The sequence below is a fragment of the Ruegeria sp. CDSC068 genome (assembly GCF_059610545.1).
On sequence record NZ_JBXWNV010000001.1, the window covers coordinates 1 to 57,671 of the forward strand.

46 protein-coding genes and 3 pseudogenes (1 of these 49 running past the window's edge) are annotated in these 57,671 nt (G+C 53.3%); 33 read left to right on the plus strand and 16 right to left on the minus strand.

Annotation, left to right across the window (positions count from 1 at the left end; all coding sequences use genetic code 11):
* Window positions 1–285 (plus strand): DDE-type integrase/transposase/recombinase (locus AC2FID_RS00005; RefSeq protein WP_496834816.1); only part of this gene is annotated, 285 nt, incomplete at its 5' end.
* Window positions 286–824: 539 nt separating this feature from the next.
* Here the strand turns inward: AC2FID_RS00005 and AC2FID_RS00010 are convergent.
* The 3 genes from AC2FID_RS00010 to AC2FID_RS00020 all read right to left on the minus strand — a co-directional run bounded on the left by AC2FID_RS00010 (window position 825) and on the right by AC2FID_RS00020 (window position 7,134).
* Entirely contained in the window at window positions 825–2,747 is a 1,923-nt protein-coding gene (locus AC2FID_RS00010; RefSeq protein WP_496834817.1) for a DUF3604 domain-containing protein, read from the minus strand.
* A gap of 240 nt (window positions 2,748–2,987) precedes the next feature.
* The gene (locus AC2FID_RS00015; RefSeq protein ID WP_496834819.1) at window positions 2,988–4,808 is read right to left on the minus strand and encodes a DUF3604 domain-containing protein; all 1,821 of its coding nucleotides are present in this window, start codon (window positions 4,806–4,808) and stop codon (window positions 2,988–2,990) included.
* Between the two features lie 379 nt (window positions 4,809–5,187).
* Window positions 5,188–7,134, minus strand: a complete 1,947-nt coding sequence (locus AC2FID_RS00020) for a DUF3604 domain-containing protein (RefSeq protein WP_496754859.1) — start codon at window positions 7,132–7,134, stop codon at window positions 5,188–5,190.
* Window positions 7,135–7,386: 252 nt separating this feature from the next.
* Here AC2FID_RS00020 and AC2FID_RS00025 point away from each other — a divergent pair, with 252 nt between their 5' ends.
* Window positions 7,387–8,823 (plus strand): arylsulfatase, encoded by a 1,437-nt coding sequence (locus AC2FID_RS00025; protein WP_496834821.1) that lies wholly within the window; start codon window positions 7,387–7,389, stop codon window positions 8,821–8,823.
* A gap of 358 nt (window positions 8,824–9,181) precedes the next feature.
* Here the strand turns inward: AC2FID_RS00025 and AC2FID_RS00030 are convergent, their stop codons facing one another.
* Window positions 9,182–9,589: a universal stress protein gene (locus AC2FID_RS00030; RefSeq protein WP_282121552.1), complete on the minus strand. Its 408-nt coding sequence runs from the start codon at window positions 9,587–9,589 to the stop codon at window positions 9,182–9,184.
* Window positions 9,590–9,646: 57 nt separating this feature from the next.
* Entirely contained in the window at window positions 9,647–10,096 is a 450-nt protein-coding gene (locus AC2FID_RS00035; RefSeq protein ID WP_496834823.1) for a phasin family protein, read from the minus strand.
* A 200-nt stretch (window positions 10,097–10,296) separates the two neighbouring features.
* Here AC2FID_RS00035 and AC2FID_RS00040 point away from each other — a divergent pair, with 200 nt between their 5' ends.
* Complete coding sequence (locus tag AC2FID_RS00040; RefSeq protein ID WP_496700020.1) at window positions 10,297–11,469, plus strand: cation:proton antiporter; 1,173 nt, start codon at window positions 10,297–10,299, stop codon at window positions 11,467–11,469.
* Here the strand turns inward: AC2FID_RS00040 and AC2FID_RS00045 are convergent, their stop codons facing one another.
* Window positions 11,470–11,877, minus strand: coding sequence for a c-type cytochrome (locus AC2FID_RS00045; RefSeq protein ID WP_496834825.1), 408 nt, complete (start codon window positions 11,875–11,877; stop codon window positions 11,470–11,472).
* Window positions 11,878–12,623: 746 nt separating this feature from the next.
* Between AC2FID_RS00045 and AC2FID_RS00050 the strand changes: the two genes are divergently transcribed.
* Both AC2FID_RS00050 and AC2FID_RS00055 read left to right on the plus strand, forming a co-directional pair.
* Window positions 12,624–13,844, plus strand: a complete 1,221-nt coding sequence (locus tag AC2FID_RS00050) for an APC family permease (RefSeq protein WP_282121562.1) — start codon at window positions 12,624–12,626, stop codon at window positions 13,842–13,844.
* A 103-nt stretch (window positions 13,845–13,947) separates the two neighbouring features.
* Entirely contained in the window at window positions 13,948–15,504 is a 1,557-nt protein-coding gene (locus AC2FID_RS00055) for an MFS transporter (protein ID WP_373444404.1), read from the plus strand.
* On the opposite strand, the gene AC2FID_RS00060 is transcribed toward AC2FID_RS00055, so the two are convergent.
* A complete protein-coding gene (locus AC2FID_RS00060) occupies window positions 15,505–17,097 on the minus strand; it encodes a trypsin-like peptidase domain-containing protein (protein WP_496834827.1) in 1,593 nt (530 codons plus the stop codon).
* 220 nt (window positions 17,098–17,317) lie between these two features.
* A complete protein-coding gene (locus tag AC2FID_RS00065; protein ID WP_282121560.1) occupies window positions 17,318–17,737 on the minus strand; it encodes an Hsp20/alpha crystallin family protein in 420 nt (139 codons plus the stop codon).
* Between the two features lie 330 nt (window positions 17,738–18,067).
* Between AC2FID_RS00065 and AC2FID_RS00070 the strand changes: the two genes are divergently transcribed.
* Window positions 18,068–19,405, plus strand: a complete 1,338-nt coding sequence (locus AC2FID_RS00070; protein WP_496834829.1) for a ferredoxin reductase family protein — start codon at window positions 18,068–18,070, stop codon at window positions 19,403–19,405.
* Window positions 19,406–19,741: 336 nt separating this feature from the next.
* Entirely contained in the window at window positions 19,742–20,305 is a 564-nt protein-coding gene (locus AC2FID_RS00075) for a flavodoxin domain-containing protein (RefSeq protein ID WP_282168724.1), read from the plus strand.
* 76 nt (window positions 20,306–20,381) lie between these two features.
* Here the strand turns inward: AC2FID_RS00075 and AC2FID_RS00080 are convergent, their stop codons facing one another.
* From AC2FID_RS00080 to AC2FID_RS00090, 3 genes and pseudogenes are all read right to left on the minus strand, one after another.
* Window positions 20,382–21,227 (minus strand): universal stress protein, encoded by an 846-nt coding sequence (locus tag AC2FID_RS00080; RefSeq protein WP_282168723.1) that lies wholly within the window; start codon window positions 21,225–21,227, stop codon window positions 20,382–20,384.
* A gap of 88 nt (window positions 21,228–21,315) precedes the next feature.
* Window positions 21,316–21,693, minus strand: a complete 378-nt coding sequence (locus AC2FID_RS00085; protein ID WP_282121556.1) for a nuclear transport factor 2 family protein — start codon at window positions 21,691–21,693, stop codon at window positions 21,316–21,318.
* A gap of 112 nt (window positions 21,694–21,805) precedes the next feature.
* Window positions 21,806–22,004: pseudogene (locus AC2FID_RS00090) on the minus strand (hypothetical protein); the annotation flags it as partial.
* Window positions 22,005–22,188: 184 nt separating this feature from the next.
* Between AC2FID_RS00090 and AC2FID_RS00095 the strand changes: the two are divergent.
* Window positions 22,189–22,332 (plus strand): annotated as a pseudogene (locus AC2FID_RS00095) (IS6 family transposase); the annotation flags it as partial.
* Window positions 22,333–22,718: 386 nt separating this feature from the next.
* On the opposite strand, the gene AC2FID_RS00100 reads toward AC2FID_RS00095, so the two are convergent.
* Window positions 22,719–24,452, minus strand: coding sequence for an arylsulfatase (locus AC2FID_RS00100; RefSeq protein ID WP_496834832.1), 1,734 nt, complete (start codon window positions 24,450–24,452; stop codon window positions 22,719–22,721).
* A 902-nt stretch (window positions 24,453–25,354) separates the two neighbouring features.
* On the opposite strand from AC2FID_RS00100, the gene AC2FID_RS00105 reads away from it, so the two are divergent.
* Window positions 25,355–27,043: an adenylate/guanylate cyclase domain-containing protein gene (locus AC2FID_RS00105; RefSeq protein WP_496834833.1), complete on the plus strand. Its 1,689-nt coding sequence runs from the start codon at window positions 25,355–25,357 to the stop codon at window positions 27,041–27,043.
* 190 nt (window positions 27,044–27,233) lie between these two features.
* On the plus strand, window positions 27,234–27,941 hold the full coding sequence (locus tag AC2FID_RS00110; RefSeq protein ID WP_496834835.1) for an IS6 family transposase: 708 nt from the start codon (window positions 27,234–27,236) through the stop codon (window positions 27,939–27,941).
* 78 nt (window positions 27,942–28,019) lie between these two features.
* Here the strand turns inward: AC2FID_RS00110 and AC2FID_RS00115 are convergent, their stop codons facing one another.
* A complete protein-coding gene (locus AC2FID_RS00115) occupies window positions 28,020–28,799 on the minus strand; it encodes an MOSC domain-containing protein (RefSeq protein ID WP_496834770.1) in 780 nt (259 codons plus the stop codon).
* 400 nt (window positions 28,800–29,199) lie between these two features.
* Here AC2FID_RS00115 and AC2FID_RS00120 point away from each other — a divergent pair, with 400 nt between their 5' ends.
* The 13 genes from AC2FID_RS00120 to AC2FID_RS00180 all read left to right on the plus strand — a co-directional run bounded on the left by AC2FID_RS00120 (window position 29,200) and on the right by AC2FID_RS00180 (window position 43,468).
* Complete coding sequence (locus tag AC2FID_RS00120; protein ID WP_282168719.1) at window positions 29,200–30,519, plus strand: ABC transporter substrate-binding protein; 1,320 nt, start codon at window positions 29,200–29,202, stop codon at window positions 30,517–30,519.
* Window positions 30,520–30,598: 79 nt separating this feature from the next.
* Window positions 30,599–31,546 carry a carbohydrate ABC transporter permease gene (locus AC2FID_RS00125; protein ID WP_058274730.1) on the plus strand — a complete coding sequence of 316 codons (948 nt, stop codon included), beginning with the start codon at window positions 30,599–30,601 and terminating at the stop codon, window positions 31,544–31,546.
* Window positions 31,543–32,481 (plus strand): carbohydrate ABC transporter permease, encoded by a 939-nt coding sequence (locus AC2FID_RS00130; RefSeq protein WP_010442361.1) that lies wholly within the window; start codon window positions 31,543–31,545, stop codon window positions 32,479–32,481. Before AC2FID_RS00125 ends, AC2FID_RS00130 begins: the two co-directional genes overlap by 4 nt.
* Window positions 32,478–32,666, plus strand: coding sequence for a hypothetical protein (locus tag AC2FID_RS00135; RefSeq protein WP_058274732.1), 189 nt, complete (start codon window positions 32,478–32,480; stop codon window positions 32,664–32,666). Before AC2FID_RS00130 ends, AC2FID_RS00135 begins: the two co-directional genes overlap by 4 nt.
* Window positions 32,667–32,668: 2 nt before the next feature.
* Entirely contained in the window at window positions 32,669–33,766 is a 1,098-nt protein-coding gene (locus tag AC2FID_RS00140) for an ABC transporter ATP-binding protein (protein WP_058276129.1), read from the plus strand.
* The gene (locus tag AC2FID_RS00145) at window positions 33,759–34,751 is read left to right on the plus strand and encodes an ABC transporter ATP-binding protein (RefSeq protein ID WP_496700081.1); all 993 of its coding nucleotides are present in this window, start codon (window positions 33,759–33,761) and stop codon (window positions 34,749–34,751) included. Before AC2FID_RS00140 ends, AC2FID_RS00145 begins: the two co-directional genes overlap by 8 nt.
* Before the next feature lie 11 nt (window positions 34,752–34,762).
* The gene (locus AC2FID_RS00150) at window positions 34,763–36,385 is read left to right on the plus strand and encodes a dihydroxyacetone kinase subunit DhaK (protein WP_282168716.1); all 1,623 of its coding nucleotides are present in this window, start codon (window positions 34,763–34,765) and stop codon (window positions 36,383–36,385) included.
* A gap of 52 nt (window positions 36,386–36,437) precedes the next feature.
* On the plus strand, window positions 36,438–37,451 hold the full coding sequence (locus tag AC2FID_RS00155) for a LacI family DNA-binding transcriptional regulator (protein ID WP_496834838.1): 1,014 nt from the start codon (window positions 36,438–36,440) through the stop codon (window positions 37,449–37,451).
* 28 nt (window positions 37,452–37,479) lie between these two features.
* Window positions 37,480–38,535 carry a sugar phosphate isomerase/epimerase family protein gene (locus AC2FID_RS00160; protein ID WP_282168714.1) on the plus strand — a complete coding sequence of 352 codons (1,056 nt, stop codon included), beginning with the start codon at window positions 37,480–37,482 and terminating at the stop codon, window positions 38,533–38,535.
* Entirely contained in the window at window positions 38,535–39,689 is a 1,155-nt protein-coding gene (locus AC2FID_RS00165; protein ID WP_282168713.1) for a Gfo/Idh/MocA family protein, read from the plus strand. Before AC2FID_RS00160 ends, AC2FID_RS00165 begins: the two co-directional genes overlap by 1 nt.
* A gap of 77 nt (window positions 39,690–39,766) precedes the next feature.
* Complete coding sequence (xylB, locus tag AC2FID_RS00170) at window positions 39,767–41,224, plus strand: xylulokinase (RefSeq protein ID WP_496700088.1); 1,458 nt, start codon at window positions 39,767–39,769, stop codon at window positions 41,222–41,224.
* Window positions 41,224–42,180, plus strand: coding sequence for an aldose epimerase family protein (locus tag AC2FID_RS00175; RefSeq protein ID WP_496834840.1), 957 nt, complete (start codon window positions 41,224–41,226; stop codon window positions 42,178–42,180). The genes xylB and AC2FID_RS00175 overlap by 1 nt, the downstream gene beginning before the upstream one ends.
* Entirely contained in the window at window positions 42,170–43,468 is a 1,299-nt protein-coding gene (locus AC2FID_RS00180; protein WP_496834842.1) for a cytochrome-c peroxidase, read from the plus strand. Before AC2FID_RS00175 ends, AC2FID_RS00180 begins: the two co-directional genes overlap by 11 nt.
* Here AC2FID_RS00180 and AC2FID_RS00185 read toward each other — a convergent pair whose 3' ends face one another.
* Window positions 43,469–44,977 (minus strand): CRTAC1 family protein, encoded by a 1,509-nt coding sequence (locus AC2FID_RS00185; RefSeq protein ID WP_496834844.1) that lies wholly within the window; start codon window positions 44,975–44,977, stop codon window positions 43,469–43,471.
* Window positions 44,967–46,184 (minus strand): ROK family protein, encoded by a 1,218-nt coding sequence (locus AC2FID_RS00190; protein ID WP_496834846.1) that lies wholly within the window; start codon window positions 46,182–46,184, stop codon window positions 44,967–44,969. The genes AC2FID_RS00185 and AC2FID_RS00190 overlap by 11 nt, the downstream gene beginning before the upstream one ends.
* A gap of 151 nt (window positions 46,185–46,335) precedes the next feature.
* Here AC2FID_RS00190 and xylF point away from each other — a divergent pair, with 151 nt between their 5' ends.
* The 5 genes and pseudogenes from xylF (at window position 46,336) to AC2FID_RS00215 (ending at window position 51,566) form a co-directional block, all read left to right on the plus strand.
* Window positions 46,336–47,355, plus strand: coding sequence for a D-xylose ABC transporter substrate-binding protein (xylF, locus tag AC2FID_RS00195; protein ID WP_282168707.1), 1,020 nt, complete (start codon window positions 46,336–46,338; stop codon window positions 47,353–47,355).
* A 60-nt stretch (window positions 47,356–47,415) separates the two neighbouring features.
* Window positions 47,416–48,714, plus strand: coding sequence for a sugar ABC transporter permease (locus AC2FID_RS00200; RefSeq protein ID WP_496834849.1), 1,299 nt, complete (start codon window positions 47,416–47,418; stop codon window positions 48,712–48,714).
* A complete protein-coding gene (locus AC2FID_RS00205) occupies window positions 48,714–49,517 on the plus strand; it encodes an ATP-binding cassette domain-containing protein (RefSeq protein ID WP_186437488.1) in 804 nt (267 codons plus the stop codon). Before AC2FID_RS00200 ends, AC2FID_RS00205 begins: the two co-directional genes overlap by 1 nt.
* Before the next feature lie 8 nt (window positions 49,518–49,525).
* A complete protein-coding gene (xylA, locus tag AC2FID_RS00210) occupies window positions 49,526–50,833 on the plus strand; it encodes a xylose isomerase (RefSeq protein ID WP_282168705.1) in 1,308 nt (435 codons plus the stop codon).
* 62 nt (window positions 50,834–50,895) lie between these two features.
* Window positions 50,896–51,566 (plus strand): annotated as a pseudogene (locus AC2FID_RS00215) (IS6 family transposase).
* Between the two features lie 7 nt (window positions 51,567–51,573).
* Here AC2FID_RS00215 and AC2FID_RS00220 read toward each other — a convergent pair.
* On the minus strand, window positions 51,574–52,353 hold the full coding sequence (locus AC2FID_RS00220; protein WP_496834851.1) for a HalD/BesD family halogenase: 780 nt from the start codon (window positions 52,351–52,353) through the stop codon (window positions 51,574–51,576).
* Window positions 52,354–52,460: 107 nt separating this feature from the next.
* Between AC2FID_RS00220 and AC2FID_RS00225 the strand changes: the two genes are divergently transcribed.
* The 5 genes from AC2FID_RS00225 to AC2FID_RS00245 all read left to right on the plus strand — a co-directional run.
* A complete protein-coding gene (locus tag AC2FID_RS00225; protein ID WP_496834853.1) occupies window positions 52,461–53,375 on the plus strand; it encodes a LysR family transcriptional regulator in 915 nt (304 codons plus the stop codon).
* Window positions 53,376–53,621: 246 nt separating this feature from the next.
* Window positions 53,622–53,981, plus strand: coding sequence for a group I truncated hemoglobin (locus AC2FID_RS00230; protein ID WP_282121406.1), 360 nt, complete (start codon window positions 53,622–53,624; stop codon window positions 53,979–53,981).
* A gap of 965 nt (window positions 53,982–54,946) precedes the next feature.
* The gene (locus AC2FID_RS00235; RefSeq protein WP_496700114.1) at window positions 54,947–56,365 is read left to right on the plus strand and encodes a circularly permuted type 2 ATP-grasp protein; all 1,419 of its coding nucleotides are present in this window, start codon (window positions 54,947–54,949) and stop codon (window positions 56,363–56,365) included.
* Window positions 56,366–56,367: 2 nt separating this feature from the next.
* On the plus strand, window positions 56,368–57,309 hold the full coding sequence (locus tag AC2FID_RS00240; protein ID WP_496834784.1) for an alpha-E domain-containing protein: 942 nt from the start codon (window positions 56,368–56,370) through the stop codon (window positions 57,307–57,309).
* A gap of 3 nt (window positions 57,310–57,312) precedes the next feature.
* A protein-coding gene (locus AC2FID_RS00245) for a transglutaminase family protein (RefSeq protein WP_282121409.1) crosses the window boundary here: on the plus strand, window positions 57,313–57,671 show its 5' end (the start). It continues 439 nt past the right edge of the window; the window shows 359 of its 798 coding nt (coding positions 1–359); it begins with the start codon at window positions 57,313–57,315; its stop codon lies beyond the right edge, outside the window.

Consider the following 57,671-nt stretch of genomic DNA (forward strand, 5'->3'; position numbering starts at 1 on the left):
CGTTTTGCATCCTACAAAGCAGCGCTCAGAGATTTGGGTGCTCTCGAAAAACAACAGACGGGCAGGTGGCTCAACAAACGCGTTGAGAATTCGCACCTGCCTTTCCGACGAAGAGAGCGCGCTATGCAACGTTTCAGGCGCATGCGAAGTTTGCAGAAATTCGCCTCCGTCCATTCCTCTGTCTACAACCACTTCAACCAGGAAAGATCGCTAGCCAGTCGAGACACCTTCAAGCTGACCCGCGCCGCCGCTCTTAGCGAGTGGCGTCAACTTGGTGCGGGATAAAGGACAGCGTCACTGGCCTAGCTGAGACTGGTTCGAATTAGTCTGACAGCACCGCCACTCATACCTGTCTCACTTCAGTTGTGTTTTCTGACCCGGAATTGTACCGCAATTCCCGCGAGTTGGCGCATGCGCTTTCAATCAGAGACAGAGCAGACCGTACACTCAGGGCGCAATTCCGGCCCTAGTCTCAGTGGCGCATTTTGGCGGGGTCGCTTTAGGCGGGATTTCCCTGATAACCGGAAATTTACAGGGAATTTCTGCAAAACAAGTTTGGAACTCGAGATTCCTTTCGAAAGGGTGGTTCAATCTGGACGTAATATGGGCGCTGAGCCTGATCCTTGTGGGGTCGATTTCGCTGCTGTTTGTTCATTCTGCTGGCTAACAGCAATGCCAGGCCGAAAAGGCCGCGGAGCCGTAGTTTGGCTTAAACAGCAGCGAACGGTTGCTTTGTCCCGCGATGCGGTCCTTCACGAAATTTCGACGAACGTCTGCTTAGAGCCCAAAGCGGTCTCTTGCCTCCGAATGTGCAATATCCGTTCTCAGTTGCGAGGTGTGTACCAAATGGGCGAGGTGTATGCCCGTTCCTGTGTGATCATCGGCACATCCGAGCCCATTTCAACACCAAATTTGATGGCATCATAAGCGGTCCATCGGGGCGTAGGTATTTCGATAACGCGGGCATAATAGAAAGCGAGTTCCGAGGGATCGAAGTCCGGGTCTGTCCAGACCGTGCCAAGTTCTGACGCTCCTATTGTGTTCGTCCAAGAAGGTATCGATAAATCAACCGTACTTCCGACTGCAGTCAGATTACCATTTTCGTCTGGGGTACGGTCTCCGCCCCATGCAACGTCATAGACTTTCTCTTGTTTTTCACCTGTCTCTGCATCGATCCAACCCTTTATGATCTGGATGCGGTCCAGATTTGCGCCGACTGGGTCTCGCAAGGCATAGACCAAAAAATCGGGCGCTTCGCCTTCTTCGACAGCGATGTCGCCGCCCATAGGTACCCCGCCGCTGTAGCCGATCCTTGCAAGATCACGTCGCGCGATTACTTCTTCCGAATAGTCGCCACCAAAGAACCGGACTGACATACGTGGACCCGTGGTGCCATATGCTTCCCGACGTTCCATGGCATCGAATATGGAGGTGCGGGTGTTTTCTCGCGCCCACACGGCAGTCAAACCAGCTGCGCTGTAACCCCAACCGTAGTACGCGACATCGCCGTCAGAAAACGTTTTCCCAATATGGCTGGCACGTTCACCGCTGGGTTCGTAGGCAGTATGCTTTCCGAAGAAATTGTCTTCCGCCACGGCCGATAGGCCGGTGTGTGTGTCGGTAGCAGCACTTGCCCCGAACTTGTACGGGTTAACGCCAAGTTCTGCTTGAAGGGCGAGACCGCGCAAAAGACCCGACCGCGCGTATTCACCTTCAAGCATTTCGGATTCTTTCGGTATACTGGCATCAAGGTTTCCGAAATCCCAAGTCTCGTAGTCTGCAAATTCATCTTCGGTCGACAAGAACGGATGTGCTTCGCCATCGCCCTTAATCTGTGACCATTCGTAAAGTGGCTCCCATTTCGACCTTGCTTCGGCATATGCGCGGTCTAATGGCGGTTTTCCTTCGGCGAAGTCATCGACCAAGGAAAAAACCCAACCATTGGACAGATTGCCATTGTGCGCAATGGCTAGCGCGTCGCCGCCTGTTTTGTCTTCGAAATTCTCCAGCCAAGCATACAGGTCGCGTGGGTTGGGTGAACCGATTGGAGGAGTGGTCGTATAGGGCAGAATCTTGCGCGCAATTTCAGGGCCGTCGCGCAAGATCACATTGCGATGCAGATTGTTGCCTTCGACGAGCGACGTCCATTCAAAGGCAATGAATGTCGTGAAGACGCCAGGGGCGTTAAACTCTTCCGCCGCATCAATAAGATCGCCCCAGACTGTCGCGAACGCAGGATTGCCGGGCTGGTAATTGAGCGCCGGTGAAACTGTGCCTTGTGCAAAACTTGCGATGAGTTGCTGCATGGCGCGGAGTGCCTCTTCACCTCCGGCATTGAAGGCATTGTGAAACTCGCGCCCCTGCTCGTCAGCCAGAATGTTGGGCGCCCCTGAGATAATATCTGTGATTGCCCCCATCGCGTCGGAATGGTCGGTAATCATGTAAAAATCAAAAGGACGGAACAGCTTGACCGGCTGTCCTGTGTTAGACGTGACCTGTTCTCCACGCGCGAATCTATAGGCATCGCGCGGCATCAAGCGTGTTCCACCGCCACCGGCATCGGCCGACAAACCCGTGTGTACGTGCGTGTCGCCGAAAAAAACCCTCTCCGGGTAGGCGCGATCGGCATTAGGAGAATAAGGCCGACCTTTCAAAAATGTATCGCTGGCTTCAGGCGGAGTGACTTGCGCGAACGATGCGGTCCCCCAAACAAACGTCATGCAAGAAATAAGATACAAAACCCGCATTTACACAAATACCTCTTGGTAAAATTAGCTTTCCGTACAAGTCGAGTGTATCCAGCCAAATAGCCAAAAGCCATGAGTTTATGAACGGCGGCTTTGTCCGAATTGCGGTCGCTCGCGACATTCGGGCGAACGTCCGAACTGAGCCCCAAGCAGGCATTCTCCTGGCAAGTCAATTTGCATTCGCAGCAATAGAGAGTTCTGGCGCGCCGCGTTAACGGCAACCGACTAAAATACAAGGTACTAGTTTGAACTGTACCATATTGGTGAAGTGTAAGCGCGATCCTGTATTTCTGCTGGAACGCTATCCGGTAAAGGAACGTCGTAATACGCAGCATCAATTGTGGTCCAACGCGGTTTTGGAATCTCAATAACGCGCACGTAGTAGAAGGCATTCTGAGAGGCGTCAAAGTCTGGGTCCTGCCAATATCCGTCCAGTGCTGCGGCCCCAATTGAGTTATTGTAAGTTGCCTTCTCAACGTTGACAGTCGAGCCGACAGGTTCGCGGGCGCGACCGTCTGTGCCGATCTCGCGACCTCCTGACACCGCAGCATCATAGATGCGCTCAAAGGTCTCGCCGCTCTCGTCGATCCAGCCCTTGATGATCTGCACGCGGTCTAGGTTAGCACCATCAGGGTCGCGCAGGGCGCGGATCAGGAATCCGGGTGCGGCCCCATCCGGCGCATTGGCCAGATCGCCGCCCATCGGCACTCCATTACGATAACCGTGCGCCGCAAAGTCGGGGGCGCTAAGGTCCTCTGCATCAAAGTCCCATCCGCCAAAGACGCGCACACGGATTCTGCTGCCAGTAGTGGCATAGGCCTCCTTGCGGGAGATCGCTCCATGTACTTCCTCGCGGGTGTTTTCGCGCGCCCAGACGGCGGTCAGCCCTGCCGCGGATTCCTGCGCGGTGACAATCCGCAGCGCCGGGTCGTCCGATGGGATCACATCAAGGTTGTGCCGTATTGGCGACGGCTCTGTGTGCTGGTACTTGCCAAAGTAATTGTCTTCACGCGTTGTCGGGAGCGCCGTGTGGGAATCCGTTGTGCCTGTGAAACCTGATTTGAACGGGTTCACACCTATCTCACGCTTGATCTCAAGCCCTACTTTGAGCGCCGAGCGCGCGTATTCATAACGCAGCATCTCAGGTTCTTTGGCGGCTGTCCCTGCGAGATTTGCGACGTCCCATGTTTCGAAGTTGGCAAATTCATCATCTGGCGACAACATCGGATGTGTTTCTTCATCGCCTTTTATTTGCGTTAGCTCGTGCATTGGTTCCCAACGGGCGCGTTTGGCTGCATAGTCCGCATCCATGGGTGATCCGTCGAACTTGGTTGGCGCAAACATGATACCATTCGACACGTTCCCATTGTGTGGTACCGAAATCGCGCTGCCACCGGTTTCCTCTTCGTAGGCAGCCAAGTGATCCCACATCGGCTCAGGATCTTCGCTGTCGAAGTACGTGAAAGGGCGGGTGCGGCTTGTCTTATCCGCCCCGTCACCGAAGAGAACGACGCGGTGCAGGTTGTTCCCAAGCGGGGTCGATGTCCATTCGTAACCCGCAATCGCTGTGAAAACGCCGGGATTGTTGTAGTGGTCAATGGTTTCAATGATCTGTTGCCACAAGTCGCCATCGAGATCCAAACCCGCCGTAGGGTCGCGGCCCTGCACTGTCGATATTTCGATTATGTCGGCGAAGGCTGCCATCCGCCCTTCCTGTCCCGAATTGAACCGCTCGTATGTCAGGCGACCCCATTCGTCAGCCAGCAGGCGGGGGTCTGCCGCGCGGATGGCGGTGGACAGTCCGAGCATCTCCGCATGTTCTGTGATGGCCAGAAAATCTAGTGGCCGGACAAGTTGCACCGATTGTCCGGTGTTAGAGAGGATCCGCTCGCCGCGCGCCACACGAAAGGCGTCGTGAATGTTGAGTGAAGTACCTACCAACCCGGCGTCAAAGGAAATTTCTGTATGAAAGTGCAAATCGCCAAAAAGCACCTGATCCGGATACGACCGATCAACAAATGGCGAATAGTCGGTCCCGGCATCGACAGTGGCTTCTGACACGACACCTTCAAACGCCAAAGCGCTCGTTGAAGTCAAGAATGCTGAGCTAGCAAGTCCCATCGCAAATTTTTTAAAAATTTTGGCGTGTTTCATGACTATCCCCCCATCCTTCAAACTGACTTTTAGGCGATCCTAACACAGTATTGACTTCCAACCTAATCGCAGAGGGTGCACCTTGCGGCATATCAATCAGCAGTAATCCGTTTAATATGCTGCGCTGCAGCGAACGGCGGTTTTGTCCGCGTAGCAGTCGTTCATGCCGAGTGCGGCGAATGACTGCTCCGAGCCCTAAGCGGACATTCGCATGAACGCATTAACCCAGTGTTGCTGCGACAGGAACTGCCGGGCTTTTCCGCTACGACATTGGATTAGGTATATTTCAGTTCTCGGGCGTATACCAAATTGGCGAAGTGTACGCGCGTTCCTGCGTTGAAGTCGGAACCTCCGCGGGAAGTTCGTCTCCGAACCGAACGGAGTCGTAGATAGTCCACCTCGGCGTGGGAATTTCCAAGACACGGGCATAGTAGAAAGCCCGCGCTGAAGGATCGAACTCAGGGTCTGTCCAAACGGTGATCAGCTCTGGAGACCCTATGGAGTTGGTAAATGTGCCTGTAGCGACATCCACGGTATTCCCCACCGATGGTAGAATTCCATCCGCATCAGGTTCTCGGTCTCCTGACCAAGCCACGTCATAAACCCGCTCTTCAGTTTCACCGCTGGCATTTAACCAACCTTTCACAATCTGGATACGATCGAGATTGCCGGAAAATGGGTCTTTCAGGGCAGCGATGAGGAAAGTTGGGGCGTCTGCGCTCTCAGGTGCTTGTGAGAGGTCTCCACCCATCGGAACGCCTTTTTCATATCCTATTTCGGCGGGCAAACGGGATCTTGCATCTTCTTCCGTAAAGTCCCAGGCGCCAAAGAAACGGAGCGCAATGCGACTTCCGGTTGTCCCGTAAACTTCTTTCCGTTCCATGGCGTCGAATATGGCTTCGCGTGTGTTGTCTTCAGCCCAAACTGCTGCGTAGCCAGAGGCTGCCATTTCCCACCCGAGAATCCTCAAGGCATCGAACTCGCCAACGACATGTTGCCAACGGCCGGGTTCTGGTTCGACGCCAGAGTGTTTGCCAAAGAAATTGTCTTCTTCCGCTGTTGCCAAAGCCGTATGGCTGTCGGTAGAGCCCACCACGCCAAATTTATACGGATTAGTACCCAGCTGATCCTCTAGTTTAAGACCGTTCTTCAAGGCCTCACGGGCATACTCGTATTGGAGCATCCAGTCTTCCTTGGGCGTTGGGCCGAGGTTGGATTTATCCCAAGTTTCATAGTCTGCGAATTCATCGTTTGGGCTTAAAAACGGGTGCGTTTCTCCGTCACCTTTGATTTGGGTGATCTCATACATCGGCTCCCACTTGGCACGCCGCTCTGCGTAATCCGCCGTCAACGGTTCACCCGTTTCAGGGTTTGTCTCAACCGGAAACATCAGGCCGTTGGAAACGTTGCCGTTGTGGGCAAGGGCCAGTACACGACCGCCAGTCTCTTGCTCATATGTTTCCATCCAGTCCCATAGCCGTTCTGGATTGAAGGTTTCCGCGGTTGTGAAGGGCAGCATTTGCCGAGCGCGAATGGCATCATCCCGGTAGATCACGTTACGATGGAGGTTGTTTCCAGCTTCGGTGGACGTCCACTCGTATCCGATGAACGCAGTGAATGTGCCGGGCGCGTTGTGATGATCCGCAGTTTGCGTGAACTCGTCCCACACGGATTGTACAAACCTGCGATCTGAAACAGCCTCGGGAAGAGCATCCCCGGTGATGCCAGCAAAGGTTTCGATGACTTCCATTGTTGCGCCAAGCGCAACGTCTCCACCGGCGTTGAGACGTTCGTTCCAGTCTCGAAGCGTTGGGTCTCGCATCAGCGTGGAGTTCCCTGCCACGATTTCATTCATGGCCCCCATGGCATCTGAATGATCGGATACGACAAGCCAGTCGAGCGGACGCGACAACTGCACGCGTAGGCCGTGTGATGTGGTGACTTCCTCACCACGTGCAAACCTATAGGCATCGTCGGGGCTCAGAATGACGCCAAATCCGCGAGCATCGAGTGAATTTGACGTGTGCAGGTGAGTGTCACCCCAAAGTGGGCGTGTAGGAAAGTCTCGACCTGCATAAGGTGAGAAATCTGCAGGCGCGGGTTCACGCATATCATCGACCGATATGGTCATCTCTCCAACTTGCCCACCTTGTGCTGCCTCTTGAGCATTTGATGGGCTTGCTATGAATGCTGCGGAAACTATTGCCGTCGACGTCGTCAAAAAAAACTTCATTTGAACCTCCCAGCCGAACTGAATGCCAGTCCATGGCAACATCTGATCCGGCTGTTCGTCAAGAAAAACAACGATTTTTCTGAGTTGAGTACAAGAAGTCCTGGAGGAGGTGCTACCAATCCCCGACCGCAGTTTCGCACGCTCCTTTGACTTCAGCCACTGAGAAAAAGTACCCCAACGAGTGAACGTTCTTGACGAATGGTGACGTGTTTCTTCAGTCTTGAGCTCGTGATCTTGATTAGAGGCGATGTCATGAAGTGGTTATTGCGAACATTCCTACTGTCCTTATCTGTTCTATTTGCCACGGGCGCTTCAGCTCAAGACAAACCCAACATCGTATTCATATTTCTAGATAATTTTGGTTGGGGCGAACCTGGGTTCAATGGAGGCGGCATAATCCGAGGTACAGCGACCCCCGAGATGGACGCCCTCGCTGCGGAGGGGCTACGACTCACAAACTTCAACGTGGAAAGCCAGTGCACGCCGTCCCGAGCAGCGACCATGACAGGACGATACGGTATCCGAAGCGGCAACCACACGGTCCCACTGGGAGGTGGCGTTTACGGTCTGACCCAATGGGAAATCACGATGGCCGAGATGCTGAAGGAGGTAGGATACAACACGGCCATGTACGGTAAGTGGCACCTTGGATGGACCGAAGGGCGCTATCCAACGAATCAAGGCTTCGATGAGTTTTACGGCGTTGAGACCACTGACGTTACAGTCTGGCGCACGCTTCCGGGTTTTGCCGATGCCAACATGGAAGAGCCGGTTGTGATGCAGGGTGTTGCAGGCGAGCCAGCAACCATCGCTCAAGACTACGATCTGGACTATCGCGGCAAAATAGATGGCGACCTGACAAAGAAGGCCATCGAGTTTATCGAAGCGAAGAGTGCCGAAGACGCGCCGTTTTTCATCTATCTTGCTTATACTCAGACTCACTATCCAAACATCGCGTCCGAGGAGTTCGAAGGCGCCACTGGAAACGGCGTCTGGGCCGACATTCTGCTTCAAACAGATAGCTATATCGGACGTATTGTTGATGCGATTGAGGCGGCAGGCGTTTCCGACGACACCGTGGTGATATTTACTGCTGACAACGGCCCCGAAGCTCTTCCGGTTGGGAACGCCAACGTCTCGCCAGTTCCTGCGGTACATGGTACGGCCGGGCCTTGGCGCGGTACTCTGTTCACCAGCCTCGAAGGAAGTATGCGTGTACCCTTTGCAATCAAGTGGCCGGGAAAGATCCCTACCGGTTCTGAAAGCAACGATGTTGTCCACTCAATGGATCTCTATCCGACACTTGCGGCTTTCGCAGGGGGCAAGGTGCCTGATGACAGGGCCTTTGATGGTGTCGACCAGTCAAAGTTCTTTCTTGGTGACCAACCAAACTCAAACCGAGAAGGCGTGATCGTCTACATGGGCGAGCAGATATTCGGCGTAAAATGGAAGGATTGGAAAGTTCTTTTCAAAGAGAATACGACGGCTTTTGGTGCAACGGAGTCTTTCGACACACCAAGGGTCTACAACCTTCTTAATGATCCACACGAGCGTGAAAGCGTACTCTTTCCACACACTTGGGCGGTCGAAAAGGCGTTGCCTCAATTGCAGGAACACACTGCAACGTTCGAGGAATACCCTCCAATCCCACCGGGAACGCCTGATCCCTACGAACCACCTAAAAACTGAACGGTGGTTTTGTCCGTAAATTCGTCGTTCGTTCAAACGAAACGTGCCGCGCAGCAGCGAACGGCGGCTTAGCCCGCAACTCGGACGTTGGCTGCAACTTGCTGAAACGTCTACGTTGCGGACGAAGTGTGGATTCGCGGTACTTGCACCAATTGCAGTTTGATGTGCTTTGCTGACGTCAGAATGAGCGTGAAACGGATGTACAACATCACCGCAAGGCGGATGATTTCGAGACTGGTTTTAAAGTACTTGAAAGAGGCAGGTCTGCTAATGGCAAAAGACACGCAACCGCCCTGCAGCGCTCTACCCAAGTTCTTCTGACAAGACCCCATAGAGATCTCGCATCGCTAGCTTTGGATCACCGAATTACGTGAACCGAACACTTGGCATGATGCACGACTCTGTTCGCAGTGGAACCTAGAAATATGTCCTCGAATCCGGGCTTATGCGAAGCTAAGACGATGCAATCGGCGTCGCTCTGGTTTGCGAAGTCGACAATTGCCCTACCCGCATGCCCGGAGATGAGCTGTACCTTCGCGTCTGAAATTTCAGAGGCAGTCTTTTGTAGGTTCTCCAATATCTCATGCCGCGTATGTGCAAGCACTTCACTTGGAATCTGAGAACCCACATATGCCGGAATAGGTTCTTGGACGTGCACAACGGTGAAAACAGCGTCGGCATCAGCCAATTGGCGCGCAGCCTTAAACGACGCTTGAGTGTCATGTTCTTTGTCCAGAGCAACCGGGATCAGGATATTCTTGTACATTTGACCTCCTATCTACTGCGCAGATGATTTCAGTTTGGTATTTCGGCAGCAGGAAACCTACACAGGCTCAGACTTTGAAGATTTCCCCGCGCTCTTTGTAGCGGCTGCAACATCACCAACTGTTTTCTCAACAGCTTCAGCTTCTGTTTCTGCGACATAAGATGCACAACGGGACACAGTTTCGAACCATTCCTGCGCGTCAGCAACCAACCGCTCAGCTGAATGGCGCTGCCATTCCGCCATGCTCTGAAAGGCTTTCGATGGATCGGACGGGTTCGCGGACGACACATTGCGTGCAGCTTGTAGAGCCGCCCGGACCGCCTCATGACGCCGTTCGAACCAATGCTGTGCAAAGGCCTCTGTTTCTTCGAGAAATTTTTCCTGCGCGTCCCAAAATTGTTCGATCTGGGCTCCGAAGGCCGGATTGCCAGACATGGGTGGCTGCATTTGCTTAAAAACATCCAACAGTGAGGTCGGGCTGTTTGTGCTAGTTTTCTTTCTCGACATCGAAAGTTCCTCCTCATTTCCTGTATGTGTTACTGTGCCACCTGCGGCGCGCTTTCGCCTTAATACAGATCAATATCCCATATTTTGCGGATTTTCGGCCTAAGCTGCGACGGGACAATCGCATTCTCTCCGACAACGGTTCCTAAGTGGCAGAGTTGGAATTAGAGTAGTTTAGACAAGAACCTAACGCTTGGATTTCTATGCACATTGCCGGCTTTCTCATTAGCCTTGGTGTCCTCTTCCTTGCCGGATTGGCAGCCGATCAATTAGGCCGGGCCACGCATCTTCCTCGTGTTACTACCTTACTTTTCCTCGGTCTGATCGCCGGGAACGCCGGAATGGGTTTGATCCCACTCGACGTTGCAATGCGGTTCGACGAGATTTCCATTGTGGCTTTAACGATGGTCGCGTTTCTTCTTGGAGGTTCTTTAACCCGCGAGAACTTGGTTCGGCATGGCAGAGCCATTCTGACGATTTCGATTTCAATCGTGGTTGCAACCCTTGTTATTGTGTCTGCTGGATTGACCGCAATTGGCGTACCCTTTGGGTTGGCGTTGGTGCTGGCGGCAATTTCTACGGCTACTGCTCCGGCCGCCATGACAGACGTGATCAAACAATCTGGGGTGTCCAACAGCTTCACCGAGACATTAAAGGGCATAGTCGCAATTGATGACGCTTGGGGTCTGATCGCTTTCAGCGTCGCATTGGTTCTGGCCGGTCATTCGGACGGTTGGGCCACCATCACGACCACAGCGATGTGGGATTTCGGAGGGGCTATTTTGTTGGGTTCCGCGCTAGGCGTGCCATCCGCTTACCTCACCGGTCGCTTGAAGCCGGGAGAGCCAATGCAGGCAGAAGCAATGGGTATCGTCTTTCTGACAGCGGGCCTCGCGCTTTGGCTGGAGGTTTCATTCTTGGTAGCAGGCATGGTTGCGGGCGCAGTTATTGGGAATCTTGCCCGCCATCACGACCGTGCTTTTCATGAGATCGAGCACATTCAGTGGCCGTTCATGATTTTGTTCTTCCTACTGGCTGGCGCCACGCTGGATATTGAAGCCTTCGGCTTGATGGGCTGGGCTGGTGCTCTTTTCCTATTCTTGCGCGCCGTGGCCCGCCTTGTCGGAGGTTACTGCGGAGCGAGACTTGGCGGCCTGCCTCGCCGTCAGACCGGTTGGTTCGGCCCCGCTTTGTTACCACAGGCCGGTGTTGCGGTCGGAATGGCTCTTGTCGCCGGAGAGCAATTTCCGGATTGGGCCGCGTCGATCATGGCCTTTACCCTAGCCAGTACAGTTGCCTTCGAGGTGTTGGGGCCGCCGCTGACTCTCATGTCAATCAGACGAACGGCTGACACGGATGAACCAATTGGTCCATGACTATTCAGACTGGATCGATTCAAGAAAGGCGAGCAAATTCGCCAGCGGCAGGCCTACCATCATTGGTTGCCCACTAGGCAAAGCCACCGCGATTTGTTGGTCTGTCTCAAACACCGCACCAAAGATTGGCATTTCGCCCCCATGGGCGAGCAATTGCGAACGACCGTCAATCTGTTCAGCTATACGATCTATCGGAAACACACCGTCGTTTTCGCCTGCCAATTTGGTGAGGTCAGGTGTTCGAATAGCCAGCATTTCCGCCATTGGCCCGTCTCCGGTTGCTTCGAAACCGTGACATTGCCAGCAATACGTCCGGTACAAATCTCGTCCCTCATCGACGCTGACCTCCTGCGCCAGAACGGGTCCCGTGACGAACAGTGCCAGTAAAATTCCGCGAACAATCTGCATATGCTCCTCCCATTTACTGCCCCGGATGCAGATCTATTTAAACCGCATCCTTAAGAAACTTCTTTGACCTCGCTCATGTTGAACGCTTCAGCACGAAGATTGGTTTTTCGGTCGAATGGCGCTTGAGCACGCGCCAAGTCCAATCCAGGCGGCCTCCAACTACGCCACTTCGTCATTGACCTCACTCCCCTTTGCGCCCTGGCGGCACTCCTTCCAAAGCGTTCAAATGCCAACGAATTCGCCAGAGGTGATGCGACATGCGATGCAACCAGTCGAGCCCAAGGTTGGTAACAGGTTCCAGAGCATCAAGAATAGCTTTCTACCCTAAATCTCAAACCGCCTCACATGTTTGCTTTGCCTTTAAGTCCGAAGGCAAACGACAGTTGGTTGGGATTCAGCCTCGCAGACCGCCGACCGCGAGTTGATTGACATAGATCAAAGCACCAACAAGAATCACATAGTGAAATACGAATGTTTTAGCGTGTTCTATGTTCACCGGTCTGTCCCCAAGCAAACACAAAGGTGAACGGAATTCTTAAGGAGTGGAAGTTCCACCCAAGGGGGCTCGGCAGGAGTGGTGGCGAGCCCCCGTGTTACTTGATTGGCGCCCAATGCGCCCAGGCGTTGAGACACAAGGCATTCGATGCAGCTTTGACCATCGGCTTAAGCCGCTGCGCCAATCGCGGACAAAAACGAGACGGACGCCTCTGACGACGTTCTGAATGGGCAGTTTGTGGAAATCGCTTATGAACTCTGTTGATCCAAACGAACAGAAACTCAGACGGGCCCTTACGACCCCGTTGCTCACGCTTTATGGCCTTGGAGTAACGGTCGGAGCGGGCATTTACGTTTTAGTCGGCGCAACAGCAGACATTGCCGGACCGTTTGCGGCGTTGTCGTTCGTTGTAGCCGCGCTCGTCGTATCACTCACCGCGCTTTCGTATGCAGAACTCACAACTCGATTTCCTGTCAGCGCAGGTGAAGCAGCCTATGTTGAGGCGGGATTTCGGAAAAACTGGATGGCGGTTTTCGTTGGGCTTGCGGTGGCAGCCTCGGGCGTTATCTCCGCTTCTGCCGTTGCAATTGGCGCAGCATCATACCTTCACGCTTTGACCGGTTTTGCGATCCCTATTTTGACTATCAGTGTTGTTTTGATCATGGGTCTAATCGCGCTTTGGGGGATCACTGAGTCTGTCTTTATTGCGGCTGTCATCACGATCATTGAGATCGCAGGTCTTCTCTTTGTGATTGGCTGGGGCATGTCGATCCAGGATCCGCAGGGATACGGGATCAGTTCGATGCTTCCGCCGCTGGAACTCGACGCGTGGAGAGGCATTTTCGCAGCATCACTTCTCGCTTTCTTTGCATTTGTTGGCTTCGAGGACATGGCTAATGTCGCGGAAGAGGTTAAAGACCCCGTGCGCACCATCCCAAAAGCGATTTTGCTAACGCTCGTTCTGGCGACCGTGTTGTATCTAGGAACCTCAATGACGGTTCTACTTGTTGTGCCGATCGATGTTCTTTCGACTTCCGCAGCACCCCTCGCGCTCGTGTTTTCAAACGCGCCCGAGGTCATCAAACAGGGCTTTTCCGCAGTCGCGATTGTGGCGACAGTCAATGGAGTACTGATTCAGATGATTATGGCCTCGCGGGTGATCTACGGACTAGCTGACCGTGACCATTTGCCGAAGGTACTGGCGATAGTCCCTAAATCAACGCAGACACCAGTAGTTGCTACTTTGCTGGTCGTCGCAATCATCGTTCTGCTGACCCAAACTATACCGATTGGTACCCTGGCAGAGCGCACGTCTCAGATCGTTCTGGGCGTCTTTGTGCTCGTCAACATTTCGCTGATCCAGCTGAAGATGCAGCCGGACGAGGCCGCCAAGCATTTCCGAGTTCCTATTGTGGTACCGATCCTTGGGGTGATCACCAGTGCATTGCTTTTCGGATCTGGATTTCTCTAACTAGACAAAACGACCCAAAGGCCTCAACGAACTGCCACGGCATATGACGACTGACCAAACTTCCATAGGATCAAAACTTTCAGCCTGGTGGCATAGAACGTTTGTGGATCTGGTTCAGCAGCTGCAATGGTCCTATCTGCCGCCATTGATGGTCTATTTTGCGGCCGGCGTGTCCGGCCTGACCTCGGTCGTCGGTGCTTTTTTCCTAAAAGACTACCTCGATTTATCCGCCTCTTTCGTTGCAGGGCTAGCATTTTGGGCTGGTATCCCGTGGATACTCAAAATGCCGCTTGGTCATGTCGTGGACCTGTTTTGGCGCTGGAAGTCCCTGCTGATCTTGTTCGGCGCGTCCTTGATCACGTTGTCTTTGCTCACCATGTACGGGCTCGTGACCGCACCTGCGCTGATGTCCAGTTTCATGCCGCTGGAAGACTGGTATGTTGTTGCCTTGCTCTTGGCGCCTTCGGGCTATGCAATTCAGGACGTTGTTGCCGACGCCATGACGGTTGAGGCGGTGCCAAAGGTTGACCAGAGCGGCGCACCATTTTTGCCGGAAGAAACTCGTGCACAGCACACAACGATGCAGACCTTGGGCAGAGTTTCGATCATTTCCGGGTTTGCGGCGGTTGCGGCTGTAAACATCTGGATATTCTCTGGAACCGAAGAACTGCAAGAATCCGAACGCCTTGCGCTTTATGGCCAAGTATATCTGATAGCTCTGACCATCCCGGTGTTGTCCGTTAGTGGAGTCGTTCTTCACAGCTTTATCCAGCGTCAGCTTATTAAGTGCGGCCACCCGCCACATACGCCGGATGAAGCCACCGAAGTCAAATGGTCCATATTGCTCGGCGGCCTTGCATTCGTTGTGCTCAGCATCGTGCTGGGAACCGCAGATTTCGAATTCGCGCAAGAGACCGTTTTTGCGGTTTCCCTGACGGTGATCCTTTACCTCATGTCGCGTCTGCTGAAGGAGTTGGAACCAGCCCAAGCCAAAGCCTTGATCGGGACAGCGACAGTCATTTTTGTATTTCGTGCCGTTCCTCTGCCGGGACCAGGCCTGACTTGGTTTGAAATCGATGAACTGGGGTTCGATGAGCAATTCCTGGCAATTCTGGCTTTGTTAACTTCGATGCTGGCCCTGCTCGGGTTAATCGTCCTTCGACCATTTATGGCCACCCGCTCGATTGCGCATGTGGTGGTGTTGCTAACGATTGCGGCGGGCGTTCTCGCCCTGCCTAACCTTGCCCTCTACTACGGTGTGCACGAATGGACGGCGGCGCATACCGGCGGAGTTGTCGACGCAAGGTTCATTGCCATTCTTGATACAGCTGTTGAGTCGCCGCTTGGACAGATCGCCATGGTCCCGATGTTGGCTTGGATCGCACGCAATGCCCCTGTTCAGTTGAAAGCGACCTTCTTCGCGGTGATGGCATCGTTCACAAACATGGCTTTGTCGGCCAGCAGCCTTAGCACCAAATACCTCAACCAAACATACGTCGTCACTCGCGCCGTCACAAATCCAGAGACCGGTGAAGTCACGTCTACCGCAGACTACAGCCAACTTGGGTACTTGCTGATCTCCGTGGCCGTGATCTCGATGATTGTTCCACTGGCCACAGTGTTCTTTGTTCAAAACTCGCGCTTCCGAACGAGCGAATGATCACTGGCTTTCGACCTCTCCTAGCAGAGCTCTGAGATGTGAGACCGGGACGCCGATGTTTGAACCGCCAAACTCGGGCAGGATCGCAGCATTTACGGCAACGACCTCGCCCCGCCGATTCAATGCTGGCCCTCCACTCCCACCGGCCGTGGTCTCGGCGTCATAAACTATAGCGCTCCCGCTTGTCCGCGCAACTATCCCCCGGCTTGCTAGCGGGTGTATCTTGCTTTGTGCTGAAAGCCGGGACGCTATCGACCAAAAATTCAACGTCCCTTCTGCTTCCAGTTCCTCTAAAAAGCCCGGACCAGCCTGCGCGATCAATGCCCTCAAACCCGTTGGATACCCCAACAGATAAAGCTCTTCACCTACGCGCGACGTGGCATCCGCCAACGGAATGCCGAGGTCGTGAACGCGGCTAGGCTCTACTGCCAAAATCGCCAAGTCTGCCGCTTCGCTGAACTGGACCAAACGCGCCTCTATTGGTTCCGTCTGATCAGGCAAATAAGCCAGCAGCATCAACATTTCAGGCTTGAGACCAGCGTCGTTCAGCGCTTTTTCTCGACTCCCCGAGGTCCAGGGCAAAGCGACATGGCGGTTGGTGGCCATCAACGGCACCCCAGCAATCAAAAACGCGGTTCCGGTGAACTGAAATTCTGCAGGTTCGCCGGTCCCGTCCGGTTCGATCCAAGGCTGGCCAAACGGGGTTTTCAGGTTTTCTCCGTTCGGTCCCAAAACGTGCCGTAATATCTTCCCGCTTTCCACGTGGCGCAATCCATAAGCTCCCTGAAGGAAAGCTACAGATCGAGTGGAGGCAGCTATCACCCGCGTGGGTGCCCCCGCCCGTTGCTCCAAGGTTCCAAGACGCTGCTCAGTCGACAAAACCTGGTTCTCAAAAGCGTCACGCAACGAAGCCAAGTCATCAGGCGTAAGTGCATCTTCTCGCGTCTGAGCGAGCATAACCGCGACCGCTTCGATCTTGCGGGACTCCTGTCCGATACTATCCGCCAAGCGCCGGTCGTTTTGGTAAAGTAGGTAACCAAACCCCGCGATCACAAGAAGCGTTGCAAGTACTGTGATCCTGAAAAGTATCGTGGTCTGAGACGCAAGCCGCCGCCCACTATCGCGCAGGGCGCCAGACATCTTTTTGGCGAAGGGTCGACGGCTCGTTCGGGTGTAAGCATATGCGTCACTGAGAATATCTTCGACTGTGTGGTGTGCGGGAAATGAGTGATCGCACAACCTGTATCGAGACATAGGGCCCTTTTCGCCGAACTCGATCATGTCACCGTGCCTCAAAGACACTGATGAAGCATTTTGCCCGTTTACCCATACATTGCGCCCTGCTGACGCGGTTACCGTGTAACCTTCGTCAGCCCATTGTAGGGTGGCAATATCGTTATCATGGGGAGGCAGGTCATCCCTAGGACGAAGGCTTAGCACCCTTTCATCGTCCACTGAAACAGTTAGGGTTTTATCGACAAGCCAGTTCACGTTTCCGCGCGATGGACCTGTCAGGCTCTCCAGAAATGCCCGCACCTCACCTTCACCACCATTCCCGGAGGATGTAATGCTACTCGCTTCTGGATTTCGCATTGTGACCCCCTTTCCAAACGCGTGAGGGCATTCTACCACGCTGCAACACCAAACCCATGGCTTGGTGCGAATGTACATAAAACGCATTTATACAAACACTTGCGATGTCCGCCCGGATTCAATCAAAAAACATCTATCAGGCCGCAGCTCAAAGAAGGCCGATCCATGATCGGCCCTCTGCTTTGGCATTTTCAAGCCCCGTATCGAGCCAACAGACCGTCTATTTCGACGATACCTTGATCTTACGGCTTGGATCCTGAGGCTCAGTCTTCGGCATTTCGATATGTAGAACGCCTTTGTCGAATGTTGCGGAAATCTTGTCGATTTCCACAGTGTCTGGCAGCGACATGGCTCTGGAAAAACTGCCATAGCTTCTTTCGCTGACACGCAGATCGCCCGTTTCATCATGCGCAATCTTCTTCTGACCGCGCAGGATTAGCCTGCGATCCTTGATTTCAATTTCCACATCATCCTCTTCGAGCCCTGGCAATTCAGCCGTCAAGGCAATCGCAGAATCCGTTTCTTGGACATCGATTGCGGGTGAAATCGCACCTGTCATGTCAAGAGACGGAAAACCTGTGCGTTGCGCAGCCGTTTCCATTGGTAGGAAAGGTGGTCCTCCCCCGAAAAAACGCGACATCAGAGTTTCCATTTCACGCCGAAAGTTGTCGGAGAGCGGATGCGTTCCAGTGAAAAGTTGCGGGGACTTTTTGTCTTCTAGCATTTTTGAGCCTCCTCCTTTGGTCTGATTTCACGCGCGCAACATTATGACAGGAAAAGCGGTCAAGGACCTTGATCTTGCGCAAGCATGCAACCTCAGCATCAGCCAGACCGAACGGAGCGGCTGAACGAACAGAAACGGGAACCGTTGTCCAACAAACTTGCCACGTCGTGCTGGAGTTACCACCAACCTTAGTAGTCTTGATCGGAACCCCAGGTCAGCTTAGCGTTTATTCTAAATGAGCCCGAATTGCCCACCTTTAACACAGCGGAGCAAAACCGTATGAAATGGCCTTATCTGGCGTTGATTTACGTTTTGCTGATCTTGGCTCCCTTGGGTTTTTCTTGGTCTTTGGGATGGCCACCGCGATCATTTCATCAAGAGCTCGCGTCTGGGCTTGGGATGCTTGCGTTTTCAATAATCTTAGTCGAGTTCCTGCTGTCCGGGCGGTTCAGGTTCATCTCTTCCGGCTTAGGTATGGATGTGACCATGCGGGTGCATCAGTTGATGGCGCGTACAGCACTCGGCTTAACGCTGATACACCCGCTTCTGTATCAGAGTACGCCTTCTGGCGGACGCCGCCCGTGGGATGAAACAAACCAACTTACGATTTCAACTGACATTTCTGCGCTGTTATCGGGTATTGGCGCATATTTTTTACTGTTCATTCTGGTCGTCTCGGCAATTGCCCGCAAATCCCTTGATTACAAATACGAAACATGGCGCCTCTTACACGGGCTAGGAGCCTTGGTGATCGCATGCCTGCTTTTGCATCACACGGTCTATGCTGGGCGCTACGGTGGGCATCCGCTACTAACCTATCTCTGGCTTGCCCTAACCAGTATTGCAGTTGGAACTTTGCTGTATGTCTATCTCGTTCGCCCTTTACGTCAGAGGAAAAGACCGTGGCGCGTCACGTCTGTGTCTCGACTAACACCGAAGCAATGGGAGTTGCGCGTCGCGCCAGATGGTCACAACGGACTAAACTTCGAAGCAGGGCAATTTGCTTGGCTAAACGTCGGCAACAGTGTTTTTTCGCTGCATGAGAACCCATTCTCGATTAGTTCGGCACCAGCCGAAGGCCCCGAAGTTTCATTCGTGATAAAGGAACTTGGGGATTTCACATGCGGCCTCGGACAGATCGCTCCGCAAACCACGGCCTATCTGGATGCCCCGCACGGAAATCTGTCGATCAGCCACCGAACTGAGAAAGGCATTGTTCTGATCGCAGGTGGTGTCGGGATCGCGCCCATGTTGAGCATTGTGCGTCAGGTACGGTTGAGTGGAACACAGTACGATCTCAAGCTTATCTATGGCAACCGGGTGGAGGAGCAGATTGCTTTTCGCCAGGAGTTGTCCAAAGAAGAAACAGTATTTGTTCTATCCGAGCCGCCAGAGGATTGGTCCGGAGAGACAGGCTTGATCGACGGTCATCTGTTGGACCGCAATTTGTCTTCTGATCATTTTGAAAGCTGGCTTTTTGTTCTCTGCGGCCCCCCTGCCATGATGGACACCGTCGAAGATCATCTGATTGAGCGGGGCACCGCGTCACACCGGATTTTGTCTGAAAGGTTTGACTATGACTAGACTGCTCAGAAACCTGCCCGCACGCCAACAAGTGAAACTCGCAGTGTGGTTGATCAGTATTTCAATCTTCGTCGCTGTCTTGGCCTTTTGCTTAAGGTAGAAAGCTAGACCGCCAGGGGTTGGCTAGCTTCAAGGCTGCCGGCCGAAAAGGCAGGTTTTCTTGGAGATGGATGCCGTCACGAACTTCCTTAAAAACATGCTCCGCGTGGACAGCATGAGCATACCGCAACGATCCAGATATGCCCCTATGAAACGCCTTTGATAGAGATCAAGGGCAACGCACGTCACTTATTCATAATAAGCAATCTATTCAGACCGATTTTTGGGAGGATCGGAATGACCTTACTCATCGCCTTCACCACGGGCGAAGGCCAAACAGCAAAGATTGCGCGCTTCATCACCGATCTCGCGAAGAATGCCGGTTTCGACGCAAAGCTGATCAATACCGATGAAATGCACGGCCACGTTTCACTTGACGATGTGGTCAAGGTTATTCTCCTGGCCCCTGTCCACGAGCGTAAGCACCCCAAGTCATTCGAAGCATTTGTCGCTTCAAATAGAGATGCCTTAATGAAGCGAAAGTCCCTCATGCTTTCCGTCGGTCTAAAAGCTGCTTTCGCGTCAGGTCGAGAAGAAGCACGCGACTATCTTGACGAAATGCTTCTTCGAACAGGTTTTGAACCAAATGCAACGGCTTTGATCGCAGGCGCGGTGAGGCCCGAAAACTACGGGTATTTTGAGAGGGAGATTCTTCAGCACGTCGTCTTGCTCGGTCGAAAAATCGATCCACGAGAAGGGGCAAGGGAGTTTACTGACTGGGATGAACTCACGTTAATTGTGATAGAGTTCCTTGGCGAAAACGGGCAGGCAAACACGCTTCAACCTCAAGCAAACTCTTAAAAAAGTCTCTCAATTATTTACCGATGAACTTTGATTGCTATGACTCCCAGAAAGTCACAGTTATCGGCTCACTTCATCAGTGTCCGAAAAGCACTGGTAAACTTGTCTGCTCCAACATTGCTTGCGTCGTGCCCCCAAAAACTGACTCTCGCAAATGGGAATGCCCATAAGCGCCCATAACAATGAGATCGGCCGCCGCTTCTCTTGCTCGTTCTTGAATGCAATGTGCAACTGAATTTCCCCCGCACTGGAACTGCGACACGGTCACGTTGCAACCGTGATGGCCGAGCCATTCAGCTAGGTCAGTTCCATGCACACTACCTTCTACGTCCTCAGGCGACGGCAAATCAAAACATCCAATTACAACTTCCTTGGCTGCCAGAAGAATGGGTAAAGCTAAATGCGTCGCCCTGGACGCAGGCAAGCTGTCATTCCATGCCAAAAAAACGCAGTCGCGTTGGGCAAACGGATCTCCATTTATCATCAGAGCAACCGGCGAATGAAACAATACTCCGCACGTGATCTTGTGAAATAAATCGGGGTCTTTTCGCAAATCAGCGTCTAGAAAAGCGATATCAGAGCATTTGGCTTGTTCTGCTACAAGTTTCTGTAACTCTGCTCCAAGTCCCATGAAGCCAGTTACATTTGCAGATACGCCCTGCCCAGCAAGAAGCGTTTCAACTTCAATGGCGCGAGACTTCAGGGCGGCATTTTTCGCGTGAAGAACGTCCAACCAGTTTGAGGGCAGACCCGCCTCAACGAACCTGTTTGATCCATACTTCAGGTAAGGCAGGTTAGGTAAGGCCGCGATCAATACGCAATTCAAGTGGTCGTTCTGGATATGGGCAGTTTCAGCGCATTCCAAAATCGACGCGTCGTCAGCATCAACTCCTACATAATATGCCACTGTTCTGTGTTGCATTCCCGACCTCCGCCCGGAATTTCACTTCGCCCGAAAGCCGTGCGCATTGATTGAACCAGCAAATAGCCGATGTTGTTATTCGCTCTTCTTACTTCGGCAGCATGAAAAACTCTTCCAGCACAATCTTGCCTTCCGCCACCGAATACACCGCGATCTCGCGCAGGGTCATACGCTCACCCGTGGCCTTCTGAACGACTTCGGCTCTGAAGCGGACTCCAAAGCGGTTGGGTGGGTGGACGTAGGGGCCATCCACTTCTAGTTCTTGGATTTCATGCGATGCCAACCAATCCTCTCTTTTTCCCTTGATGGCTTCTCGCCCCTTTGAAACGCGGAATTGTCGAACCGGAGGCACGACTGCCTCTATCGACTGTGCGTTTTCGGCATACATTTCATCAACACTTGCAAGGCCCCTGCGCTCACGCATGGCCTGGACGAATGATCTTCCGATTTCAATCAACTCTTCCATGAGCCCCCCCCTGAATTACCATTGACAGTACCACTTCTTGCCCGCGCCAATCTTGACAAGGATCAATAAGCATATCGATGGATACTGTGAGGCCGGTTCGAACAAGTCTCAGCTAGGCCAACAGAGATGTCGCTTGTAACGCGCCAAGTTCGCGCCACTCGGCAAGAGCGGCGGTGCCGTGACAAGTTGAAGGTGTCTTGGCTGGGAAGGGATCGCCCCTGGTTGAAGTGATTGGAGACGGAGGAGTGAACGGCGACGAGCTTCTGCAAACTTCGCATCCGCCTTAACCGCTGCATCGTATGTCGCGAACGGCTGTTTTGTCCGCAAAGCAGACATTCACTGAATTCTACCGAATGGCCGCATCGAGCCTCACTTTGACCTGTGCTGCGCGATGCCCGAATGACGGCGATGCGCAGTTTACTGACTTTACAAAGTCGACCCAGTGCTCTGAATCTGATATTCACAAATCGTCGGAAATTGGCGATGTGAGCCCTTATGCGAAGTTTGCAGAAATTCGCCTCCGTCCATTCCTCCGTCTCCAATCACTTCAACTAGGAAAGATCGTTAGCCAGTCGAGACACCTTCAAGCTGACCCGCGCTGCCGCTCTTAGCGAGTGGCGTCAACTTTGTTCCGGATAAGTTCGCGATTTCCGCGGCAAACTGAGACTAGTTCGAATTAGTCTGACAGCACCTCTCATCCGATACAGTCTTCACGAAGTTGATTATCTCAGATTTCGTCGCACCGCCGTTCCAAGACTTCAGGGGGTCAGAGAAGGCTTGTGTGCTGGCGATTACCAGACAAGCGGATCCAAAGGCTGCTTTGATCAACCAGTGCTTTGACATGTAGATCACCTTTTAGAATCACAAGTTAAGGGGATTGCGGGCGCTGAGCGAAAGTCCGTGGCATTCGCCAATAGCATCCAAAAAAACTCACTCCAGCCTAGAGAAACTGTGAAGAAGCACTTACTCCGTTTCACATTTTCGATGTGTCGAGGCGCCGCATAACGACGCCCCGACCATTTGCGTCAGTTGCCGGTTGGCAGGCTCAAATTGAAGCCGTCCTTTTTCAACTGGTCACGCACCGTCGTGAAGCGGTGGTACTCGCTGAGCGTAATTGGGCCGGAGTAGGATTCGCTCTGCACCGGACGTGGGGGATAGTCGATGTAGGTTCTCACAACCCGCTCAACCTCGCCCATCAGTGTCGGCATCGTCCAAGTGTTCTCACGCCCGGTGGTCATGAAGATGTCGTAGCGCTCCATAGGGTCTTCCCAAAGGTTGAACACCTGCGGAACGGTAGCAACGTACATTTCGGCCCCACGCCATCCCAATTCGGCAGCAGGAGCTTCGGATCCGGCACGCGCACCGTTGTCGCCGCGCATGTTGAAGACGGCCTTCCATTCATTGACGCGCACCGCGCCTGGAGTGAGTTCATTCTCGGTAAAATACGCCCAGGTGTTGCGCTGTGGGTCGGCCTCTCCAAACAGGACCGGAGCCATATCAATGCTGTCAAAAATCGTCGGCTGCCCTTCCCGGTCTTCGGTCGGCAACGGAACGCCGGCGAGGTTGGCAAAGGTGGCCATCAGATCGGTGCCGCCGGTGATGTCGCTCGACTTCGTGTTCGGCTCGATCTTACCGGTCCACTTTGCGAAGAAAGGTACGCGGTATGCCCCTTCACGGTCAGTCCCTTTGGTGCCACGAAACGGTGTCATGCCGGCATCAGGATGCACATCCTGCCATGCGCCATTATCAACAGTGTAAATGATCAGGGTATTTTCCCCAATTCCGAGATCTTCCACCTTGTCGAGGATCTGACCAGTGTGGAAATCAAGCTCTACCACCTTGTCGCCATACTTGTTCTTTACCGCCGACTTGCCCACAAAATCAGGCGACGGCAGGTTAGGCTGGTGGTTCGCAGCCCAGTTGATAGACATGAAGAATGGCTGGTCCAGGCCAGCAAGACGCTCCAGTTCTGCCACCGCCTTTTCCGCACCAACCTTGTCCAGCGCGGCCAAATCAGCAGTCGTCATGTCTTCGATAGTCAGCACTTCCTTGGCAGGCTCTCCGGCCACGCCTTCAAAAACGCCGGTGGTGTTCTCTTTGTAAAATGCTCTCTGATCATCGGACATCTGCACATTCCAGTCGTCCAGCGCATAGGTGTACGCATTCAGGTGATAGAGAAATGTGTTTTCCATCTTGTCGTAGCCATGGGCTGTCGGCATGGCATAATCTGCTTCCCCGAGGTGCCATTTTCCCATGAAGTAAGTGTTGTAATCAGCCTGCTTCAAAACAGACGCAATCGTCCATTCTGCCGCCGGTAGTCCACCACCCTGACCCTGAAAAGCAACCGTCGTCATGCCCGAGCGGTTCGGGAAACGCCCGGTCTGCATCGCGGCACGCCCCGGCGTGCAAGAGGATTGAGCGTAGAAATCTGTGAACATCATCCCTTGCTTGGCCATTTGATCAAGATTGGGCGTGTCCATGCCGCGCGCGGCGCCCCCATGATAGGCACCAAGGTCCCAATACCCAGTATCGTCAGAAACGATCATAATGATGTTGGGCTTGCTGCCATAGGTCGACAAAGACGTCGGATCGAAATCCTGAGCCGTCGCGGAGATCGCGAAAGTACAAAAGAAAGCAGCCAATGGCGTGGCAACTTGGTGAGGTTTAATCATGTTTATCTCCTTCTCCGGGTAAAAAGTACTAAAGTTTTGAAACTGCGCGTTTCTAAAGGTTTTGATACAGTGCAGAACTGAACACACTACGACCTATTCCGAATGGCCTCTTATACTTTTGGATACATCGGCCTCTCGGGGCGCCGTTTAATCACACCGAACAACTAGTCGATAGGACACTAAACTTTGGATGATCCTTGCGATCATCCTCAGTAATCTCTGTCGTCGTTTTTAAGTCTAAATCAACGTTTCACTTTTTTGAGTGATTTAACCCACGAATAGCGCTTGCTTTACTCGCATAAAAGTTTGACCGCCTCATGTTCAACGACGGTTGTCAGTGGAAAACGGCAGAGAACCAACAACTCACATGAAATTATTGCGATTCATCTATTTGTCAAAGTTTCGTCGTGTGCAAATCCGCCCCGGAAGTCTTCGTCCTGATAGATCAAAGGCCAATCATGCACTAACTTTCAATTTGGACCACTAAAATTGGGCGGCTCAGTTCGACCAACGCGCTAGAAGCGGCCGTAATCGCGAATTGGGTTGGGCGCACCCAGAGCAGGCCATCGCTTTAGACCGTGGGCAACTTTGCGTAGCCAAAATTTTGAGACCTTCCTATTTAATGTCCGGTTTGCACTGTTTGCGGTCCTCCGGTGAAAGCGGGCCAATGGCCGCAAAGTCCGCAGAGTGGTCGTTCGTACCAACTGCCGCGAATGACCGCTACGAGCCCAAAGCGGAATTGCTTTGCCACGAACATTGGCAGCTAAAGAAACGCAAGTAACTAACTCCGCGGATATGAAGGTGACCGTTTGCTGAATGCGCGACAGGTATTTGAGCATTACCTTTTTAGTTGTGCGTGTATGCCTGTACCTGTGCTTTCTATTCATTAAGGCTTTTCAAAATCTGACGAATGGGCTGACAGAAGCAACCCACCGAGCTAACTTCATTGCAAAGAGGAGGGGTGAATGGGAAGACGTCTCACGACGGTATTGGCCGCCGACATTGTGGGCTATTCCGCGCTGATGGATCAGGACCGTACTGGCACAGTCGCTGCATTAAAGACATTCCGCGAGGACACGTTTCTCCCGATCGTGGAAGATACCAATGGTTCACTGATCAAAAGCATGGGCGACGGCTGGATCGTCGAGTTTCAATCACCATCTGAAGCAGCAGCTTGCGCGATTGCAGTTCAGTCCGCCCACAAACCTGACCACATCAAACTGCGCATCGGGGTTCACACAGGGGAAGTGGTAACCGATGGCGATGACATTTTCGGCGACGGCATCAATGTTGCGGCGCGTCTGGAGGCTCTCGCGAAGCCGGGACAAGTGCTCTTTTCAGATATGTCACATAACAGCCTTGACCGTAACGATGCGGGATTATTCGACGGCGGAGAGCAAACCGAACTGAAAAACATCACGCGGCATGTTGGAATCTGGTGTTGGCCAAAGGGTACGAAAGCCAATCTCGCGATCAAAGCGGATGTGAGGCCGGGAATCGCAGTGCTCCCATTCGACAATATGTCGGGTGATCCGGAGCAGGAGTTCTTTGCCGATGGCATAACGGAAGACATCATAACTGAGCTATCTCGGTTTCGTTGGTTGATGGTCGTCGCACGAAACTCTTCTTTTTCTTATAAGGGGAAAAGCTCGGACATCCGCGACGTGGGCCGCGACTTAGGGGTTCGGTATGTACTGGAAGGCTCCGTTCGGCGTTCCGGGCAGCGCGTCCGCATCACGGGACAGCTCATAGATACCGAAAATGGGAGCCATTTGTGGGCGGACCGCTTTGACGGTGTGCTCGACGACATCTTTGATCTTCAAGATCAAGTCACCGAAGACGTAGTTACAGCTATTGAACCATCGGTGCGGCACGCTGAAACAAATCGTGCGCGTGCAAAACCCACCAAGGACTTACAGGCATACGAGCTCTACCTCCGAGCTTTATCACATTTCCACTTGCTGACTGACCAAGACAACATAGAGGCAATACGACTGACAAAACTGGCTTTGGATCGAGATCCGGAATACGCCTCCGCAGCGGGCTTGCTTGCATGGCTTCATATCCAACGTCTTGTGCAAGGTTTGGAACCTGTAGATCAGGGGCCCAAGTCAGCTGTCGCGGCCGCAGAGCAGGTGCTGCGGAGCGATCGCGCGGACGGCATTGCAAAGGCTTATGCCGCGCATTCGATCTCTATGCTGGCACAAGACCTGTCCCGCGCGCGGACAGCCTTTAAGGAAGCATTGTCGGAAAATCCCAACGCGGCGACGGTCCACATGCTCGCCGCTGCAAATCTTTATTTGCTGAATCGCCCTGACAAGGCGCTGGAACATGCAGTCCGGTCTGTCGAACTCAGCCCGGGTGATCCATTGCGGCACGCCGCTTTCATGGGACAGGGTGCCGCCTTGTTTCACTTGGGACGTTATGAGGAAGCCGCGCAGGCCTGTCGCGAAGCCTTGGCTGTGCGTGCAACCTTCCTGATGAGCCACCTGATGCTGATTGCCTCGCTCGCTGAGCTCGATGACATAGATGCGGCAAAAACAGCGGCTGTCAAATTGAACGAAATCGCTCCGAATGCGGCTTCGATAACCGAGACAACACGTTTACCATTATTCTCTATTCCAACCTGCGCTGATCGCTGGCGCAGCGGGTGGAAAAAAGCAGGGTTGCAAGTGTGAAGGCAAACGGTCCCCCCCCCCGGTTCCGACAACCATGCATTCGGTAAAGGATATTTCGCCTTTGTCTTGAAAATCAGTCGCTGACCAAAACTCTGCCTGGCTGGCCCTCCTCATGGACACGGAACACCAAAATGGTCTTGTCAGAAGAACTTTGCTTGAGCGGGGTAGGGCAGTTGCGTAGCTTTTGCCCATGACCAGACCTGCCTCATTCAAATACTTTAAAACCAGTCCCGAGATCATCCGCCTTGCGGTGATGCTGTACATCCGTTTCCCGCTCTCGCTTCGGAATGTCGAAGATCTGCTGCACGAGCGAGGCATCGACGTGAGCCACGAAACTGTCCGATATTGGTGGAACAGGTTTGGCCCGATGTTTGCTGCTGAGATAAGGCGGAAGCGTGTTCAGCAGCTGCGCGCGTTCTCGAAATGGAAGTGGCACGTGGACGAGGTTTTCGTGAAGGTGAATGGCAAGAGACACTACCTCTGGCGGGCCGTCGATCACGAAGGCGAGGTACTGGAAGCCGTTGTCACCAAAAGCCGAAACAAAGCTGCAGCACTGAAATTCCTTAAGAAATTGATGAGGCGATACGGTAAAGCGGAAACCGTCGTCACGGATCGCTTCGCATCGTACCGGGTCGCTCTCAGAGAGCTTGGTGCTACCGAAAAACAAAGGACGGGCAGGTGGCTCAACAACCGCGTCGAGAACTCGCACCTGCCTTTCCGACGAAGAGAACGCGCGATGCAGCGTTTCAGGCGCATGCGAAGTTTACAGAAATTCGCCTCCGTCCATTCCTCCGTTTACAACCACTTCAACCAGGAAAGATCGCTAGCCAGTCGAGACACCTTCAAGCTGACCCGCGCCGCCGCTCTTAGCGAGTGGCGTCAACTTTGTTCCGGATAAGTTCGCGATTTCCGCGGCAAACTGAGGCTAGTTCAAATTAGTCTGACAGCACCCCGCTGAGATTATTTCGAATTTGTTCTACGGCGACCACATTCCAAGTTGTCCTACGTTAAGAGTTCCGCTGTCTTTCACCTCTGCATAAACGCCCATATCCATGTGGCCCAAGTGTTTTCGAATAAGGAACGGGATTCTCATGTCTCGTTCGGCTGTTTCTGGGTTAACTTCAGTGGCGGCGCATCTTTTTGTTCGCGAGATAATTTTTAATTTCACGTCGCCAAACACCAAGGTAAAGCCGACAGAGTCCAATTCGGAAAACGGTGGTAACCCCTCCAATTCAATATTCGCGCGAAACCTTGCCGGGTGTAATTCCACGTTTAGCTGTCTACCAAGCGCGTCGACAGAGGCCAGGTTGAGAATAGAAATAGCGTTCATCATTTTTGGCGACACGACCGAAACGTCCGTAAATCGATGTGGGTAGGAAGAGACAAACACTGGCGGCTCGGGGTCCCTTAGACCGAGTGTGTTGTAGAGGAAAGTCGCCGCGTCCCTTTGCCCCTTTGGCTCACGCGTTTCGAAGTGGTGAGTTTTCACTCCTACTTTAATTTCCAGCAGCTGGTTTTGAGCGTCGAATTTAGTTTGGAGACCGGCCAGACCTGCTTCATTCAAAAGCACAACAAAGCGGTCTTTTTCCAGCGGTTTCGGATTAAGGGTGTCGAAACCGGAGTTGTAGCGAGCAAAGCCAAAAAGGCGGTCACCAGGAATGCCTTCTCCCGCCAGCAGGTTAACGGTGCTTAGTGGTTCCGGACTCAAACCTTTGATAGGGTAGCGGTTCATCCGCACAATGTTGAGTTCGTTCATTCGTGGGATCCTGATTTGTCGAGATATTCCGGCGGTGGGGCTAGCAAGCGCTCTTCAAACTATCCCAATTTAACTCCTTGGATGAACGTCTAGAATATGGTTTCGGCACTATCTTTGGTGGGTTCGGGTTGGCAATCTAAAGCCTTCGGCGTCGCGATTTAAAGCATAGACGCGTTCAATTTCGAATTCCTTCTCCCTTTTCGCATAATGATTCTGAGGGGGCGGGGCGGTGAAATATGTAATAAAAGCAACTTAGTATTGATCATTGTCAAGGTAGATTTAACGGCTCTGAGGTACGAACCTCAAAAATTTCTGGACTTGAGGTGCGTACCTCAAATAGCCTTGGAGGTATGCCGCGATTCGCACATCCTCGATTGACGGCGAAAAAAGGGAGGAATGGATGACTTACACAAAACTGGCTTCGGTCAGCGCAATAGTCCTTGCCGCTACTACTCTTTCTACCAAGGCAAATGCTGAAGATCTGACACTATGTTGGGCGGCATGGGACCCGGCCAACGCGCTTGTCGAACTATCAAAGGAATTCGAAGCAGAATCCGGCCACACAATGAATTTCGAATTTGTTCCTTGGCCAAATTTTGCGGACAGGATGCTGAACGAACTGAACTCCGGCGGTAAGCTCTGCGACCTGCTGATTGGTGATAGCCAATGGATCGGCGGTGGCGCTGAGAATGGCCACTATGTCCAGCTGAACGACTTCTTCGATGCTGAAAGCATCAGCATGGACGATTTCGCACCTGCAACAGTTTACGCTTATTCGACCTGGCCCAAGGGTACACCAAATTACTACGCGCTGCCCGCGATGGGCGATGCGAATGGTTGGTTCTACCGCAAGGATTGGTTCGAAAACCCTGAAATCCAAGCCGCGTACAAAGAAGCGACTGGTCAGGACCTACGCGAGCCTCAGTCTCAGAAAGAGTTGTTGCAGATCGCGCAGTTCTTCCAAGGTCGTGAAATCGACGGCAAGACTGTGTATGGGGCTGCAATCTTTACCGAGCGCGGCTCGGAAGGCATCACCATGGGTGTCACCGGGGCCCTGTATCCGTGGGGTTTCAAATACGAAAACACTCCTGGCTCATATGATATGGAAGGCGCCGTAAACTCACCGGAAGCGGTTGAGGCTCTGGAATTCTACAAAGAATTCTACAAAACGGCGACGCCTCCGGGATACACCAACTCTTACATGGGTGAGAGCTTGGATGCATTTAAATCCGGTCAAGTCGCCATGGCTATGAACTGGTTTGCGTTCTTCCCGGGTCTTTACGCCGATCCCAATACCGGCGGTGACAAGATCGACTTCTTTGTGAACCCACCGCAAAATCAGGCAGGCTCGACACTGGGCGGACAAGGAATTTCTGTTGTCAGCTACTCGGATAACCAGGACGCCGCACTTGAGTACATAAAGTGGTTCGCGCAGCCGGAAGTTCAGGCCAAATGGTGGGAACTTGGCGGTTACTCGGCACATAACTCGGTGCTTGAAGATCCTGGTTTCGTGGACAGCCAACCGTTTGCCGGTGATTTCCTAGAAGCAATGGGTGGAGTACAGGATTTCTGGCAGGAGCCTGCCTATGCGGAACTCCTGCTGGCAATGCAGAAACGCATCCACGACTACGTTGTTGCCGACCAAGGCACAGCTCAAGAAGCGCTTGATCTTTTGATCGAAGATTGGACGGAAGTCTTCGAAGACGAAGGTAAGCTGTAACCCGGACGCAGGCAGGAGCGGGTGCGAACCCGCTCCACCTTCTCCCGTGTGTCGTAATCCAACAAGAACTGGCAATGAGATGTCTGACAGGTCCGTAAATCGCGTTGCGCAGGCAACGCCCGAGCGAGTTGCGCGAAAAATCAGGGGTTTATCCGACCGCGCGATCGCATGGATATTCATCTCCCCAACGATATTTCTACTGCTGGCAATCAACATCTTTCCGTTGATCTGGACCATCAAACTTAGCTTTACCAACTACAAGGCCAATCGGATCGGGCGCGAGGTCAAAGACGTTGGCTTCAAGAATTACGAGCGTATCCTAACCGACTCTGACACCTGGCTGAATATGCAGGCGACGGCGCATTTTCTATTCTGGACGATCTTCTTTCAGGTTCTGATCGGGTTCACTTTGGCGTGGCTGATCAACAAGAAGTTTAAGGGCAATGACCTTTGGACCACGATCATTGTGTTACCGATGATGCTGTCCCCGGCCGTTGTCGGGAACTTCTGGAAGTTCCTGTATCAGCCACAGATCGGCCTGTTCAATTACATCGTGTCCTGGTTCACCGGCAAGGAGCCGTCGAGCTTTGAGATGTTAGGCTCAGTAACTTTGGCCCCATGGGCGATCGTCATTGTTGATACATGGATGTGGACGCCGTTTGTTATGCTAATTTGCCTAGCCGGGCTGCGCAGCATTCCCGACTATATCTACGAGGCTGCCGAGATCGACCGGGCCAGCAAGCTGCGGCAGTTCCTCACGATTACTATCCCGATGGTGCTGCCATTTCTGATGCTCGCGGTGCTGTTTCGTGGGATCGAGAACTTTAAGATGTTCGACTTAGTGGTTCAGCTCACCGGCGGAGGGCCGGGTTCTGTAACGGAACTCACTTCGATCAATCTCAAGCGGGAGGCGTTTGAGAAGTGGCGCACCGGCTATGCCTCGGCCTATGCGATCATCCTTTTCGTCACCGTGTTCGGCCTTGCGTCGATCTACGTCAAAGCCCTGAACAAGGTGAAACAGAGATGAGTAGCTTTTCCGTCACCGAACCTTCGAACCGGTCCAAGTGGATCGCAGGCTTCTTGGTCATCACTTATGCGCTGATCACGATGATCCCGTTGGTGTGGATCTTGCTGACTGGCTTCAAATCGCCAGCCGATGCGATCAGCTATCCACCCAAGGTGGTTTTTGACCCGACGCTAGAAGGCTATGTCAACCTTTTCACCACACGCACACGGCAAACGCAGGAGTTTCTGGAAGCCAATCCACCGCAGAATTGGGCCGATGAGATCGTACGCCAATACGACATGGTGATCGTTGGACCATCCAAGTTCGGTGAGCGCTTTATGAACTCAGTCATCATCGGGTTTGGATCAACGTTCCTGAGTATTTTTCTTGGCACTTTGGCGGCCTATGCCTTCAGTAGGTTCAAGGTCCCGCTTAAAGACGACCTTCTGTTCTTCATCCTCAGTACAAGAATGATGCCCCCGGTTGCTGTCGCCATCCCAATCTTCCTGATGTTCAGAAATCTTGGGCTCAGCGATACGCACTTGGGAATGATCCTGCTGTACACGGGCGTGAACATTTCTCTGGCAGTGTGGTTGCTGAAAGGGTTCATCGACGAAATCCCAAGAGAGTACGAAGAAGCCGCTCTCATAGATGGCTACACACGCTTTCAGGCATTTTACAAAGTGGTGCTGCCACAAGCCGCGACCGGCATAGCCTCGACGGCTATCTTCTGCCTCATCTTCGCATGGAATGAATATGCATTTGCCGTACTGCTTACCTCTGCAAATGCGCAGACCGCGCCGCCATTCATCCCAACCATTATCGGTATCGGCGGTCTGGACTGGCCTGCTGTGGCGGCTGGAGCAACGATCTTCCTGATCCCGGTTATGATTTTCACCATCCTGATGCGCAAACACCTGCTGCGTGGGATCACATTCGGAGCCGTACGCAAATGAGCGAATTTCTTACCGGATTGATGCGGCTTCGCCGCGGCCCATGGGAAATGGTCGCAACCATCCTTATCGCACTGGGTGTCTTCATGCTGATGCAGCCCTTTGTCCTTTGGGCTTTCACCTACTCTTTCATCGTTACGCTGATCGGAACCGTTATGTTCATCATCGTCAGCCACTTCCCGGAGTAGAAATGGCCCAGATCATAGTCAAAAACGTAAAAAAGATGTTCGGCGACTTCACGGCTGTACGCGAAAGCTCGTTCACGATTGAGGATGGTGAGTTCTTCATGCTGCTGGGGCCATCCGGTTGCGGAAAGACGACGACTCTGCGGATGATCGCAGGTTTGGAACTTCCAACGTCGGGTGAAATCTACCTGGACGGTGAAGAAATCAGCCAGCGGCCACCCTCAGAGCGAGACATTGCCTTCGTGTTCCAGATGTTCGCGCTGTATCCACACATGAATGTGCGTAAGAATATCAGCTACCCTCTGATATCACAGGGTATGCCGCGCGCCGCCGTAAATTCTAAAATCGAGGAAGTCGCGGGAATTCTAGGGATAAACGACATACTCGATAGCCCTGTAGGTGGACTTTCAGGCGGCGATCGGCAGCGCGTAGCGCTCGGTCGCGCGATTGTTCGTGACCCCAAGGCATTCATGATGGACGAACCTCTTGGTGCACTTGATGCAGAGTTTCGTGAACACATGGCCGAAGAACTGCGCGCGCTTCATGACCGTATGGGTGCGACCACTGTTTACGTTACACACGACCAGTTGGAAGCCATGCAAATGGGCGACAAAATCGTAGTGATGAACAATGCTGTGATCGAGCAATTCGGCACGCCTCAGGAGATTTACGACAAACCCGCTACGATGTTTGTAGCTAACTTTATCGGGTCTCCGTCGATGAACTTCCTGCCATTTCAGGGAAAGGTCGAACCTGGCACTGAAATGGTTCGCCTGAACGGGCATGACGAACCTGTTCCCAAACTGATGGAAGGGGCTGAAGGTGACTTGGTTTTTGGTGTCCGCCCCGAGCATGTTTTTCTATCGGATGCAAGCGCCTACCGGGCCAAGGTCCTGGCCGCAGAATATTTGGGAACTACCCAGATCGTGACATTGCAAAGCCCGAACGGTGAGCTGAAAGCCCGAATTGATGCACGCGAAGTCGTTAGCCCTGGCGAGACCGTGGGATTGGAGTTCCGCTCACCCGCAGTAACCCTTTTTGAAAAATCTACCGGACGCGCGTTGAGGTCCGCTCTGAACGACGAGGTGCTGAGCAATGGCTGAAGTCGTTTTGGAGAGTATCTCGAAGTCATTCGGCAATCTTAAAGCGGTGGATGATATCTCAATGACGATCCCCAACGGTGCCTTTGTGGTGTTGTTGGGCCCGACCGGCGCGGGAAAAACAACAACACTGAGATTGATATCCGGACTTGAGAAACTGGATTCAGGAACAGTGCGCATTGGCGGGCGTGACGTTGGAATAGATACACCCGCCCAGCGCGATGTGGCGATGGTCTTCCAGCAATACTCGCTGTACCCGCATATGACAGTGCGTGAAAACCTGTCTTTCCCTCTGCGTTCGCCGATCCTGAAGACGCCAGAGGATGAAATCGCGAGGAAGGTCAACGAAGTCTCGGAGATCCTCCAGATCCCACACAAACTGGACAACAAAGCCACAGAGCTGTCTGGCGGTGAAATGCAGCGGGTGTCAATTGGGCGGGCGCTGGTGCGCGATCCACAGATATTTCTCATGGACGAACCGCTCAGTTCGTTGGATGCCAAGCTGCGGGCGGATTTGCGTGTGGAGCTAAAAAGAATTCAAGCGGATCTGGGGTCTACGCTTTTGTATGTGACCCATGATCAGGTCGAGGCCATGACGATGGCTACGCATATCGGCGTGCTGGAAGAGGGCAGGTTGGTGCAATACGGCACGCCTCGAGATATTTATGAAAACCCCCGCAGCGTGTATGTCGCGAGCCGGTTGGGTTTGCCGCGCATCAACATTCTGCCATCCAACTTGTTTGGTGGGGATCACAAAGGCCCTCAGATTGGCCTGCGCCCTGAGAACATCCTGGAAGGCGAGGGTAGTGATGCTCGTGTGATCCGTGCCGAGCACCTTGGTGACCAAACGCGATTGCACTTGGATTTGAATGGCCACACGGTCGTGACCTTGATTGATGTCCACCAGGACTACCCTGCCGGGCAAACGATAAAGATTCGTCCTCATAACCCGTTGTATTTCGACGCCTCCGGCGCGCGCGTGGCATAAGGAGCAAAAGCATGGCCCAGTTCCTCAACACAAAAGAAACCCTTGTAACAGAGGCGATAGACGGCCTTTTGGCCTCTTCTGGCGGCGCATTGACTCGGTTGGACGGTTACCCGCATATCAAGGTGGTTTACCGCTCGGACTGGGACAAATCGAAGGTTGCGTTGGTCTCTGGTGGAGGGTCCGGACACGAGCCCGCTCATGCGGGTTTTGTCGGGGCTGGAATGCTGACCGCCGCTGTTTGCGGAGAGGTGTTTGCATCCCCATCGGTCGAAGCGGTTCTTGCTGGTATTCTCGCCGTGACCGGTGAGGCGGGGTGTTTGCTGATCGTCAAGAATTACACGGGCGATCGGTTGAACTTCGGGCTCGCTGCAGAACGTGCCCGCGCCTTGGGGCGCAAAGTTGAGATGGTGGTGGTGGATGACGACATCGCCTTGCCGGACCTACCGCAACCGCGCGGTGTGGCAGGGACCTTGTTCGTACACAAAATTGCCGGCGCGCTTGCGGAAGATGGCGCTGATCTGGACACCGTGACCAAGGCTGCAAAAAGCGTCATCGATAAAGTGGTCAGCATCGGGATGAGCCTGGACACCTGCACTGTACCGGGGTCTCCGAAAGAGAACAGGATTGCGCCGGGCAAAGCTGAATTGGGCTTGGGTATCCATGGCGAACCGGGTGTCGAACAGGTGGAATTTGCCAATGCGGTCACAGCAATGTCCACCGTCGTGGAAAAGTTAAAACAACGGGTCGGTGCGGGGGAGTGTGTTGCGTTGGTCAACAACCTCGGGTCGACAACCCCTTTGGAAATGTCCGTGCTGACGCACGCTTTGTCCGAGACTGGTTTGACGAGTCACGTTATTGGTCCTGCGCCAATGATGACATCGCTGGACATGCATGGGTTCTCTGTCTCTGTGTTGCCCGTCAGCGAAGGCGAATTGTCGGCGCTTGAAGCTCAGGTCGGTCTGGTGGCATGGCCCGGCGTCAATTCTATTGGTCCAGTTCAAGTTGCACCTTTGCCTGATGGCTTGACCCCGATTGATCCTATTCCTTCGAACAATCCAGCCACAAAGGAAACGATTACGCGATTGTCCGAATTGCTGATAAATGCCGAGAAAGACCTGAACGAATTGGATGCCAAATCAGGTGACGGAGACACCGGTAGCACATTGGCAACTGCGGCGAGGGCATTGCAGGGTAGCCTGGACCGAATGCCCCTTGCGGATCTGACACAACTCTTCCCCGCTTTGGGCAACGAACTCAGCCAGACAATGGGCGGTTCTTCGGGCGTGATCCTTGCTATCTTTTTTAATGCTTCTGGAGACGCCTGCGCCAGTGGCGCGTCGATCCCGAAATCCCTTGTGGAAGGTTTGAACCGCGTTAGCCAAGTTGGCGGGGCCAAAGTTGGGGACAGAACGATGATCGATGCGTTGGCTCCCGCGCTGGACGCTTTGCCTTTGGGTTTGGCTCAAGCTGCACAGGCGGCGCGCGAAGGTGCAGACAGTACGGCAAATATTCACCGTGCCAAGGCCGGTCGGGCCGCCTATGTTCCCGAGGAAAACCTAATGGGAAATAACGATCCTGGCGCTGAAGCCGTCGCCTTGCTGTTCGAGGGGTTGGCGCAGGAGATTAAAGGCTGAACGACTCGTGGAAGACCAAAAACACAAACTAAAATTGGTGAATAAGCCAACTGTGAATGACATCGCGCGCGTTGCGGGTGTTAGCTTGGCAACCGTTGATCGAGTCCTGAACAGGCGACCAGGCGTTCGGGCCGTGACCGTAGAAAAGGTTCAACAGGCAATCAATGAGCTTGGCTATGTCCGCGACACCGCTGCAGCTAACCTTGCGCGACAGCGTATCTATAACTTCTTGTTCGTGCTGCCCGATACCGACAACGAGTTTGTCGAAGCGCTCAGCAAGCAGATCGTTGAACAGTCACGCGACCAGTTAATTGAGCGGACGCGTATGAAAATTCAACAGGTGGCTCCGTTTGATCCTCAGGAAATTGTCGAGATTCTGGATGCGCTGGACAGTCGCGATATTGATGGCGTCGCCGTTTTCGGACCCGAAACGCCTTCGGTCCGGGATGCCGTGAAAAGAGCCCGGGACAAAGGCGTTCCGGTGGTGGCTTTGGTGTCTGACCTGCCTAGCTCGGACAGGGACCATTTCATTGGAATTGACAATGTTTCGGCAGGTCGTACGGCAGCTCAACTGATGGGGCGCTTTGTGCATCGCAAGGGAAAAGTGCTGGTGCTGACAGGTTCGCGCCTGGCGCGAGATCATTTGGAACGGCGCCAGGGATTTGATCTGGTTATCGTCGAGGATTTTCCGCATCTCGAAGTAGTGGCGTCGGTCGAAGGTCGCGATGACCCTGAGCTAATCTACAAGATGATGCCCGAGATTTTTGAGACCTACCCGGATCTCGTCGGGATCTACTCTTCCGCTGCTGGCAACGCCGGACTGATCCAGTTTCTGTCTGACGGCAATATCAGCAAGGATCTGGTGATTATTGCTCACGAGCTTACGCCGCTGAGCCGCGAAGCGCTGAGTCGCGGGACTTTTGATGCGTTGATCTCACAGGATTCAGGCCACTTGGTCCGATCTGCGGTTCGTCTACTGCGCGCAACATCTGACAAGGTTCCGTTCAACAAAGCGCAAGAGCGCATTCGTATCGATATCTATCTGAAGGAAAATTTGCCGCCATAGAGGCATCGGTTTTTGGGGAGGAGACATTATGAAAACGATAAAAGGCCCGGCGTTGTTTCTGGCACAGTTTGCCGGAGATGAAGCGCCCTTCAATTCGTGGGACGCCATCACCAAATGGGCGGCGGATTGCGGCTATAAAGGCGTTCAGGTGCCCAGTTGGGATAGCCGGTTGTTTGATCTTGAAACCGCCGCCTCTAGCACGGACTACTGTGACGAGTTCAAGGGTAAGGCTAAAGAAAACGGCGTAGACGTCACCGAGTTGTCCACGCATCTTCAGGGCCAACTTGTAGCCGTGCACCCCGCCTACGACACAGCTTTCGACGGCTTCGCCGCCGAAAGCGTTAGAGGGAACCCGAAAGCCCGGCAGGAATGGGCGGTGGATCAGGTCAAGAAGGCGCTGTCAGCCTCCAAGAATTTGGGGATATCAGCGCACGCGACATTCTCTGGCGCACTGGCCTGGCCCTATGTCTACCCTTGGCCGCAACGTCCTGCAGGTCTGATCGAAACGGCGTTTGATGAACTGGCCAGCCGTTGGATGCCAATTCTGGATCACGCGGAAGACTGCGGCGTCGATGTGTGCTATGAAATCCATCCGGGCGAAGACCTGCATGACGGTGTGACCTTTGAGATGTTCCTCGAACGGACAAGCAACCATGCTCGGGCATGTATGTTGTACGACCCGTCACATTATGTCCTGCAATGTCTCGATTATCTGGACAATATCGACATCTACAAAGACCGGATCCGGATGTTTCATGTCAAAGACGCCGAGTTCAACCCGACCGGTCGGCAGGGCGTGTATTCCGGTTATCAAGGCTGGGTTGATCGGGCAGGAAGGTTCCGGTCGCTTGGCGATGGTCAGGTCGACTTCGGGGCTGTGTTCTCCAAAATGGCGGCGAACGACTTTGACGGCTGGGCTGTGGTAGAATGGGAGTGTTGTCTGAAACACCCTGAGGACGGGGCGCGTGAAGGCGCGCAGTTCGTGTCCGATCACATTATCCGCGTGACCGAGAAAGCCTTTGACGACTTTGCGGATGGTGGCGCAGACGAGGCGGCCAATCGGAAAATGCTGGGGATAGACTGATGGTAACTGGACGCAGTGAAGAAACATCTGGCCGCATTCGCCTTGGCATGGTTGGCGGCGGCAATGATGCGTTCATAGGCGGTGTGCATCGAATTGCCGCTCGCTTAGACGACAAGTTCGAGTTGGTCGCAGGTGCTTTGTCTTCAACGCCGGAGAAATCCAGGGAAAGCGGTGCGGTGTTGGGACTCGACCGGGTCTACGACGATTTCAAGCAGATGGCGATCAGAGAGGCGCGTTTGAAATCGGGGATAGAGGCAGTCTCGATCGTCACGCCCAATCACATTCACTACGCCGCCGCGCGCGAGTTCCTGAAGCGCGGCATTCATGTGATTTGCGATAAACCCCTCACCTCGACCCTTGTGGATGCCAAGAAGCTGGTCAAGGCGGCAGAGAGTTCCGGTGCGCTGTTCATTCTGACCCACAATTATACCGGCTACCCCATGGTCCGTCAGGCGCGTGAGATGGTCGCCAATGGGGAGATCGGCAAAATCCGCGTGGTTCAGGTTGAATATCCGCAGGATTGGTTGACCGAGCAGCAGGACTTCAAACAGGCCGAATGGCGAACCGATCCTGAGCGTTCCGGCACAGGGGGGTCGACCGGTGACATCGGAACCCATGCTTATAACATCGCCTGCTTTGTGACAGGTCTGAAACCGGAGAGCCTCGCAGCTGACTTGCAGGCCTTCGTGCCAGGACGCAAAGTCGATGACAATGCGCATGTCCTGTTGCGGTTCGAAGGCGGCGCGCGCGGGATGCTGTGGTCGTCCCAAGTTGCCCCTGGAAACGAAAACGCCCTGCGATTGCGCGTATATGGTGAAAAGGGTGGGCTTGAATGGGCGCAGGAAGACCCGAACTATCTTTGGTTTACGCCTTATGGCGAACCAAAACGTCTGATCACCCGAAATGGGGCCGGAGCCGGGGATGCCGCCAATCGGCTGAGCAGGGTGCCTCCGGGTCATCCGGAAGGGTATCTGGAGGGGTTTGCAAACATCTATAGTGAAGCTGCGGATGCCATTATAGCGTTTCGAAGTGGGAATTCGCCTGATCCGTCGGTGATCTATCCCACCGTTCAGGATGGGTTGAATGGTGTCAGGTTCGTCGCAGCTTGTGTGCAAAGCTCTGCAAGAAATGCAGCTTGGGTAAAGTTGGAGTAGCGCGATACTCGCCTTGACAGGGCGTCATCCATAATTAATTTTACCAATTAAAATAAAACATCAAAGGGTGACGCCGAATGTATCTTGGATTGGATTTGGGAACGTCGGGTCTCAGAGGAATTCTGATTGATGACGCCGGTCTCGTCGTCAGCGACGCAGAAGCTGGCATTTCCACATCGACGCCAAAACCCGGTTGGTCCGAGCAGAATCCGTCAGATTGGATTAACGCGTGCACAAAGGTTATTGCGAAGCTCCGGTCAGACAACGCATCGGCATTCGCAAAACTGCGCGGAATTGGTCTGAGCGGGCACATGCATGGTGCCACCTTGTTGGATGCCGAAGGTGAAACTCTAAGGCCCTGCATTCTATGGAATGACACACGATCTGCAAACGAGGCAAAAACACTCGATCAGTCTCCACAGATGCGGACCATTTCCGGGAACATTGTTTTCCCGGGTTTCACAGCGCCGAAACTGGAATGGGTGCGGTCGCACGAGCCCGAGGTTTTCTCAAAAACAGCCAAAGTATTATTGCCGAAAGACTATCTTCGGTTTTGGCTGACAGGTGAATACATCTCGGACATGTCAGACAGTGCCGGAACATCCTGGTTGGATGTTGACAAACGGCAGTGGTCTGAAACGGCGCTGGGTTTGGGTCACATGCAGGCCGCACAGATGCCGCGTCTTGTCGAAGGGAATGAGCCGGCTGGTGAACTGAAAACCGAGCTGCGGCATGCATGGGGCCTTTCTGGTCCTGTTGTCGTGGCGGGTGGCGCAGGCGACAACGCAGCGGCGGCTTGCGGTATCGGGAGCGTAAAGGACGGTGCGGGTTTCGTGTCGTTGGGAACGTCCGGAGTTCTTCTTGTTGCTCGGGATGCATATGGCCCGGCGCCTGAAACTGCAGTGCACTGCTTTTGCCATGCTGTTCCCGAAATGTGGATACAAATGGGGGTCATACTCTCGGCAACAAACAGTATGAATTGGCTTTCAAGCAATCTCGGCCAACCTGTGGAAAAACTGGCGTCGATGGTACCTGATAGCATTGCCAGACCTTCTTCGATTACGTTCCTGCCGTATCTTTCAGGCGAGCGAACGCCGCATAACGACAGTCGCATTCGAGCAGCATTCTTGGGTGTCGACGTCGCATCGGGCCCCGCCGATCTGACCCAATCTGTGATGGAGGGCGTTGCCTTTGCAATGCGTGACTGTCTCGAAGCCTTGAAAAGCACAGGGACCTCGCCGACCAACTTGATGGCTGTTGGAGGAGGTGCAAGATCCAGGTTTTGGTTGGAAACACTTGCTACGGTATTGCAAGTGCCTTTGGATGTTCCAAAAGGCAGCGAATTCGGCGCGGCCATGGGCGCTGCGCGACTTGCGATCTGTGCCGCTAACAATGCAAAGCCCGGCGACATTATGAAGCCGCCTAAAATTCAGGAAAGCATCGACCCACGCAAGGATCTGGTCGAACCCTATGAAAGGGAATTCGGACAATATCGGCAGTACTATAAGGCGCTGGCGCCCTTGGCGGGTGGATGATGGCTGAAGTTGGAAAACCTTCTCGGTTCGAAACGGTTATGCTGACTGATGGGGACATGCGAGCCTCGGTGCTGAACAATGGGGCATTCACTCAAGGTTGGTGGTACAAGGACGTGCGGCTTTTTTTGGGGTTCAATGACCTAATTAAATACTTCACCGATAAAACCTTTATGGGCGCAACCGTTGGCCGTGTTGCGAACCGGATCGGCGGCGCGCGGTTCGAGTTGCAAGGCGCTGGTTTTGAACTTAACGCCAATGAAAGTGAAAACACTCTACATGGGGGAGCAGAGGGGCTTTCCAAACAATTCTGGAACCTTGAGCAGACCGCACCAAACGAAGTGGTATTGCGTTACCTTTCACGCGACGGGGAAAGCAGCTTTCTAGGGAACGTCCGGTTCGGGGTCAGTGTCACGCTACGGAACCCATGGTTGACCTACACACTTCAAGATCATTCTGACCGGCCTAAACCGATCAATCTTACACAACACAACTACTATACTTTGGGCAGCGCAAAGGGTGTTGACGCACACGAGCTGGAACTCGCCTCAGAGCGGTACTCAGAAATTGACGAACAAGGAGTTCCGTCCGGCGGGCTATGTTCGACCAAGGACAGCGAATTGGATTTCTCTACACCTAGATCGATCGGGCATGTTCCGATGCCGATCGACCACTATTTCTGCTTTGATCAAGCCCGTGACCCGACAGATCCGGTCACGAAATTCACCGCGTCGTCCGCTCTTTTTCTGGCCGCTTATGCTGACCAACCCGGAGCACAGGTTTATTCGGGTGCCCATATGGCGAAGCCACTACGCGGTTCATCTGGTTCGTGCATCGAGCCATCGGGATGCCCGAACGCGCCCAACATACCTTCGTTTCCCTCGGTCATTTGCACGCCCGAAAAACCGTACCGGCATGAACTCTCGCTCGAGATCACGGAAGGTGGCAATGGGAGTTAGGCTATTCATTCCCATCATCAGCTTTTTGATTGCTGGCACCAGCGCCAATGCTCAGGAACTTGGACCACCTCCGACTTTCCTTGAGCCTGATTTCCACCGCGTTGAATTGGGACAGTTGCTTTTCTACGATCCGGTTTTGTCCGGCAACAAGAACATCAGTTGTGCGACCTGTCATCACCCTAGGCTTGGCACGTCGGACGGCCTTTCGCTCGGCATCGGGGAAGGCGGGATCGGCTTGGGTACTGAACGCACGCTGGATACTCAGAATACGCCGGAGCAACGTATCCCTCGAAACTCACCGGCGCTTTGGAATCTTGGTGCGACGGAGTTCGCGACGTTTTTCCATGATGGGCGTCTTGAAGCCGATCCAACGCAACCAAACGGGATCAGAACTCCTTTGGGGACACATATGCGGTCCGGTTTTCAATCGGCATTGGCGGCACAGGTGATGTTCCCGGTGCTTTCACCAGACGAAATGGCCGGTCATTACTCCGAAAATGACGTCAGCGAAGCGGTTCGATTGGGGCTATTGACACAACAAGGTGGAGCGTGGGACCTGATTGCGGCTCGTGTTGCCGCCATCCCAGAATACAAGCAGCGCTTTGATGCCATTACGCCGGGTAGTGAGATCTCATTCACGGCCATTGCAAACGTGATCGCAGATTTCATCGCATTCGAATGGCGCGCCGACAACAGCCCCTTTGATCGCGCGATGCGAGGCGAAGACGCACTATCTAAAAACGCCGAATTCGGCATGCACCTGTTTTTCGGCAAGGCGGGGTGCAGCAGTTGCCACGCGGGCTGGTTCCAGACGGATCACAAGTTTCATTCGATCGGTTTGCCGCAAATCGGGCCTGGAAAGGCCGCGCGGTTTGAGAGTCATGTTCGCGATGATGGGCGACTTCGTGTTACAGGTCGTGCCGAAGATGCGTTCACATTTCGCACGCCATCTCTACGCAATGTAACGCTGACCGCGCCGTATGGGCACAACGGAGCATTTGCGCGACTCGAAGATATCGTGCGCCACCATCTGGACCCGGTTACATCCTTGCGAAACTACACGGTGGAGATGGCTTTGTTGCCAGATTTCCCGGGCTCTGAAGACGAAACTCCCTTGCTGGAGCAGCAACATCTGGATGCCATTGCCAACAGCAACAGCTTGTCGAAAATTACTCTTACGGATCACGAGGTCGACGCTCTTTTAAGTTTTCTGGCAAGCCTTGAGGATCCGGCGCAGAGGCTGGGTGTGCCTGCCCAAATTCCAAGCGGTCTGCCGGTAGATCAATAGTCACCGACGCATTTGAACAATCTGGTTCGGTGCCACGTCCTGCCATGTGCTGGCCTCTCCATCCGGCCAGACTACCCGAAGCTGTACTTGGGTTTCGTCCCCCAAACCGAAATGTTGATATCCAGTCACACCACCAGCATGTCCGCCGCCAATGGTTATTTCTCGGGTTTGCAAACCTTGCGCGGTTTGAACCTCGACAAATCCACCGACCGCTGCCTGGTTGGATTTGTCCTGAGCAACATCAACCAACAGCCAATTGCCGCCTGTTGAGATATTTTGACTGACCTCAAGTATTGATCCACGGTTTACGACCACCAGATCGAGCCACCCATCGTTGTTCAGATCTGCAAGCGCTGCACCGCGTGACTTCGCCATCGAAGCAACACCAGCCTCTGCCGAGGCTTCGATAAACTGACCTTCCGAGCGCTGAACCAACAGGTTATTTGGATCGTTCAGTGCAGCATCCGGCATTTGCTCGACATTGCCTTTGGTCACGAAGATGTCGTCTCGGCCGTCATTGTTGACGTCTCCAAACTGTGCGTGCCAGCCGGTCGACGGCCTTCCGTCGTTACCGACATGCGGTCTGTGTGCGGTTGTGCCTTTTTCGTAAGTTGCATCGCGCCACGTCGGGCCGTTGGTATCCGGGTCAAACACCTGAAGTTTCTGGTCGCCCATCGAGGTCAGATAGACCTCGGGAAAGCCATCTCCGGTCAGATCGCGAGAGGCAATACCCATTCCCCAGATCGAATAGGGCAGCCATCCGTCTTCGGTCGAGTATAATCGCGGCTCAGGCTCCATCGCCCATAGCTGTTCTTGCCCATTGCGCACGTAATAGTGGCGGTCATTGCTGACACGAAGGTCTGCGCGTCCGGATCGTGCCCAGTCGGAAAACAGAATGGAAAGCGAGCAGAAGCTAGGTTCTAGTTGCTGGGGTTTGCCATAGCTGCCCCCGTTCGGGCGGTAGAGTAGGGTTGGGTCGCAAGATTCAAACGGGCCTTCCGGGTCGAAGCGATCCACGTAAGTTCCAAATGCCAATGTTGGCAAGGATTGGTCGTCTTCCCATGTGGCCGAAAATCCAGTGGTCCAGTGATCCACGGTTTGGAACTTGATGTTATCGAAGGGACGGAACTGACAATCCGACTGACCTTGAAGCAGGACATCATCGCCCACACGCAATATGGCCAGATCCATCAAACCATCGCCGTCAACGTCCAATGGGTAGGCGCCGGTTACTCCGGTTAAGGACAGCTGATCCGGTGTCTCAATAAGAAAAGAAACCTCGCCCTCAGAGGTGTTTTTGAACAGCTGAGATCGATTGGACCCGCCCGCGACGAACAATTCGGGTAATGTGTCTCCGTTACAATCAAAAACCGCTACTCCGCCGCCAACAAAGTGCTCCCAACCGCCATCGTAAATATGAACGGGCACGTCGATGCTTTTGAATTGAAGCTGTGAATCGGCATCGGCAGCTGTGGCAAGAACGAGTAATGCCGCAAATTCAGGACGCATTCGCCGCAAGCCCCTTTACCTTCTGGATCGAGACCTGTTCGATCCCATACGCGGCAGCACCTTTGGCCCACATCAGATCGCCCCAGTGATGCACTTTGATTTCAGGCAAGGGTGCGTCGACATTCACAACACCATTTTGAATGCGCGTCATAACCTCGGCCGAGCAGAGGTGTTCAAAGCTCATTTGCGCACCTGACACAATGATGCATTGGGGATCGAACAGATTGATCAGATTGGACACTCCAAGACCAAACATCTGCCCCGCACGCGCAAGCACCGAGGTGGCTCTGTCATCACCGGAATTGGCGCGAGTGTGGATGTCCGAGACCGTTTGCATGTCGTCGGCGTGACCTGTGACAGTCATTTCTCGGATCAAGGCGTAGTCCCCAACATAGGCTTCCAAGCACCCCCGTTGACCGCATTGGCACAGAGCGCCGTCGAGTTGCACTTTGGTATGCCCAAACTCAGCCCCACAGCCTCTTTTCCCGCGGTAGAGCCTACCGTCCAAAACGATACCGAGGCCAACACCATGTTCGATCGTGACAACAAGAAAGTTCTTTAGCCCTTTGCCTAGCCCAAAAAGCTGTTCGGCTTTTGCGACGAGGTTGGCGTCGTTTTCCACGAAGGCAGGGCAGGGGAGCTCTTTCGCAATTAAAGGGTTGAAATCAATGTTTCTTTCGGTCACCGAAGACGACCAGTGGACAAAGTTTCTAGCTGCATCAATCTGCCCAGCCAATCCGATTGAAATGCCAGCCAAGTGTTCGATTGAAAGACCGACCTGTTGGCATGTGTCTTCAAGGGCCAAGCGGATAGTCGATATAAGGTTTGCCGGCGACATTCGGGCGTCTTCAAGCTGGGCCTTGTGCGACGTCACCTCGTTCCCTTCAAAATCCACGAGAATGACCGAGATCATTTGGCGTGCAACCTTCAGGCCCGCGACAAGGAACGACTGGCCGTCCAATTGCAGCAAAACTCTGGGTCGCCCCCTTTTTCCCGACTTTGACTGTGCTTCGCCTTCAATCTCTTTGATCAGCCCTGCCGAGATCAAATCAGCCGTTGCTGAGGTGATCGTGGCAGGACTGGTTTCCAAGGCGGACGCGATATCAATCCGTGATACGGATCCCTTGCTTCTGATCTGTTCCAACACCCGCAAGCGGGTTGCGTTTCTTTGGTCTAAAGAAACCACAGACGCTTTGCTTTTCAGCATCTTGCCCTCTCGAATCTTACTCTGGAACCAACTTAAGTGAATTTAATGGTGTCTTGTAGGCTAAATATTTTACCGACTGAAATAAATATGGTATTCAAATTTGTGAGAGCCGCGAATCGAAATGCGATGGCTCGGCAAATGGGAGGAAATCATGAAAAAAATTCTCAGCTTTTCGGCTGTGGCCACTTTGTTGGCTTCGACCGCATTCGCAGAGCCAGTGGTTGGCGTAAGCTGGTCGAACTTTCAGGAAGAGCGTTGGAAAACGGACGAGGCGGCAATTAAGTCGGCGCTTGAAGCAGGCGGCGCCGAGTACATTTCGGCAGACGCGCAATCGTCTTCCGCAAAGCAGTTATCGGACATTGAAAGCCTGATCGCCCAAGGTGTGGACGCGCTTATCATTCTCGCGCAGGACGCGCAGGCCATCGGACCGGCTGTTCAGGCAGCGGCGGACGAAGGTATTCCAGTCATTGCTTATGATCGCCTGATTGAGGACGACCGAGCGTTCTATTTGACCTTCGACAATGTGGAAGTCGGCAGAATGCAGGCCCGAGCTGTCTTTGAGGCCATGCCCAAAGGCAACTACGTGATGATCAAAGGCTCTCCTACTGATCCGAACGCAGATTTCCTGCGGGGTGGTCAACAAGAGATCATCGGAGCCGCAGTAGACAGCGGTGACATCGTAATCGTTGGTGAAGCCTATACGGATGGTTGGCTGCCCGCGAACGCGCAGCGAAATATGGAACAGATTTTGACCGCGAATGAGAACAACGTGGATGCAGTTGTTGCTTCGAACGACGGGACAGCAGGCGGCGTTGTTGCTGCGCTGACTGCACAGGGTATGGAAGGCATTCCGGTGTCCGGTCAGGACGGCGACCATGCGGCCCTGAACCGAGTTGCGCTGGGAACTCAGACAGTTTCGGTATGGAAGGATGCCCGTGAACTCGGAAAGGCCGCTGGCGAAATCGCTGTCGCACTGAGCGGTGGAACAAGCCCGGCTGACGTCGAAGGCGCAACAAGCTGGACATCACCAGGTGGCACCGCGATGAATTCGGTCTTCCTTGCGCCGGTTCCGATCACCAAGGACAACCTGTCCGTCGTTGTGGACGCCGGATGGATCCCATTGGAAGATCTGTGCCAAGGCGTTGAAAACGGACCTGCTCCTTGTAACTAATCTTCAAAGTCCCTGGCTCTGTCTGGGCCGGGGACCATTGCTGAATATGAAAGATCGGAAATGACCGAAACTTCGTCTCAGCCGGTACCTGAAAAAGCGAAACCCAGCCTGTTCCATCAATTGGAACTGGATATGCGGCTTTTGGGAATGATCGGCGCATTTGTCATCCTGTGTATCGGGTTCAACATCTTCACGGATGGACGGTTCTTGACGCCTCGGAACCTGTTCAACCTCTCCATCCAGACGGTTTCAGTGGCCATTATGGCGTGCGGAATGGTGTTCATTATCGTCACTCGCCACATCGACTTGTCGGTAGGAGCGCTGCTGGCAACAACCTCGGCCGTGATGGCAATGACGCAAACCGAGCTTTTGCCGCAAATACTTGGGATGGGTTTGAACAATCCGGCAACCTGGGCGATCACAATTGTTGTTGGGCTGTTTGTCGGCACATTGATTGGTGCGTTTCATGGCTGGATGGTCGGGTATCTGACGATACCAGCGTTCATCGTCACGCTTGGTGGATTTCTGGTTTGGAGAAACGTGGCGTGGTATTTGACGAGCGGCCAGACGATTGGTCCTCTGGATAGTACATTCCTGATGTTTGGCGGGACCAACGGAACACTGGGCACGTCGACAAGCTGGCTGTTTGGGTTGTTCGCTACCGCGATCGCGATCTGGGCGTTGTGGAGTGGTCGCCGCGCAAAAGCGTCACATGGGTTCCCTGTGAAACCTGTTTGGGCCGAGGCCACTCTGGCTGGGATAATCGCATTTGCTATCCTTGGGTACGTTTACATCGTAAACAGCTACGCTATTCCTACGCGCCGTCTGCAACGTATGTTCGAAGCGCGCGGCGAGACAATGCCAGAGGGGCTGGTTGTAGGATACGGCATACCGATTTCTGTCCTCATTCTGATTATCGTGGCTGTCTCGCTGACAATCGTGGCGCGTAAAACCCGGTTTGGACGCTACATCTTTGCCACCGGCGGAAACCCTGATGCGGCAGAGCTTTCTGGCATCAATACTCGGCTGCTGACCGTGAAGATTTTTGCGCTTATGGGCTTTCTGTGCGCCGTTTCTGCTGTGGTCGCCTCGGCGCGCCTTGCAAACCACTCAAACGACATTGGAACGCTGGACGAACTGCGCGTCATCGCCGCTGCAGTGATCGGAGGAACCGCATTGTCGGGCGGCATCGGTACCATCTATGGCGCGATCCTTGGTGCATTGATCATGCAGGCGCTGCAATCGGGCATGGCAATGGTTGGCGTTGACGCGCCGTTTCAGAACATCGTCGTCGGCAGCGTCCTCGTGTTGGCCGTCTATATCGACATCGTTTACCGCAAGCGACTGGGGGCCAAGTGATGCAAGCACAGGATATGCAGAAAAAACCTTCCGGCACAGGGGGCGGTTCAGGCGCGCCGCCATTGGTCGAGATGCGCGACATCTCGATTTCCTTTGGTGGGGTCAAGGCCGTCGACCATGTGTCGGTCGATCTCTATCCGGGTGAAGTCGTTGGTCTACTTGGCCATAACGGGGCCGGAAAGTCCACGTTGATCAAGGTATTGTCCGGTGCCTATCAGATGGACCACGGCGAGATCCTGATCGATGGCAAGCCGGTCGAGATTGGCAATCCCCGTGACGCCCGGGCAAACAATATCGAAACGATATATCAGACGCTCGCCTTGGCCGACAATCTGGACGCGACATCAAACCTGTTCCTGGGGCGCGAGATGACGACGCCTTTTGGTTTGGTTAACGACGCAGCCATGGAGGCCGAGTGCCGAAAGATCATGGCGCAGCTCAACCCGAACTTTCAGAAGTTCAACGACCCGGTCTCTGCCTTGTCCGGGGGGCAAAGACAGTCTGTGGCGATCGCTCGGGCCGTCTACTTCAACGCTCGTATTCTGATTATGGACGAGCCGACAGCAGCGCTTGGGCCGCATGAAACTCAGATGGTGGCGGATTTGATCCACCAGCTAAAGGCGCAAGGCATTGGGATATTCCTGATCGATCACGACGTGCATGCCGTCATGGAACTGTGCGACCGCGCCTCGGTCATGAAGAACGGAAAACTGGTTGGCACGGTCGATATCGCAGACGTCACTGATGACGATCTTTTGTCGATGATTATTCTCGGCAAACAGCCAACGCAAAAAGCAGAATAGGGTCAGGTATGACAAGCGGATTTTTCAATGGGATCGAACGGATCCAATATGAGGGCGTGGATAGTCAAAGCCCAATGGCCTTCCGGCATTACAACCCCGATGAAGTGATTTTGGGTAAACGCATGGAAGACCATCTGAGGTTTGCAGTGGCCTGGTGGCATTCCTTCGCATGGGAAGGGGGAGATCCCTTTGGAGGACCCACCCTGGAGCGCCCATGGCATCCGCAGGACGACATGGGACGGGCCCGCATGAAGGCCGATATCGCTTTTGAGATGTTTGAACTTTTGGGCCAACCCTATTTTTGCTGGCACGACGCTGACATCCGTCCCGAGCAGGGCAACTTTGCTAAAAACCTCAATGCCTTGGAAGAGATCACCGATTACATTGGTGAAAAGATGCAGGTTTCAGGCACCAAGCTTCTTTGGGGAACGGCCAATATGTTCAGCCATCGTCGCTGGATGTCTGGCGCCAGTACTAATCCAGACCCTGACGTTTTTGCATACGCCGCAGCGACAGTAAAATCCTGTATAGACGCGACCCACAAGCTTGGCGGCGAAAACTATGTTCTTTGGGGCGGACGTGAAGGCTATGAGACCCTGCTGAACACGGATCTGAAAACCGAACTGGACCACATGGGCAGATTTTTAAACATGGTCGTAGAGTACAAACACAAAATCGGGTTCAAAGGTACCATTCTTGTAGAACCGAAACCTCAGGAGCCTTCCAAGCACCAATACGACTATGACGCAGCTACTTGCATCGGATTTCTCAGGAAGTACGGGTTGGAGAACGAAGTGAAACTGAATCTCGAGCAGGGCCATGCGATCCTTGCCGGGCATAGTTTTGAGCATGAAATTGCAGTCGCGGCTGCCGAAGGGATGCTGGGTTCGATTGATATGAACCGCAACGACTACCAGTCTGGATGGGATACAGACCAGTTCCCGAACAATACACCGGAAGTTGCCTTAGCTTACTATTACATCTTGAAGGCGGGTGGTTTTACCACCGGCGGCACTAATTTCGACGCCAAAATTCGCCGACAATCGATTGACGCCGTCGATCTTGTGGCAGCTCATATCGGTGGAATGGACATATGTGCACGCGGTTTGAAAGCTGCCGCGGCAATGATTGAAGATGGTGGCATGGATGCCGCTCTTTTGGATAGGTATTCTGGTTGGAACACTCCAAAGGCGGCCTCAATGTTGGAAAGCAGTCTGGAGCAAGTATACGACCGGGTCATAGATGAGGATATTAACCCGGCACCAAAGTCCGGTCGCCAGGAAATTCTGGAAAACTACGTGAACAGGTTTGTGTGAAAATAGTTGTTGTCAGAAGAACTTGGGTTGAGGCGGGCAGGGTGCCTTCGTAGCCTTCGCGCATGATCAAACAATCGCCATTCAAATACTTCAAGACCAGTCCAGAGGTCATTCCTCTGGCAGTCATGCTGTACGTTCGGTTCCCATTGTCGCTTCGAAACGTGGAAGACCTGCTGCACGAAAGGGGAATTGAGGCGAGCCACGAGACTGTTCGATTTTGATGGAACAGGGTCGGCCCGATGTTTGCTGCTGAGATCCGAAGAAAGCGGGTGCAACAACTTCGAGCCTTTTCAAAATGGAAGTGGCATGTGGACGAGGTTTTTGTGAAGGTGAACGGCAAACACCACTATCTCTGGCGTGCAATCGATCACGAGGGTGAGGTGCTGGAAGCAGTTGTCACCAAACGCCGAAACGAGCAAGCGGCATTGAAATTCCTCAAAAAATTGATGAAGCGCCATGGCTGTGTAGAGAGATCGTGACGGATCGTTTCGCTTCCTACAAAGCTGCGCTCAGAGAAATGGGCGGGTCCGAAAAACAACAGACGGGAAGGTGGCTCAACAACCGCGTCGAGAATTCGCACCTGCCGTTTCGACGAGCCCAAAGCAGACCCAGGGGCGTTCTGCGGCGAATGACCGTTTCAAGTCCAAACTACTTGATGCTGCGCGTGGCAGCAATGTCAGCTTTCAGGTCGCTCTCGTATTTTCTACATTGCGGGGCGAGGCGATCGCGGTGAGCTACTTTTAGCTCAATCGACCATAAAAGGTCATTCGGGCGGCTTCAGAAAGTTCGATACCGGGTTCGGCATTATAAGCAAGCACTGCGAGAATGCGCGTTAGATCACCTTCATTCGGTGCCACCCGGTGAATCGAGTTGCGGCCCCGGAAGAAGACCAGTGTACCGGCATCGGCCTCGACAATTTCCACTGGTGCCTTTCCGTCCAAAATTTCATTAACTTTCTCAAATCCCATTTCGCCTAAATCTGCATCGCGAACGGCGTTAACGTATTCGAACTTCCCACCCTTTTCAGGCGCTTGCACCATCAAGGTGATGGCAAAGGACGAGTTGTCAAAATGCCAGCCAAGCTCCTCTCCCTTTTCAGCAAAATGCAGGTTGATGGAAGATAGCGGGTCTGCGTATTGGTGCATCGCGTCTTCGCCGAGGACATCGCACAAGAAGCTCCGGAAAACCGGGGCGTCATAGAGTTGGCGCAACGGTGAGCCCTGCGGCATCAAATCATCGGTAATACATCCTTTGGATGAGGTAACGAGGCGATTGCGTGCATGGTCGTCAGCAAACCTTTCGTCTTTTGGGGTCAGGTAGACGTTGTGTTGCTTGGTTGACTTAAAGACCTTGTCTTTGTTGGCGATGCCCTCGTCACGGATTGTATCAATCGCTCCCTTTTGAACAAATCCCGGCATCACGAAGACACCCGTTTCGTTAAACTCTTTCTTACAAGCTGCGCGGAAATCCGTATTGCCGATCGGAAAGGCTTTTAAGTCGATAATGTCTTTCAGCTCCATTGGTCTCTCCTGCCGTCAAGTTGCGTTGTTGACGTGATACAGAGGCACAAAGAACAAATAAAATTGTTTTTTGTTGCCTTTAAAGTGGAAAAAGTTATCCAAGCGTCATGGTCGAAATAACACTCAAACAATGCCGCTACTTCCGAGCAGTGGCGCAGACTGGTGGGATCGCTTCAGCAGCGCAGCTCGTTAGCATCTCGCAGCCCGCCGTTGCCCAAGCTATCGCCAAACTGGAAACTCAAACGGGACTTGTGTTGTTTAGACGCTTGCACGCGCGCGGAATGGAGCTGACGGCACAAGGTGTCGAGTTCCTTCGGTATGCTGAACAAATGCTGGTTTACGCCGACAAAATGGACGTCGCGGTGGCAGATATTGCTGCTCACAGAATGGGAACGTTACGCCTAGGCTGCTTTCAGTCGATTGCACCGTTCTATCTGTCGCACATCCTCAGCGTCTTCCCGAGACACATGCCTGGTGTAGTTTTGGATGTCGACGAACTTCTGCAAGAAGACCTGATCATAGCCCTGGACCGAAACGAAATCGACCTAGCGATCCTTTATGATCTGGGCATTGATGAAACCTTGTTCCGCATACGTCCTCTTGCAACGGCAGACCTCTATCTGATCGTTCCACCAAACCACAGGCTTTCAAAAAGGGCGTCCGTGTCAATTCGAGAGAACGACGGAGAGGAGTTCGTGCTTTTTGATGCCCCTCAAAGCCGGGACTTTTTTCTTAGCATTTTTGCCGAGTTCGATATTGCACCGAAGATCACGTTTCGATCGTCGTCGATTGAATCGGTTCGCTGTAACGTGGCAAACGGGCTGGGTGTTTCGCTTCTCTCGATGAAACCTGCCGACAACAAAACCTACGACGGCGGTCGGGTTGTCCCGATCAAACTCTCAGATTCAATACCGCCGATGCGAATTGTCATTGCGTCACATATGGACGCCCCAGAGAATCTGCTGGCTGACAGGTTTACCGGCATTTGTCGGAGCCTGTTCCAGGACCGGAAAATTCCATAGGACGTTGCGAGGCTGGAAGCTAAATAACGTGGAGAGCGGTCATTTATCGGACGCAGGGAAACGCCTGCTTTGTCCGCAATGCGGTCTCTCGGGAAAATTTAGCAAACGACCGCATTGAGCCCAAAGCGCTCATCGTTTTTCAAGGTGAGCTGCGATCAATTGCGTGGCCAAAATGCAATAGATTTGGCTCCAATTAGAATACCATGCTAGCGTCTGAGAAACGCCGATCAAAAAAAGGGATAGACAATGCCTGCGACACTTTATGATCGTTTGGGGGGAACGGATGGTATTCGGCGAATAGTTGACACGCTGGTGGACAATCACTCCAAAAACCCAGTTGTCTCTGCTCGATTTGCAGGAAGTGATATGAAGCACCTCAAGCAAATGGCAGGAGACTTCTTTATTACTGGTTCTGGTGGACCTGAGATCTATGCAGGCAAGGATATGGTTGCCGCGCATCGGCACATGAACATCAGCGGAGACGAGTTTGTCGCAGTATTGGACGACGCCGTGAACGCACTACAGGCAAACGACGTTGGTCAGCGGGAGCAAGAGGAAGTTTTGTACATTCTATATAGCCTCAAAGGGCAAGTCGTTGGGATTTGAGTATTGCGTGAACGGAGTGCACACGGAAAAGTGAAAACTCGGTCATTGGATTATTTTAATGTGGAGCAGGTATCGCCCAGGTCTTGCTGAACGTCCACTGATGGCGCCAATTGACAATGAGTTTGAGAGCTTTTTCTTGGTCTCATTCTTGCTATCTTGCTGCGTATGATCGCGTTAGGAAAATAGTGGTGCGCTATTTGGCAAAACTATTTGCAGGAATTTTCTTCCTTGCTGTGGCAGTTTCAGCCACTAGCGGTGCGGCAGCCACAGCGGTGGAGTGTAGCAACGCCGGAGGGTTACCGAAATGACAAACGGAGAAGCGGTATGTTCTTTTCGCAGCAGAACTTGCCCAAGTGAATGAAAAACATATCAGTCGCTCAGACAATGGCACCCCAAAACTTGTGGGGGCTCGCAATGCACGGGCAAAGACGAGTGTAGCACGAAGCAGGGTTGGTCAACAAAACCGCCAATGTGTGTCTATGAGAGCGGTAGAAATTCTGAAGGCAATTGCACCAAGAGAAACAAATGCGAGGCGGACCTAGTTGTTCGGGTAGCCTGCACCTAATGAGTTTGAGGTGCTGTTCCGGCGACTCCAAGAAACCTTGAAAAAATTCATTCGTGCATTTTCGGCAGCCCAGATGTTCGCCTTGGGCAAGAGTTGCAAGAGTCAATAACTTGGCTTCGGGCAAATACAGACGGCAGCTTTGTCCGCAGAGTGGTCGTTCGGATGTACTGCAGCGAAGGTCCGCATCGAGCCCAAAGCGGACGTTCCATTGCAGCAAAAAGCCATGTAATGCTCAGTGCATCTCAATGAATGTGACATCAACTGAAAACACGAATAGCACCGCGTTGTTTAGACCATCACAATCGTCAATAAGCCTGAAAATTAGACGCTCCTTCCCTAGGCAGCATCCAACCAAGCCTGAATGACTTGAAAAATCTGATCTATGCGTAAAACTAAGAGCATGAGTGAGTATTTTGATGAAATGTTCAACGGCGATGGATCACTTAGAGGTCCATACGAAGAGATCGGTCGCTGGTTCAATGCGGAAGACGCATCACGACTGAGGGCGAAACAGCGCGAAGCCGAAGAAGTGTTTAGGCTGACGGGCATCACTTTTAACGTATACGGCAAAGCCGAGGCCGAGGAACGTCTGATACCGTTTGATATCGTACCACGAGTTATTTCAGCGCGGGAATGGCAGCGGCTGGAACGCGGTATCGAACAGCGGGTGCGGGCAATCAACGCATTCCTACATGACATTTACCACCGTCAAGAAATTGTCCGGGCCGGGCGCGTGCCGGCAGAGATGATTGCCGGAAACGAGGCCTTCCTGCCGCAGATGCTTGGTGTCTCACCGCCCGGTCAGGTCTATACGCACATAGTCGGGGTCGATCTGGTGCGAACCGGACCAGACGAGTTTTTCGTTCTGGAGGACAACGCCCGTACACCATCCGGGGTCAGCTATATGTTGGAGAACCGGGAAACGATGCTAAAGATGTTCCCCGAGCTCTTCAGCGCGACGAATGTTCGTAATGTTTCAGACTACCCCCGCAATCTGAGACGATCTCTTGCTGCCTGCGCGCCGACTTGCGCCGACGGGGAGCCAACCGTCGCGGTGTTAACCCCAGGCATCTATAATTCGGCCTATTACGAACATGCGTTCCTCGCAGATCAGATGGCTGTGGAATTGGTCGAAGGCCACGACCTACGCGTTGTTGATGGGCGGGTCTGCATGCGTACCACCAGAGGTTACAAGCCCATCGACGTACTTTACCGCCGCGTAGATGACGACTTTCTGGATCCCCTGAATTTCAACGCCGATAGCGCCTTGGGCGTACCTGGTATCCTGGACGTTTACCGTGCAGGAGGTATCACAATCGCCAACGCACCGGGGACCGGTATTGCTGACGATAAGGCGATCTATTCCTACATGCCTGAAATCGTTGAATTCTACACGGGTGAGAAACCCTTGCTGCAAAACGTCCCGACCTGGCGCTGCAGTGATCCCGAGTCTCTCTCCTACGTGCTGGACAACCTGTCCGAGCTTGTTGTGAAAGAAGTACACGGGTCTGGCGGTTATGGAATGTTGATCGGACCGACCGCCAGCAAGAAAGAGATTGCGGCGTTCCGCTACAAGCTCAAATCGCGGCCCGGGAACTACATTGCTCAGCCGACGCTGTCGCTTTCGACGGTTCCGATCTTTGCGCGCTCGGGACTTGCGCCCAGACATGTTGACCTAAGGCCGTTCGTTTTGGTGTCACCCGAAGGGATCAAGATCACACCCGGCGGTTTGACCCGCGTGGCGCTTAAGAAGGGATCTCTAGTCGTAAACTCAAGCCAGGGTGGCGGGACCAAAGACACCTGGGTTCTGGAGGACTGACCATGCTGGGAAAAACTGCAGGTGGGTTGTTTTGGATGTCCCGATACCTTGAGAGGGCGGAAAACACGGCCAGGCTGCTTGAAACAGGTCAGCGGATGGCGTTGACCCGTACCAAGAACTCCGCCGAGGAATGGGGCTCTGTTCTGAAAACGGCCGGCGTTCTGGATGCGTACTACGCCAAATACGATGATGTTTCAAAAGACAACGCGGTAGATTGGGTGCTGCGCGATGCTGATAATCCATCCTCGATCAAGTCAGTCATCAAACAGGCACGAGACAACGCGCGCCTTGTTCGAACCGCGTTGACCCATGACGTCTGGGGTGCAGTAAACTCCACTTGGATGCAGATCGATGAGATCATGAAGCGCCGTGTGAATGAGCGTGATTTGCCTGCGACGCTGGAACTTATTCGCCAACAGGCGGCTTTGGTTCGTGGTGCCACATTGGGAACCATGCTGCGCAATGACATCTTCGACTTCACCCGTATTGGTACGTTTGTCGAGCGGGCCGACAATACCGGGCGAATTCTGGACGTTAAGTACTATGTTCTTTTGCCCACGGCCTTTTCAGTGGGCTCATCACTGGACAATATTCAATGGGAAAGCATCCTCCGCTCTGTTGGTGCGGGTGGCGGGTATCGAATGACTCATGGAGAGAAAACGCGGCCGTCTGATATTGCCCAGTTTCTGATCTTGGATCAGCGCATGCCTCGCAGCCTGCACTTTTGCTGCAGAAAAATTCAGGAGAACCTGTCATACCTGCAGAAAGACTATGGCTTTGCCGGGCCTTCGTGCGAGGCGTCTAAAGTTCTCTACGAGAAATACCTGGATCAGCAAATCTCCGATATTTTCGAGCTCGGACTGCATGAGTACATTCAGGATTTTCTGACAGATCTCGGCAACTTAAGCCGTCAGATAGAAATCGATTACCGGTTCTATGAGTAGCAAATGAAACTGCACATTCGACACGAGACACGATACGATTTCGACGCGCCGGTTCCCTTCGGGCTGCAGCAGCTGAGGAAAACGCCAAAGTCATTTCGCAATCAGAGCATTTTAAGTTGGAGAACCAAGATCTCCGGCGGGCGCAAAGAGCTTACATTTGAAGACTACCACCGCAATACGGTGGAGTTGATCAGTTTCGAGCTAAATACCCGAAGCATCTCGTTGATCTCCGAAGGCGTTGTTGAGGTGGAAAACACACATGGCGTACTGGGGCGTCATGAAGGGTCGACACCATTGTGGCTATTCAAAAGAAGCACACCTCAGACAATGCCGGGGAAAGGGGTCGCCGATGTGGTAGGCGC

Coding starts and splice junctions, on each gene's coding strand:
- AC2FID_RS00010 (WP_496834817.1), bottom strand. CDS start 2,747: ATGCGGGTTTTGTATCTTATTTCTTGCATGACGTTTGTTTGGGGGACC.
- AC2FID_RS00020 (WP_496754859.1), bottom strand. CDS start 7,134: ATGAAGTTTTTTTTGACGACGTCGACGGCAATAGTTTCCGCAGCATTC.
- AC2FID_RS00025 (WP_496834821.1), top strand. CDS start 7,387: ATGAAGTGGTTATTGCGAACATTCCTACTGTCCTTATCTGTTCTATTT.
- AC2FID_RS00030 (WP_282121552.1), bottom strand. CDS start 9,589: ATGTACAAGAATATCCTGATCCCGGTTGCTCTGGACAAAGAACATGAC.
- AC2FID_RS00035 (WP_496834823.1), bottom strand. CDS start 10,096: ATGTCGAGAAAGAAAACTAGCACAAACAGCCCGACCTCACTGTTGGAT.
- AC2FID_RS00040 (WP_496700020.1), top strand. CDS start 10,297: ATGCACATTGCCGGCTTTCTCATTAGCCTTGGTGTCCTCTTCCTTGCC.
- AC2FID_RS00045 (WP_496834825.1), bottom strand. CDS start 11,877: ATGCAGATTGTTCGCGGAATTTTACTGGCACTGTTCGTCACGGGACCC.
- AC2FID_RS00050 (WP_282121562.1), top strand. CDS start 12,624: ATGAACTCTGTTGATCCAAACGAACAGAAACTCAGACGGGCCCTTACG.
- AC2FID_RS00060 (WP_496834827.1), bottom strand. CDS start 17,097: ATGCGAAATCCAGAAGCGAGTAGCATTACATCCTCCGGGAATGGTGGT.
- AC2FID_RS00065 (WP_282121560.1), bottom strand. CDS start 17,737: ATGTCGCGTTTTTTCGGGGGAGGACCACCTTTCCTACCAATGGAAACG.
- AC2FID_RS00075 (WP_282168724.1), top strand. CDS start 19,742: ATGACCTTACTCATCGCCTTCACCACGGGCGAAGGCCAAACAGCAAAG.
- AC2FID_RS00080 (WP_282168723.1), bottom strand. CDS start 21,227: ATGCAACACAGAACAGTGGCATATTATGTAGGAGTTGATGCTGACGAC.
- AC2FID_RS00085 (WP_282121556.1), bottom strand. CDS start 21,693: ATGGAAGAGTTGATTGAAATCGGAAGATCATTCGTCCAGGCCATGCGT.
- AC2FID_RS00110 (WP_496834835.1), top strand. CDS start 27,234: ATGACCAGACCTGCCTCATTCAAATACTTTAAAACCAGTCCCGAGATC.
- AC2FID_RS00115 (WP_496834770.1), bottom strand. CDS start 28,799: ATGAACGAACTCAACATTGTGCGGATGAACCGCTACCCTATCAAAGGT.
- AC2FID_RS00120 (WP_282168719.1), top strand. CDS start 29,200: ATGACTTACACAAAACTGGCTTCGGTCAGCGCAATAGTCCTTGCCGCT.
- AC2FID_RS00125 (WP_058274730.1), top strand. CDS start 30,599: ATGTCTGACAGGTCCGTAAATCGCGTTGCGCAGGCAACGCCCGAGCGA.
- AC2FID_RS00130 (WP_010442361.1), top strand. CDS start 31,543: ATGAGTAGCTTTTCCGTCACCGAACCTTCGAACCGGTCCAAGTGGATC.
- AC2FID_RS00135 (WP_058274732.1), top strand. CDS start 32,478: ATGAGCGAATTTCTTACCGGATTGATGCGGCTTCGCCGCGGCCCATGG.
- AC2FID_RS00140 (WP_058276129.1), top strand. CDS start 32,669: ATGGCCCAGATCATAGTCAAAAACGTAAAAAAGATGTTCGGCGACTTC.
- AC2FID_RS00145 (WP_496700081.1), top strand. CDS start 33,759: ATGGCTGAAGTCGTTTTGGAGAGTATCTCGAAGTCATTCGGCAATCTT.
- AC2FID_RS00150 (WP_282168716.1), top strand. CDS start 34,763: ATGGCCCAGTTCCTCAACACAAAAGAAACCCTTGTAACAGAGGCGATA.
- AC2FID_RS00160 (WP_282168714.1), top strand. CDS start 37,480: ATGAAAACGATAAAAGGCCCGGCGTTGTTTCTGGCACAGTTTGCCGGA.
- AC2FID_RS00165 (WP_282168713.1), top strand. CDS start 38,535: ATGGTAACTGGACGCAGTGAAGAAACATCTGGCCGCATTCGCCTTGGC.
- xylB (WP_496700088.1), top strand. CDS start 39,767: ATGTATCTTGGATTGGATTTGGGAACGTCGGGTCTCAGAGGAATTCTG.
- AC2FID_RS00175 (WP_496834840.1), top strand. CDS start 41,224: ATGGCTGAAGTTGGAAAACCTTCTCGGTTCGAAACGGTTATGCTGACT.
- AC2FID_RS00180 (WP_496834842.1), top strand. CDS start 42,170: ATGGGAGTTAGGCTATTCATTCCCATCATCAGCTTTTTGATTGCTGGC.
- AC2FID_RS00185 (WP_496834844.1), bottom strand. CDS start 44,977: ATGCGTCCTGAATTTGCGGCATTACTCGTTCTTGCCACAGCTGCCGAT.
- AC2FID_RS00190 (WP_496834846.1), bottom strand. CDS start 46,184: ATGCTGAAAAGCAAAGCGTCTGTGGTTTCTTTAGACCAAAGAAACGCA.
- xylF (WP_282168707.1), top strand. CDS start 46,336: ATGAAAAAAATTCTCAGCTTTTCGGCTGTGGCCACTTTGTTGGCTTCG.
- AC2FID_RS00200 (WP_496834849.1), top strand. CDS start 47,416: ATGACCGAAACTTCGTCTCAGCCGGTACCTGAAAAAGCGAAACCCAGC.
- AC2FID_RS00205 (WP_186437488.1), top strand. CDS start 48,714: ATGCAAGCACAGGATATGCAGAAAAAACCTTCCGGCACAGGGGGCGGT.
- xylA (WP_282168705.1), top strand. CDS start 49,526: ATGACAAGCGGATTTTTCAATGGGATCGAACGGATCCAATATGAGGGC.
- AC2FID_RS00220 (WP_496834851.1), bottom strand. CDS start 52,353: ATGGAGCTGAAAGACATTATCGACTTAAAAGCCTTTCCGATCGGCAAT.
- AC2FID_RS00225 (WP_496834853.1), top strand. CDS start 52,461: ATGGTCGAAATAACACTCAAACAATGCCGCTACTTCCGAGCAGTGGCG.
- AC2FID_RS00230 (WP_282121406.1), top strand. CDS start 53,622: ATGCCTGCGACACTTTATGATCGTTTGGGGGGAACGGATGGTATTCGG.
- AC2FID_RS00235 (WP_496700114.1), top strand. CDS start 54,947: ATGAGTGAGTATTTTGATGAAATGTTCAACGGCGATGGATCACTTAGA.
- AC2FID_RS00240 (WP_496834784.1), top strand. CDS start 56,368: ATGCTGGGAAAAACTGCAGGTGGGTTGTTTTGGATGTCCCGATACCTT.